61 protein-coding genes (1 of these 61 only partly in view) are annotated in these 57671 nt (G+C 36.9%); 11 read left to right on the forward strand and 50 right to left on the reverse strand.

What is annotated here, in order from left to right:
* Nucleotides 1-775: 775 nt before the first annotated feature.
* The gene (locus BMX10_RS11985; protein WP_090444414.1) at nt 776-1018 is read right to left on the reverse strand and encodes a hypothetical protein; all 243 of its coding nucleotides are present in this window, start codon (nt 1016-1018) and stop codon (nt 776-778) included.
* 135 nt (nt 1019-1153) lie between these two features.
* On the reverse strand, nt 1154-1408 hold the full coding sequence (locus BMX10_RS11990) for a LexA family protein (protein ID WP_090444417.1): 255 nt from the start codon (nt 1406-1408) through the stop codon (nt 1154-1156).
* Between the two features lie 151 nt (nt 1409-1559).
* Between BMX10_RS11990 and BMX10_RS11995 the strand changes: the two genes are divergently transcribed.
* The 6 genes from BMX10_RS11995 to BMX10_RS12020 all read left to right on the forward strand — a co-directional run bounded on the left by BMX10_RS11995 (nt 1560) and on the right by BMX10_RS12020 (nt 3598).
* Nucleotides 1560-1919: a YcbK family protein gene (locus BMX10_RS11995; RefSeq protein WP_090444420.1), complete on the forward strand. Its 360-nt coding sequence runs from the start codon at nt 1560-1562 to the stop codon at nt 1917-1919.
* A 30-nt stretch (nt 1920-1949) separates the two neighbouring features.
* Nucleotides 1950-2276 carry a hypothetical protein gene (locus BMX10_RS12000; RefSeq protein ID WP_090444425.1) on the forward strand — a complete coding sequence of 109 codons (327 nt, stop codon included), beginning with the start codon at nt 1950-1952 and terminating at the stop codon, nt 2274-2276.
* A 20-nt stretch (nt 2277-2296) separates the two neighbouring features.
* Nucleotides 2297-2521 (forward strand): DUF1659 domain-containing protein, encoded by a 225-nt coding sequence (locus tag BMX10_RS12005; RefSeq protein WP_090444428.1) that lies wholly within the window; start codon nt 2297-2299, stop codon nt 2519-2521.
* Nucleotides 2522-2562: 41 nt separating this feature from the next.
* Nucleotides 2563-2784: a DUF2922 domain-containing protein gene (locus tag BMX10_RS12010; RefSeq protein ID WP_090444431.1), complete on the forward strand. Its 222-nt coding sequence runs from the start codon at nt 2563-2565 to the stop codon at nt 2782-2784.
* 83 nt (nt 2785-2867) lie between these two features.
* Nucleotides 2868-3269, forward strand: a complete 402-nt coding sequence (locus BMX10_RS12015) for a hypothetical protein (protein ID WP_139176448.1) — start codon at nt 2868-2870, stop codon at nt 3267-3269.
* Complete coding sequence (locus BMX10_RS12020; RefSeq protein ID WP_090444438.1) at nt 3269-3598, forward strand: hypothetical protein; 330 nt, start codon at nt 3269-3271, stop codon at nt 3596-3598. The genes BMX10_RS12015 and BMX10_RS12020 overlap by 1 nt, the downstream gene beginning before the upstream one ends.
* A 694-nt stretch (nt 3599-4292) precedes the next feature.
* On the opposite strand, the gene BMX10_RS12025 is transcribed toward BMX10_RS12020, so the two are convergent.
* The 21 genes from BMX10_RS12025 to BMX10_RS12115 form a co-directional block, all read right to left on the reverse strand.
* Entirely contained in the window at nt 4293-5477 is a 1185-nt protein-coding gene (locus BMX10_RS12025; RefSeq protein ID WP_244272709.1) for a site-specific DNA-methyltransferase, read from the reverse strand.
* A 15-nt stretch (nt 5478-5492) separates the two neighbouring features.
* Entirely contained in the window at nt 5493-6878 is a 1386-nt protein-coding gene (locus tag BMX10_RS12030; RefSeq protein ID WP_090444441.1) for a DNA adenine methylase, read from the reverse strand.
* 261 nt (nt 6879-7139) lie between these two features.
* Nucleotides 7140-8354, reverse strand: coding sequence for a phospholipase D family protein (locus BMX10_RS12035; RefSeq protein WP_090444444.1), 1215 nt, complete (start codon nt 8352-8354; stop codon nt 7140-7142).
* 842 nt (nt 8355-9196) lie between these two features.
* Nucleotides 9197-10000: a restriction endonuclease gene (locus BMX10_RS12040; RefSeq protein WP_090444447.1), complete on the reverse strand. Its 804-nt coding sequence runs from the start codon at nt 9998-10000 to the stop codon at nt 9197-9199.
* Nucleotides 10001-10007: 7 nt separating this feature from the next.
* Entirely contained in the window at nt 10008-10448 is a 441-nt protein-coding gene (locus BMX10_RS12045) for a hypothetical protein (RefSeq protein WP_090444450.1), read from the reverse strand.
* A complete protein-coding gene (locus BMX10_RS12050) occupies nt 10445-10876 on the reverse strand; it encodes a hypothetical protein (RefSeq protein WP_090444453.1) in 432 nt (143 codons plus the stop codon). Before BMX10_RS12050 ends, BMX10_RS12045 begins: the two co-directional genes overlap by 4 nt.
* A 496-nt stretch (nt 10877-11372) precedes the next feature.
* The gene (locus BMX10_RS12055; RefSeq protein WP_090444456.1) at nt 11373-13175 is read right to left on the reverse strand and encodes a DUF4209 domain-containing protein; all 1803 of its coding nucleotides are present in this window, start codon (nt 13173-13175) and stop codon (nt 11373-11375) included.
* A gap of 164 nt (nt 13176-13339) precedes the next feature.
* Entirely contained in the window at nt 13340-13582 is a 243-nt protein-coding gene (locus tag BMX10_RS12060; RefSeq protein ID WP_090444459.1) for a helix-turn-helix domain-containing protein, read from the reverse strand.
* A 1-nt stretch (nt 13583) separates the two neighbouring features.
* On the reverse strand, nt 13584-13877 hold the full coding sequence (locus tag BMX10_RS12065; RefSeq protein ID WP_090444462.1) for a VRR-NUC domain-containing protein: 294 nt from the start codon (nt 13875-13877) through the stop codon (nt 13584-13586).
* Complete coding sequence (locus BMX10_RS12070; RefSeq protein WP_090444465.1) at nt 13877-14062, reverse strand: hypothetical protein; 186 nt, start codon at nt 14060-14062, stop codon at nt 13877-13879. The genes BMX10_RS12065 and BMX10_RS12070 overlap by 1 nt, the downstream gene beginning before the upstream one ends.
* A 30-nt stretch (nt 14063-14092) precedes the next feature.
* Complete coding sequence (locus tag BMX10_RS12075; protein WP_139176450.1) at nt 14093-14560, reverse strand: hypothetical protein; 468 nt, start codon at nt 14558-14560, stop codon at nt 14093-14095.
* A 287-nt stretch (nt 14561-14847) separates the two neighbouring features.
* Nucleotides 14848-17454 carry a DUF927 domain-containing protein gene (locus BMX10_RS12080; RefSeq protein WP_244272710.1) on the reverse strand — a complete coding sequence of 869 codons (2607 nt, stop codon included), beginning with the start codon at nt 17452-17454 and terminating at the stop codon, nt 14848-14850.
* Between the two features lie 38 nt (nt 17455-17492).
* Nucleotides 17493-18245, reverse strand: coding sequence for a hypothetical protein (locus BMX10_RS12085; RefSeq protein WP_090444473.1), 753 nt, complete (start codon nt 18243-18245; stop codon nt 17493-17495).
* Nucleotide 18246: 1 nt separating this feature from the next.
* Nucleotides 18247-18402 (reverse strand): hypothetical protein, encoded by a 156-nt coding sequence (locus BMX10_RS18040; RefSeq protein ID WP_170834805.1) that lies wholly within the window; start codon nt 18400-18402, stop codon nt 18247-18249.
* 13 nt (nt 18403-18415) lie between these two features.
* Complete coding sequence (locus tag BMX10_RS12090) at nt 18416-18823, reverse strand: gp33 family protein (RefSeq protein ID WP_090444476.1); 408 nt, start codon at nt 18821-18823, stop codon at nt 18416-18418.
* On the reverse strand, nt 18774-19010 hold the full coding sequence (locus BMX10_RS12095) for a hypothetical protein (RefSeq protein WP_090444479.1): 237 nt from the start codon (nt 19008-19010) through the stop codon (nt 18774-18776). Before BMX10_RS12095 ends, BMX10_RS12090 begins: the two co-directional genes overlap by 50 nt.
* Nucleotides 19003-20289, reverse strand: a complete 1287-nt coding sequence (locus BMX10_RS12100; protein WP_330387905.1) for a DEAD/DEAH box helicase — start codon at nt 20287-20289, stop codon at nt 19003-19005. The genes BMX10_RS12095 and BMX10_RS12100 overlap by 8 nt, the downstream gene beginning before the upstream one ends.
* 43 nt (nt 20290-20332) lie before the next feature.
* Entirely contained in the window at nt 20333-20674 is a 342-nt protein-coding gene (locus BMX10_RS12105; RefSeq protein WP_090444487.1) for a hypothetical protein, read from the reverse strand.
* Nucleotides 20671-20817 carry a hypothetical protein gene (locus BMX10_RS18045; protein ID WP_170834806.1) on the reverse strand — a complete coding sequence of 49 codons (147 nt, stop codon included), beginning with the start codon at nt 20815-20817 and terminating at the stop codon, nt 20671-20673. The genes BMX10_RS12105 and BMX10_RS18045 overlap by 4 nt, the downstream gene beginning before the upstream one ends.
* Nucleotides 20818-20841: 24 nt before the next feature.
* Nucleotides 20842-21054, reverse strand: a complete 213-nt coding sequence (locus BMX10_RS12110) for a helix-turn-helix domain-containing protein (protein ID WP_090444490.1) — start codon at nt 21052-21054, stop codon at nt 20842-20844.
* A gap of 62 nt (nt 21055-21116) precedes the next feature.
* A complete protein-coding gene (locus BMX10_RS12115; RefSeq protein ID WP_090444493.1) occupies nt 21117-21326 on the reverse strand; it encodes a helix-turn-helix transcriptional regulator in 210 nt (69 codons plus the stop codon).
* 204 nt (nt 21327-21530) lie between these two features.
* Here BMX10_RS12115 and BMX10_RS12120 point away from each other — a divergent pair, with 204 nt between their 5' ends.
* The 3 genes from BMX10_RS12120 to BMX10_RS12130 all read left to right on the forward strand — a co-directional run bounded on the left by BMX10_RS12120 (nt 21531) and on the right by BMX10_RS12130 (nt 23605).
* Entirely contained in the window at nt 21531-21914 is a 384-nt protein-coding gene (locus BMX10_RS12120; protein WP_090444496.1) for a helix-turn-helix domain-containing protein, read from the forward strand.
* 22 nt (nt 21915-21936) lie between these two features.
* Nucleotides 21937-22401: an ImmA/IrrE family metallo-endopeptidase gene (locus tag BMX10_RS12125; protein ID WP_090444499.1), complete on the forward strand. Its 465-nt coding sequence runs from the start codon at nt 21937-21939 to the stop codon at nt 22399-22401.
* A 73-nt stretch (nt 22402-22474) separates the two neighbouring features.
* Nucleotides 22475-23605 carry a tyrosine-type recombinase/integrase gene (locus BMX10_RS12130; RefSeq protein WP_090444502.1) on the forward strand — a complete coding sequence of 377 codons (1131 nt, stop codon included), beginning with the start codon at nt 22475-22477 and terminating at the stop codon, nt 23603-23605.
* An 80-nt stretch (nt 23606-23685) separates the two neighbouring features.
* Here BMX10_RS12130 and rlmD read toward each other — a convergent pair whose 3' ends face one another.
* Nucleotides 23686-25038: a 23S rRNA (uracil(1939)-C(5))-methyltransferase RlmD gene (rlmD, locus tag BMX10_RS12135; RefSeq protein WP_090444505.1), complete on the reverse strand. Its 1353-nt coding sequence runs from the start codon at nt 25036-25038 to the stop codon at nt 23686-23688.
* A 181-nt stretch (nt 25039-25219) separates the two neighbouring features.
* Between rlmD and BMX10_RS12140 the strand changes: the two genes are divergently transcribed.
* Nucleotides 25220-26536 carry a GerMN domain-containing protein gene (locus BMX10_RS12140; protein WP_090444508.1) on the forward strand — a complete coding sequence of 439 codons (1317 nt, stop codon included), beginning with the start codon at nt 25220-25222 and terminating at the stop codon, nt 26534-26536.
* 321 nt (nt 26537-26857) lie between these two features.
* On the opposite strand, the gene BMX10_RS12145 is transcribed toward BMX10_RS12140, so the two are convergent.
* The 23 genes from BMX10_RS12145 to whiA all read right to left on the reverse strand — a co-directional run bounded on the left by BMX10_RS12145 (nt 26858) and on the right by whiA (nt 54963).
* Nucleotides 26858-27253: an FxsA family protein gene (locus BMX10_RS12145; RefSeq protein WP_090444512.1), complete on the reverse strand. Its 396-nt coding sequence runs from the start codon at nt 27251-27253 to the stop codon at nt 26858-26860.
* Between the two features lie 70 nt (nt 27254-27323).
* Nucleotides 27324-27773 (reverse strand): acyl-CoA thioesterase, encoded by a 450-nt coding sequence (locus BMX10_RS12150; protein ID WP_244272711.1) that lies wholly within the window; start codon nt 27771-27773, stop codon nt 27324-27326.
* A gap of 186 nt (nt 27774-27959) precedes the next feature.
* Nucleotides 27960-30455 carry a CotH kinase family protein gene (locus tag BMX10_RS12155; RefSeq protein WP_090444520.1) on the reverse strand — a complete coding sequence of 832 codons (2496 nt, stop codon included), beginning with the start codon at nt 30453-30455 and terminating at the stop codon, nt 27960-27962.
* 310 nt (nt 30456-30765) lie between these two features.
* A complete protein-coding gene (locus tag BMX10_RS12160) occupies nt 30766-31473 on the reverse strand; it encodes an ABC transporter ATP-binding protein (RefSeq protein ID WP_090444523.1) in 708 nt (235 codons plus the stop codon).
* Entirely contained in the window at nt 31467-32243 is a 777-nt protein-coding gene (locus tag BMX10_RS12165) for an ABC transporter ATP-binding protein (RefSeq protein ID WP_170834808.1), read from the reverse strand. The genes BMX10_RS12160 and BMX10_RS12165 overlap by 7 nt, the downstream gene beginning before the upstream one ends.
* Nucleotides 32240-33136, reverse strand: coding sequence for a branched-chain amino acid ABC transporter permease (locus tag BMX10_RS12170; protein ID WP_090444525.1), 897 nt, complete (start codon nt 33134-33136; stop codon nt 32240-32242). The genes BMX10_RS12165 and BMX10_RS12170 overlap by 4 nt, the downstream gene beginning before the upstream one ends.
* Nucleotides 33137-33147: 11 nt before the next feature.
* Nucleotides 33148-34026: a branched-chain amino acid ABC transporter permease gene (locus BMX10_RS12175; RefSeq protein WP_090444528.1), complete on the reverse strand. Its 879-nt coding sequence runs from the start codon at nt 34024-34026 to the stop codon at nt 33148-33150.
* A gap of 101 nt (nt 34027-34127) precedes the next feature.
* A complete protein-coding gene (locus BMX10_RS12180) occupies nt 34128-35321 on the reverse strand; it encodes an ABC transporter substrate-binding protein (protein WP_090444531.1) in 1194 nt (397 codons plus the stop codon).
* 518 nt (nt 35322-35839) lie between these two features.
* Nucleotides 35840-37603 carry a pyruvate kinase gene (pyk, locus tag BMX10_RS12185; RefSeq protein ID WP_090444535.1) on the reverse strand — a complete coding sequence of 588 codons (1764 nt, stop codon included), beginning with the start codon at nt 37601-37603 and terminating at the stop codon, nt 35840-35842.
* 10 nt (nt 37604-37613) lie between these two features.
* Entirely contained in the window at nt 37614-38573 is a 960-nt protein-coding gene (pfkA, locus tag BMX10_RS12190) for a 6-phosphofructokinase (protein ID WP_090444538.1), read from the reverse strand.
* Between the two features lie 182 nt (nt 38574-38755).
* Nucleotides 38756-38947, reverse strand: coding sequence for a hypothetical protein (locus tag BMX10_RS12195; protein WP_090444540.1), 192 nt, complete (start codon nt 38945-38947; stop codon nt 38756-38758).
* Nucleotides 38948-39138: 191 nt separating this feature from the next.
* Nucleotides 39139-42612, reverse strand: a complete 3474-nt coding sequence (locus BMX10_RS12200; protein ID WP_090444543.1) for a DNA polymerase III subunit alpha — start codon at nt 42610-42612, stop codon at nt 39139-39141.
* Between the two features lie 134 nt (nt 42613-42746).
* Nucleotides 42747-43544 (reverse strand): XdhC family protein, encoded by a 798-nt coding sequence (locus BMX10_RS12205; RefSeq protein ID WP_090444546.1) that lies wholly within the window; start codon nt 43542-43544, stop codon nt 42747-42749.
* Nucleotides 43545-43554: 10 nt separating this feature from the next.
* Nucleotides 43555-44364: a selenium-dependent molybdenum cofactor biosynthesis protein YqeB gene (gene yqeB, locus BMX10_RS12210; protein WP_170834810.1), complete on the reverse strand. Its 810-nt coding sequence runs from the start codon at nt 44362-44364 to the stop codon at nt 43555-43557.
* A complete protein-coding gene (gene mocA / locus BMX10_RS12215) occupies nt 44339-44947 on the reverse strand; it encodes a molybdenum cofactor cytidylyltransferase (protein ID WP_090444551.1) in 609 nt (202 codons plus the stop codon). The genes yqeB and mocA overlap by 26 nt, the downstream gene beginning before the upstream one ends.
* A complete protein-coding gene (gene yqeC, locus BMX10_RS12220; protein WP_090444554.1) occupies nt 44944-45714 on the reverse strand; it encodes a selenium cofactor biosynthesis protein YqeC in 771 nt (256 codons plus the stop codon). Before yqeC ends, mocA begins: the two co-directional genes overlap by 4 nt.
* Before the next feature lie 189 nt (nt 45715-45903).
* On the reverse strand, nt 45904-46521 hold the full coding sequence (locus tag BMX10_RS12225; protein ID WP_090444557.1) for a cyclodeaminase/cyclohydrolase family protein: 618 nt from the start codon (nt 46519-46521) through the stop codon (nt 45904-45906).
* A 21-nt stretch (nt 46522-46542) separates the two neighbouring features.
* Nucleotides 46543-48219 (reverse strand): formate--tetrahydrofolate ligase, encoded by a 1677-nt coding sequence (locus BMX10_RS12230; protein ID WP_090444560.1) that lies wholly within the window; start codon nt 48217-48219, stop codon nt 46543-46545.
* Between the two features lie 16 nt (nt 48220-48235).
* Nucleotides 48236-49498 carry an imidazolonepropionase gene (gene hutI / locus BMX10_RS12235; protein ID WP_090444562.1) on the reverse strand — a complete coding sequence of 421 codons (1263 nt, stop codon included), beginning with the start codon at nt 49496-49498 and terminating at the stop codon, nt 48236-48238.
* A 5-nt stretch (nt 49499-49503) separates the two neighbouring features.
* Nucleotides 49504-50409, reverse strand: coding sequence for a glutamate formimidoyltransferase (ftcD, locus tag BMX10_RS12240; protein WP_090444564.1), 906 nt, complete (start codon nt 50407-50409; stop codon nt 49504-49506).
* Nucleotides 50410-50549: 140 nt separating this feature from the next.
* Nucleotides 50550-52577, reverse strand: a complete 2028-nt coding sequence (locus tag BMX10_RS12245; protein ID WP_090444567.1) for a urocanate hydratase — start codon at nt 52575-52577, stop codon at nt 50550-50552.
* Between the two features lie 219 nt (nt 52578-52796).
* The gene (locus BMX10_RS12250) at nt 52797-53864 is read right to left on the reverse strand and encodes an HD-GYP domain-containing protein (RefSeq protein WP_170834811.1); all 1068 of its coding nucleotides are present in this window, start codon (nt 53862-53864) and stop codon (nt 52797-52799) included.
* A 133-nt stretch (nt 53865-53997) separates the two neighbouring features.
* Entirely contained in the window at nt 53998-54963 is a 966-nt protein-coding gene (gene whiA, locus BMX10_RS12255) for a DNA-binding protein WhiA (RefSeq protein ID WP_090444573.1), read from the reverse strand.
* Nucleotides 54964-55076: 113 nt separating this feature from the next.
* Between whiA and BMX10_RS12260 the strand changes: the two genes are divergently transcribed.
* Nucleotides 55077-55241 (forward strand): DUF1540 domain-containing protein, encoded by a 165-nt coding sequence (locus BMX10_RS12260; protein ID WP_090444575.1) that lies wholly within the window; start codon nt 55077-55079, stop codon nt 55239-55241.
* A gap of 29 nt (nt 55242-55270) precedes the next feature.
* Here BMX10_RS12260 and BMX10_RS12265 read toward each other — a convergent pair whose 3' ends face one another.
* The 3 genes from BMX10_RS12265 to BMX10_RS12275 form a co-directional block, all read right to left on the reverse strand.
* Nucleotides 55271-55696, reverse strand: a complete 426-nt coding sequence (locus BMX10_RS12265; RefSeq protein ID WP_090444577.1) for an NUDIX hydrolase — start codon at nt 55694-55696, stop codon at nt 55271-55273.
* 198 nt (nt 55697-55894) lie between these two features.
* Nucleotides 55895-57277: a tryptophanase gene (locus BMX10_RS12270; RefSeq protein WP_090444580.1), complete on the reverse strand. Its 1383-nt coding sequence runs from the start codon at nt 57275-57277 to the stop codon at nt 55895-55897.
* Between the two features lie 160 nt (nt 57278-57437).
* On the reverse strand, nt 57438-57671 hold the 3' end of the coding sequence (locus tag BMX10_RS12275) for a gluconeogenesis factor YvcK family protein (RefSeq protein WP_090444583.1). The gene runs 1056 nt beyond the window's last position; 234 of the gene's 1290 nt are visible here — the last part of the coding sequence; its start codon lies off the right edge, out of view; the stop codon is at nt 57438-57440.

A 57671-nucleotide genomic window follows, 5' to 3' on the forward strand; every position in this document is an offset into this window, starting at 1 on the left:
ACCCCAAAGTTCTACTACCAACCTCCCCAACTATTCACTAAATGTACGTTTAGGGAAAGCGGAGCGTCAGTTTGCAAAACTGTTTACTAAACAAGACATTTAGGGAAAGTGGAATAGTGGTAGGAGTTTCTATAAAAACATACTCTAGATAGCTCCTACCTCTATGGAGCGTTAGTTGGGGGATGAAGACCCTAAAGGTGGCCCTATTATCGCAGCAGTCTGTCTGTCTTCTTGAACTTCTCCATAGAAAGACAGTCTGTGGAGACTGACTTGCAAAGACTCTCTCTAACAAAAGCCTTCATATTCCTACCCAGCCACCAGAACAGTCTGTAGCCCTCCCCTATTTTCTCACCCTAGCTGCTACAGTCTGTGGCGGTGGCGGTAGCAGAAGGCCCCAAAGATAGACCCAGCGACTGGAACAGTCTGCAGCTCCCCTGGTTGCCGATACACCTTGATAGAAAGTATGGCTTTTATGGACGTATGGTAATAACAAGCCATATGATCTCAGTCTCTCCTCTACACCATCTCAGCAGCACAGCTGCAGTCTGTGGAGGGAGCGGAGGTCAAGCCCCCAAAGCTACAATCTTTTGTTGTAAGGAATGAAGGAAGGAGAGCATATTTTGTGAAACAAAAACTGTCTCCTGGATGAATGACTGGAGACAAAAGGTTGTGGACCCCAGAAGTTTTGAGGGTGGGCGGCGGGAATACAATAAAAGATACAGGTGGTTGCCGGTTAAGGCAGCTGCCTGTATCTACTAAATTGTCTGTTGATTTCCTAATCTTCAGTCTCAGGGGTAGCATTGACTACAATTCTACCTCGTCTAGTGATGGTAAAACTATCAATAGTTTCATCTTCTTGTCTTATTAAACGCATGTTCATTAGATTTATCATATACCGCATCATAGAGGTATCCTTTAAATCACCAATCCTTCTTATTTCCTCCATCGTCATACACTGAACATTTCCCTTTATATGTACATCCATTGCCTTCAGAATTTTACCTTCTATACCCTCCATAATCAACCCTCCAATATCTTTTGTGTATCACCTGCTAATAACGCATTTAAATCCCACATTTATTACACTACTTGCAATATAGCTTATGATATTTACCTATATTAGCTATTTCTTCTTATGACCCTTCCGAATCTTTTACATGCCTATCCCATCATGAGCCTTCATCATCCTCCTTCCCTTCTCTGTAATCTTCAAAACTCTAGGAGAAGCTCGCTGTCTTTCAATCATTCCCCATACTTCCATCTCTATCAAATATCCTTGCACTGTAGAGGTAGATTTATAGCCCACTAGTTTTCCAATTTCTCTTACAGTGGGACTATAGCCTCTTTTCTCAATATAATCCCTTATTGAAAGCAGGATCTCCATCTTCTTATCCTTTGGTTTTTCCATCTCTAGATCCTCCTGTTTTTATCATCTAGAACATATGTTCTGTCTATATTATAGGAAATTTTTGGGGCTTTGTAAAGCCTTATTTACCTCTTTACTGAATTTTTGAAATTCCTCCTATATAATGTAGAAAAATCAAAGAAGGAGGCTTGTAATGAACAAAATACAGATTGCTAAAAACTTTCAGCTGTGGGAGTTTCAATGTGGAGGAGGTACGCAGCTGGTGAAGCTGGATCATCGTCTTTTAGAAAAGCTCCAGCAGCTTCGGGATCGTGTGGGGGGACCTGTGAATCTTACCTCCGGCTATCGTACATTAGAACATAATCGACAGGTAGGGGGAAGCCCTAATAGTCAGCATATGCTAGGTCGTGCAGCAGATATCAAAGTCCCTGGCTATTCCCCAGAGGCCATTGCCCAGATAGCAGAGGAATTAGGCTTTACTGGGATTGGCATCTACCCCACCTTTACCCATGTAGACGTTAAAACTACAGCACCATCCTACTGGCGTGGATAGTAATAAATCGATAGGAAAGGAGGCGAAGCAGTGCCCACTACCAAGCTGATCGCGAAAATTAAAAAGATTGATATTAGCAACAAGGTATCCTCTGACAACTGGAGCCAATCCATCAGCATCATTCTAAGTGATATCGAGCTGAATGATGAAAATTTAGTAGCTATTCGAAAGTTCAGACCCAATGAGGAAATTTCTGTGGCTTTTGAAACCCTTCAATTATCTATGATGGACCCACCAGAAGAGGAAATTACAGAAGTATTGGAGGAGGAAGAAGTACCTCAAGAAGACTTGTTTGTTATTGATTATGACCAAGAGCTACTTGAAGGTGACAAAGTAGTGAAAAAGTTTGAATTATAATTTTGAAGGGAGGTGAACCTATGCCAGTAGCAAAATTGAATGAAACTAAACATGTTTCTGTTCGATTTATTACAGAAACAGACCCTGAAGGAAATCACAGATATTCTACCAGAAGAGTTGCAAACATGAAACCTTCAGCTGCGCTTATCTCTATGTATAATATTGCTGCTTCTGTGATTACATTGTGTAAATTTCAAGCAGAAACCGTTATCGCAATTGAGCAGTATCAAATCGTAGAATCGTAGAATCATGGTAAAACAAAATTTTATAGAAGGGAGGAACAAGCTTGAATAGACGATTAAGATTACTTTTTAAAACTACAGGGGATAGGATCGTTGCATTAAATATTGCTGATCCTAAGGATACCCTAGAGGCTAGTGAAGTACAATCAGTTATGCAAACCATCATAGATGAAAATGCAGTTATCACTAGCTCTGGGGAGTTGTATGAGATTCATTCGGCTTACATCATTGAAACAACTACCGACACCCTGATTGAGGCTGTATAGTGTAGTTTTACAGAAAAGACATGGTTCCTCTAGGGGGAATTGTGTCTTTTCCTCTAATAAAAGAAAGGAAGGTGAAAAAAACAATGAAAACCAAAACTCCTATCACAAAAGGAATCGCAGTGATTTTATGTATGATTACTGTAGCCCTCTCATGGAATATTTATATATCCTACAAATCCTCTTATTTTGCTGAGGATACTTTTGAAAAATCTCTTGCTTACATCGCCATGGCTGAAGGTCAATCAATGGAATTAACTTTAGCTCCTGTAGAGAAGGAAATTATCTATCAAGAGACAGAAGTAGCTGAAAAGAATGAAGCCCTTCAGCAGAAAAAAATATTAATCAAGTTCTTTCTCCTGCTATTATCCTTTGTCAGCCTGGCTGCCCTGCAAAACTTTGTTTATAGTATAGAGTCAATCAAAGGATATGAAGCTGAAAAGCACAAGACCATTTCTCCCCTAATCTCTAAAGAGGGTGAAAAGTAATGGCAAATCTATTGGAGGATGTCACCCTCTTTGCTTATATTTATCTCTTTTGCTTTCTAGGGGCATATTCTAAGGATGTGGTGGATACCTTTTTAGAAAAGACCACTGAGGTGTTAATCCTGAAGGTTCTAACCTCTTCCCTAGCTGTAGCTGTTTTGCTATATGGTGCCTCAGAGTATCTATTGAACAAGCTGTCCTATCGGCCCTTTACAGCTGTTTGTTATACCCTTGGATTGGTTAGCTTTGAGGTGGTTGTGAGGTATAGTAATCTTCAGGAAGTATTAGATCTAATACAGGAATTTCTATTATGGAGAAAAAATAAAAAATAAGGATAAAGTAAAGCTATTCAGTAGAAGCTATTCTTTATCCTCATTTTATCTGTCACCTTAAATTTTTCATATTTAATTTGGAATTGGAATTTGAAAAAGCTTAAATTTGCAAATTACCAGCAAGTTAGCAGCAAGTTAAATTAAGCCCAGAAAGGAACATATTTTAAATATCTTGGTGCTGTATTTGGATCCAAAGCTTTAATCATATCTTCAATATTTCCACCGATTATCTCATAAGAAGAACCAACTTATATTTCATAGCCATTGAAGACTTCGCCTTCACTAGAAAAGGTATATATCGAGGCCCTTCCTGAGGAATCGATACTGGAAATCAAATGCTTTAAGGAACATATGCAACAAAAATATAGGAATATATTAACCCGACTCTCAGCTTAAATACCTACCCCTCTAACTCACATGAATTTTATGGTGGGACGAGGGACCTGTCCCCATGGACCATTATTTGAAAAACATCTTACTGCTTCTTTAATTAAATAAATTCCAATTGTATCAACTTCCATATTTTCTAAAAATAATGGATAGTTTATTTATTCCAACTTAGTATGTAAACAATAAATAAAAGTACCTTTTTAGCATGTCATTTAGTATTTATTTCTTACTTAGAAAATATAAAAGAGAAGAAATCCAATTTGCTAGTTTTTTTCTCTATAATTTTATTTGCGATTAATTATTATTAACTGACTTGGTAAATGGTATTACCTTCTTTAAGTTTAATTTCTTGCACTCCCTTAAACTGATAGAGGTTATAACCTCCCCCACAATTCCAATAAGTATCTTTTGTTATTCCTCCATATTCTTCACCATCAATTATTCTCTGCATCCTTGGTACAACTATATCATATATATGCTCCCCTTTTTCAATTCCTATATATTTCCTGTTCATCTTATGGGCTACAGCTGATGTTGTACCAGAACCTAAATACGCATCTAACACTATATCACCTTCATTAGTTGAGATATCTAAAATTCTTTTTATTAACTCCTCTGGTTTAGGAGTATCAAAGACCTTTTTATCTGGAAATAGTGATAATAAATGTTTCTTTGCAGTATTTGTAGTGCCTACTTCTGAACCTAACCATAAAGTTTCTGGTGTAACTCCTACCTCTTTATCAACTAAGAACTTCTTTATTCTAGGAACACCATTTCCATCTTTTCCAAACCAAATATTATTCTCACTAATTTCTTTATCCATACGTTCCTTATTATAAGCCCAACACCTTCCATTAGGAAGAGAGTGCACTTTTCCATTAGGAGCTATAATGTCATAAAATTGACTCTTAACAGCATGACCTGCTTGTACATGTGCTGAAACTGACTGCCAGGGACCTCTAGGATCATTATCTGGATTCTTATATCTTTTTAGTATTTCGGGTGTTGCTGGAAGAAGGTTTCTAGATGCCTTAAATTTGTCAGGGTTTTTAGCATAAACTAAGATATACTCATGATTATTAGAAAACACTTTTCTGTTTTCTCTCGAAGTTCTATGTTCCCATATTATAGTAGTTAAAAAGTTCTTTCTTTTAAAAACTTTATCAGCTAAAACTTTAAGATAATGAACTTCATTGTCGTCTATAGATATCCATATGCTTCCATCTTGACTTAATAAAGGCTCTAATCTTTTAAGTGTGTTGGTAATATAATCTACCCATCTATCATGTCCCATATCATCCTTATAATGGGTATATTTTTCACTATTATTATATGGTGGATCAATATATATACACTTGACCAAACCTAAATGGCTTTTAGATAATTGATCTAAAACTTTTTTATTATCTCCATGTATTATCATGTTGTCGGTATCTTTTACACCATATGAAAATTCCTCTAAAAATTTAAATTTTTTAATAATAATCACCTTCTTTCAATAAATTTATTTTTTACAAACAATTAAGATTTCCGCACTATAATTAGTTTCAAAATTCTTATCTGTTTTATTCAGTTTGCTATGTGCAAACTGACCTACGGAAACACTTTTTACGTTATTGAAATATTGCCTACCAAGAGACTCTAATTCCTCTATTCTTTGCATTCTAGGTGTGCTTTTTCTATCCTCAGCAAATGGAGAGTATGAAAGAACAAGAGAGGAATTATTTTGACTCACCTTTTTAAATAAAGTATCAAAAGCCTCTTTTGCCTGAGTCTTTATGGAGAATGGTGATTGGTGTCTATCGTTTCTATAAATACCTCTACTAAACTTTTCTTTCCCCTTTACTATAGTCTTTGATATTTTTGGATTATCTCTTAGACAGATTGTTTCTAAAACATGATAATAACGACTATAATGGTATCTAGTGTATGGAGGATCTGCATATACAACTTTTACATCCTTGCTTAAATTGTCTAATGCATCTGAAAAATCCATTCGGTAGGTACGATGGTCAAAATTAGTCTTTCTTAATCCAAGAAAACTTTCCAGTTTTAAGGAGAAAATTTCAAATGCATTATTCTTTCTGTCTGTTACAATCTTATTAACAATACTTTTTTTCGGTTTACCATCTGAGTCAAATGGTTTTAAGGGTTGTGCAAACTGTTTACCTACTGTGTTTACTATGTCACTAGCAGCACTTAATATTGCAGCTGTAAAGGTGTCTCTGTCATTAATATCTAAAGATAAAGAATACTCTAGTAGAGCATCCAACTGAACTGATTGTTTGAAAGAAAAATATGTACCGCCAAAATATCGTGAAGTCAAAGCTTCAGGCCCAATTATAAAATTTGACTCCTTTAAACGATCTGCAGATTTACTTAAAGCTTCTTTTAACATCACCGTTTCTGCTTCACAACACCCTTCTTCAAACTTAATTATAGAACCATTTTCAACTAAATCGCAAATGAAGAATGGGCTCCCTTGTAATGCCTCTTCTATAAACTTTTCTTCACATTCAATCATTGGTTCTAGACACCACATCAATTTCTTATAGTGCTCAGAATTAATACATTCAGATACTACTTTTTCAACAGAATAGTAGCTACTTAATGGTTTAAGCACTGATGATGTTAATACTCTGGAATATTCTTGTATATCAATTGCCGTAACAGGACGGTTCTTTGATAAAAATTGAGAAACAGTCCCTGACCCTGAGAAGAGGTCACAAACTCTACTATTCGTAGGATCTATATCATCAATAACTTTTCCTATAAACTCAAGAATCCTCAATTTACTTCCCAAATAATGTATAGGTCTAAATGACTCAGAATTAGAGTCTACTACTGCTTTTAAAAGGGTTAGTTGCTCACCTTTTTTTATATTTCCCATATATAAATCTCCTAACTTTTTTCAAAAGAGTAACCAAACATTTACAACCTATCTACAGTATTATACTAATTACACCGTAAAAGCTAACGTTGATAGAGAGTAAACAGCCTTTTGTATTTAACCATTATATTTTTTGTTAAATGTTCTTCTATAATCTATTATACAAGAACTTATGTTCTTAGTACATATTTTTCTTTAATTAATACAAAGAAAATAGCCACCTCAGTATCAACGAGATGGTTATTCAGTACTTCCAATATGTTAAATTAACCAAAAGTTCAAATTTGGACAGTTTTCTCTAAGGTCTTCAACATCCGTTAAATACCGTCTCATTCTAATTCCCACCCTTGGTTGATAATTATTTAAGTAGACTATAACTTCATTATAAATGTCATGATCAGGCATAATAAGTGAATAAATAAAAGAACGAGTAGCTACTTTTATGAAAATTCCTATAGGTCTATTATCACCTTCCGGATACTCTATACCGCTTGCTGCAGCCAACTCAACTCTATAGTTTTGACTTCTTACTGATACCGTAGGCCTAACCTCTAATTCTTCTAGTATTCCTGTTATACTTACATTTCTTAGTAAGATCCGTCTTTCTTCATTAACTCCCGCTATTCCCCCAAAGAATCCTTCAAACACAGCACGATTGAAATTAGCTTGTTTCCATCTATTTCCACTATTAGGGATCTCAGCTATAAGTACTTCTAGGTTATCTTCTATTGTCCAGGCCCCATAGTCTTCAGCATCTAAAATTTCTGGGACAAATGGAGTATCTGTATCCACCACTTCAATTGGAATCACTTCATCATTGACTGGTTCTGTTATTAATGGCTCATTTCGTACTTCACAAGGAGTATCTTCTTCCTCTTCCATTTCTAATTCCAGCTCCAACCTACGGCCTCTAGCAAATCTAGTTGCATTTCGAGCTGCTCTTCTTATAACCTCTTCATCGTCTAAGTCACGTAGTTTATCATTGTTTTGGCTAACCCATAAATTCCAATATTCTTCAAAATCATTTAACTCATCATTTGTAAGATTATTTATTGTAAATGCTTCTTTATTACGTCTTAAACCTTTCTCTGTTAAATTGCCAGAACCAACTATCAGCCTCAGCTCTCCATCAACCTTAAACCATATAAATTTAGGGTGGAATAATGAACCTGAATCATTATCACAGAAAACTTTTACTTCTAAATTAGGCTGATATAAATCTCTTAACTCTCGTAACTTATTAAGTGTATTTGTATTTGTAATATCGTCTATACCTACAATTAAAGTAAAAGGATTATTCGATAAAAAATCTCTAATAACTTGGTCTTCAAATATTAAAGAAGTACCACCAGAGGTGGCAAAAGCGAATACTCCAGCACCATAATCAAGCATGTTTTGTGTACTAGTTGCTGCTGTTAAGATTGCTTCATGTGTCGTTAAAGATCCACTAAATCGACCATCTTGAATATAGAACATTTAAAAACCCCCATTTCTATTTATATAGAGAGAATTATAATCTTATCTTATCTTAAATAGAAAATCATGTCAACAAAACCAGACCATTTGACTTTTAGTTAATAATTTTTAAAACTTAAGTTGCTTCTATGAAATGATATATTTTGACTAAATATTGTACTAAAATACAGCAACTTACATGTGTAATTTTACTTTCATATACTTCCACTTTGTAAACCAGTTGATATTATTTTCAGTTTTGGGTATTCGCTTAGTACTTTATTAATTATCTTGGTTGAATCTTTTAACCATCCTAATCGCTAATGCTCTTCTTCCAACTCTTTACTGGGACAGATTGCCTCTCTAGCAGCATCGGCAGACTGTCCCAGACAAGGTAAGTTTTTCGGGTCTCGTCCCCCAACTACTGTTCCATAGAGATAGGATCCATAAAAGGTCTATCTCTTAGGTCAATCCTATCCTTATTCCACTTTCCCTAAATGTACATAATTTCAGTAATAGTTGAGGGGTGTCGAAGTGGAGCTTTGGGGGTTTTTATTACAGCAATATTTTTGGGATTTTCGAAGTAGTTCTCTGAAGTCCGGTATTCATTATTACACCTTATCCCTCATACTTCCCTAACTAAGGTCCACTTCTACAGAGGGTAGACTGCCTTCAAAGTTATTACTGATTCATAGTTTTCATAAGCAAGAAAACACCCATCCTCTAGTGTACTGTAATGCTATTTCCTAACTTCCATAGATTGCTGGCTTTAGAGTGTTTTTAAAGAGTGTTACATATAGTCATTAGAATTAATTTCTATGCCACTTGTCTCACAAGCAACCTCACAATTGCTAATAATTATTTTAATCTTGTATCCATCTCAGTGCTCTACGAAAACCTAGATCTTCAGCTTCTTTCACTGTATCTACATAGTACTCTCCTTCATTAATGATCATAGCTTTATCATATTGCTGGTCAAATGGTAGATGATATATTTTTTCTCCAGTTTCGTGATTAATATTACATTTGATTAAAGGATATTCCTCAAGTTTTATGTTTTCATCTACGACCACACCTAATGTGTTAGCAAAAACTTTAGCTTTTTCGCTCAAAGTTGTAGAGGTAATGAATCTAGGAACGATATCACCTGATTTTAAAGCATCATTAAAAGTATATAATCCTTCATTATGATTTTTATCTATATAATATTTAACAGTTGTTCCATACAATTGATTAATATGTTTCTCATGTATAGTTTTTCTTTCAGCCCAATACTTACATTGAATTAGCTCTGTTTTCCCTTTTTTAGAACAAATCAAATCAATTCCCAGGTCTTCTAACCCTTTTGCAATCCCATGGAACGTTACTTTATAACCTTCTTTTTCATATAAATAACCTATATATCTCTCATAATCTCTTCCTATGGCCCAGTTGCTCTTATGCCTGGCTTTATATCTATCTAATGCTAGCTGGTACCTTTCAATTGATGAAAGCCTACTGTACTCTTCCTGTGAAAGCCACTTACTTGTATTATCTCCATCATCCTCTTCTAAATGAAATCCTGTTTTTCTAATTGTGTTAAGTTCTTCTTGTATCCCTTCATCCTTAAATTTTTCTAGATCAGGAAATAAGCTTTCGTAGTACTCCACAATATATTGTAGTATCATATTTTCGTTAGCTAACGTTTTTTTTTTCAGCTTTTATTTCTCTTACTAGTTCAGCTGCTTTTATAGCAGGTCTTCTTTTAGTCTTTAGTATTTCTTCTTTGGTTGTATCAATTATTTCGATATACTCACTATACGCTTTTGCTAACCATGGAAATCCAATAGTCTTTTCTTTATATAAAATATCAAAAGCTTGTTGTTTTTCCATTAATAACTTTTTTTCATTTTTTATCTTTTCATCCGTTTTTTTCTTATCATTTTCAAAACTATTAATAGCCTCTTGTAAATTCTTTTTCTCATCTTCTACAATTTTGCTTACCATTTCTTTTGTATTATTGTTATTTTGTTGGATTTCTTCATGTAGAATATATATTTCTTTTTTCAAAGCTTCTAGTTCTTGAATCTGTCCATCCAGCCTATTTTTTTCAGTATAGTAGTTAAATTCATTCATATTTTCTCCTCCTTTGTTGTTACCCTCATAGATAAAATACTCTCTACCCTCTTTTTAAATGTTATGGAGTAACCACACTTACTACACTTTAGTATATAGGAATTGTCGCGAGCTTTATCTACCTTAGTAGTAAAGCTACATTTAGGACATATATTTATATGCTCATGTTTTGAGTTTTTTATTACCGCTAACATAGAGTCTTTTGAACTTTTTATACTATCCAATTTACTTTTAATATCCTTTAAATCTTCTTCTAGCTCATTATTAATACCAACAATTTTTTTATTTAATTCAACTAGTTGTTCTTTTTTAAGCCTAGCAGCGGCTTTTCTCTCGAAATATGTTCCTATTGAAGTTGTAATCTTACGATAGATTAAATAAAAGGTATATATTATTGCTATTATTAACAATAGAATTATCCATTCCATGAAATCACTCCCAAAAACATTATGAACCATATACTTCCACGATAAATAATTAAATCCTTCTTATTTTAAAATGCTATCATACTTTAATTTAACTAAATAAAGTATAAAAAAGTTCTAAGTCCTTGCAACCTTGGACTTAAAACTTTTCTTCATTGCCTAATATATTTTAAATCTTTAACGTAAACCTAGCGGCCAGCTACTGCATACTTCCCTCCACTAGTGTCCACCTCTACAGAGGGAAGACTGCTTTCAAAGCTATCACTTTCCATAACCAATAAAATAACCCCTCTTCTCTTGGGCCTATAGAGTCTAGCAAAACTAATCTTTAACATCCCTAGATTGCTGGTTTTAGGCCCTGATAAATTAGATCTTTATTTATTTGTTTGTTTTCATTTAACAGTCTGAACCTCTGCCATTCTGACACTCTCTAAAAATAATTCCTAGTTCAGCTTGAATTTCAATTACCTATTGATTGGCAATAAATAAAATGCATTTCTTAATCTTCTTGTTGCTCATGTTTTCTATAAAACTCATCTGAATTCTCGAAAATATATTGATTCACATCCTTTGAATACATACAGCATAATCTTAGGCTCGTCCACCATACGTATAATGCCAGAGAAGAACTTGCTTCATCATATGATAATAAACCATGTGCAAATTTGTTTCTCATATTTGAACCATATTTCTCTGTCAATAGTGATTTTAAGTCGAATAGCAAGTCTTCATCATATGCTTCTACAAAATTAGGCAACTCAAAGATACTATTTAAGGATTTATATTGCTCTTTACCATCAGCTTCAAAGGTTATAACAACATCTCCACACATACGTGCAAATTCCCTGAATGAATGCTCAATTTGTGGCATTAATAAATGGATTGCAGTCATAAAATTACCTTTAAAACCTTCGTATAATCCCTTCAAGAAAAATTCTTCTCTTCCTTCCATAATAAACATATTGTCTCTTACAAGGAACCTAAAATCATCTTGATCAAATTCATGTTCTTCCCTAATTATTTTTAATGCATTATTAAGCATAATACTGGAAAAAATCGAATGATTATTTGCAGCCTCTCTTAACATATGTGCTTCCAAAGCTTTCAATCTATCTTCTTCTGCTTCTACAAATAGGTTAGGCATACTTGTAATTCTTCTTCCATCCTTGTCTATTATATCGCGACTTGCTAAGTACGATAATGGTGCTTTGCTTTGTAGTTCAATAACTCTATTTTTGAGGCTTTCTTTAGATGTAATTGACTGAATAAATGCAAGTTTGATTATGCATAATTTTTTTTCCTTATTTCTAAAATTTTTTTCAATTTTATTTACTATGTTAGTGATATCCATTGTATGAGAGAACTCCTTTAAATTTTCACTAACCTTTTTTTTATATATTTCTAGCTTTAATAATAACTTATCTATAGTCTTTTTCATACCTGATATTCTTCGACAAGTATTGATTGCGTCTTCCAATAGTCTAACTATCACCATATAGTTATCGTATCCAGCTTCAATAAGGTATTCTACCTCTTCCTCATAGGAGGTAGCGATATCCTTAATAGTGGATTGAAATTCATCATCAAGTCCTATATTTCTATACCACTTAGCCTTTACATCCATATAATACCTTGCTTTTCTGTAATCATTAACTTTCATATTATCACTAATCTTTGTCTCAAGAATACTGATAAAATCATTACCTTGAGTATCTTTTTGCTCAATCAGCAATTCGATTAACTTACCTGTAAGGAAAAGAGAATCTTTCTCATAAATTTCTTTAATTGTTCTTTTGATGAATTCATTAACTTGAATGACTTTATCACTGTCTCTACCAAATAATAATGCTAGTTTTAATGCCCTTCTAGCTCTTTTATAAAACTTAGTCCAATTTTTACAATCTTTTAATCTATTTGCTGATAATAAATACATATCAATAGCCTCTTGCCCATATTTATACACCTTATTCCTTGTCCATATCACATCAGCAACCCTTGCTTTGAATTCACAGTCTTCAATATTTTGTAATATATTAATTAAAACATCTATATCTTCATCTGAAATGTCTTCTAGTGCTGCACTCCGTTTATTATCTAGAACTGCATAAGGTTCAAAAGGCTGTTTAGGATTATCTTCATTCATGTGAAAAGAAAGGACATCTATTACAATCCTTACACATTTTTTCTGTACTCCATCAAGATCATCGATTAGCTTGATCAATTCTTGTTTATAACTGAAGCATTCATAAGACTTAGATTTATTGATTGCTTCTTCAATTATGCTACTTACAATACTATTCATAAACTCACCCCAATACAAATTAAATCTGGCTTAAATTTATTACATATGTTCTTAAATATATTTGTTGTAAATCATTAATTTTTCTTTCTTAGCATAACTACTTCTCCAAAACATGTATATTGCCCTCCTTAGAATAATTAGAAAAAAAAATAATATCTCTGATACTACCCAAACCGCTTCATCCTCCGATAAACTCCACTATCACTCATTCCAAACCTCTTAGCAATCTGTCTATAGGTCCATTTTTGCTGATAGAGTCTTTTCATCTCCATGGCCTCCAGTTCTCTTAATTCCTTGGGGGTTAGCTGCAGCAATCCGTACTTATTTAAAATCAGGTCTGGCAGCAGTTCCTGTGGTGATAGAATAGCTTCCAGTAGAGCCATATAGTTATAGTTTAGATCATCCATTCTACCACCCCTCAGTTTGGAGTTGCTGGATCACCCTTTTCACATCTTCTACGCCATAGACTACAGCTGCGGTACCTCCTGCTTTAGCAATATCCCTTAATACCTTCTCCTGTAGCTTTGTGGTCTTTCCACCAGACTTCTTTATTTCTAAGGCGATAAAGCTTCCTTTGTAGCACAGGATAATGTCAGGGATCCCTGCTGCTTGGTACATACCTCCATGGGTTTTAAAATACCATGCCTCTGGAAGTTGTTTTAGATACTGAATAATCTTCTCTTGGATTACCTTTTCCTTCATCAATGTCCCCCTTCCATTGCCTTATGACTTGTCTCCTTGTTGTATGCTGTTATTCCCTCCAGCTTTTCATCCTTAGCCTTTCCATGTGTTCGTTTAATCCCCATGGCCTGTAGGGCCTTATCTGGACTATATCTCTTTGTTATTGATAAATACAGTGCCAAATAATTCTCCATCAATGGCTGCATCTGGTATCCTCCTTTATTTTCTTCTCATCTTTATCTCCAAGGGGTCTGTTCCTTGGTTTCCTCGAATCCTAGCTGCTTGTATTTCCCTGCCTCTTTACTCCTGCAATTTTGATAGATAGTATCTAGGAGGACATCATTTAAGGTCTTGGCCTTGATTAACTCCTCCTTATCCTTTGTTTGAAGGTAATCATAGATGGCTGCTATCATTCCATCAATAAACTCCTCGATAATGTCATTATTGCTATTAATGAATTTCTCATAAAGATACTGTATAGCTGTTTTATTTAAAGCCAACAGGTCTAGAATCATAGACTCTTCTTCTGTTAGTTGCTGCACTTGTTGTACTTTCATGTCTTCCTCCAACTCCTGCTTTAAGGCCTGTAATTCCTTTTCCAGCTTAATAATCTCGTCCTTCCACTTTAGCTTTCCTTGAGCTGGAAGAGCATCAGCCCTTTCTTTACGCTTTAATAGCTGCTGAAGTTTTTCTTTTTTATCCATTTTCTCCTCCAGTTTTACTTGGGTACCCCTACAGTAAGGTAACTTTTTATACTTGTACCCCTTGCAATTACTAGTCTCTTTTTGCAATTACCCGTTACCCCTTGTTTTAGAAAATATATATCTATTATTTTTGTAATGTTGGTAGGGATGGGACTTTGCACCCTATATATATACTATATACTAGGGTAACTATGGTAACAGTGGTAATGGTACAGATTAGCCCTTGAAAATACTACATTCTTACGTTACCACTAAGGTTACTCCTTTGACTTTTCAGGGTTACTGCCTCAAAAGGGCGGTGTTTCCTCTAAATCCTCCATTCCAGATAAGTCAAAGCTCACCATTCTGCAGGCCTTCCCCTCAATTTTCTTTACCACAGATTGACGTTTCTTGCCACATTTTTCATAGGTGACATCAACATACCCTCGATCTCCAAAGCCCTGCAGGATTTTTTTATAGGAATAGCCCTGCTTCTCTAGGGCTTCCTGTAGGATTTGTGGGAAGATGTAAAAGTGATTTTCCTCCAGCACTCCATAGCTTTCCCTCTTGGGATTACCTCGAAATTGCTCTATATTGGATATCAGCCATCCCTGGATAAATTCATAGGCCTTCTCCACCATATCGGTATTGATGATATCTTCTAGGTTAGATAAAATCTCATTCCCCATTGCGATAGAGATATCATCTTCATGAAATAACCATTTACTAATCAATTCCTCCGCCAAAATCACCACAGCGACAGAAGATACATGACTGCCTATCTTTTTATGGTTTTCATTGATACCCATCAGAGTCTCCTGTATGGCTTTATGTCTTTCCTGCAGCTGATGGGTCTTAAAGGCCTCCATAAGTTTTTCTATAAAGAAGGGACCTGCCACTCCATAGTTGATGGTGACGATACTGTGCATATTTCTAGCCCCCTCTTCCTCCTCAAAGGGACTGCCATGGATCTCTAGGGCTCTGGTATGGACACCGGTTTGGGATCCCATGGTGGTTAAGGGTTCTTCTCCTGTTGTTAGGACAATACTTCTCCAGGATCTTTGATTCTGCAATCCTCCTGTTTTGGTACCCCTCACCTTGCTATAGCCCATGGAAAGCATATAGACCAAAGTCTCTATGTACTCCTGCTTTCCTCCCGCCACCTGTCTTTCATCTATCCCTAATGGCAGATCATTAAAAAAGCTTGCCAGTCTCTCTAAGCCTACATTGGTGGCATTAAAGCTGGTCATCAGCTCATCAGGATTTCCCCATACACTTAAGGCAGCCTTCAGTGCTGCAGTTTTCCCTCCCCTTGAATCTCCCCAGTTATGGACGAAGAAGATCCTATGATTTAGGAGCTTTAATAAGGGGGCTGCAAAGCTGTTGGCTAGGATAAAGCGAAAGATGGTGTTTTTTCTAAAGGGCTTCATGGTTTTGATCCAATCCTCTAGCTTTCCTTTTTTACTGTAGGCCTCTACCCATTTTCTTTCACTTCGCTCCACATCCAGTACCAGATCTCCTTCCTTACCGGGTAGAAAATTCTTACCATGCCAGCCCAGCTGGCTTACAGACTGGAGGGTTTCGATGATATCAAAATTCTCTGCCTCTAGGTTTTCAAGAAATCTTACGAGAAACTTGGCATTCTCTGAGGTGACAGTAACACCTACATCTGCTAGCTTAATGATGGTTCTTGCTTGAAATATGGTACTTCTCTGCTCCCTCACAAAGTGCCACTTTCTATCACGATAGAAGGCAATCTCCACCTTTTCCTCCTCCATCCCTAAGGCCTTGATTCTTCTAGCGATCAAGATGGGGGTTCTGCAAACTAAATAGGGCATCCCTGTTTTAGTGTGGAGCATTTCAATTCCCCCTTCTGCTATTCTCCATCCGGTGGGCTGTCTCAGCTTAACTGGGGCATTGGGAATAAGGCTTTCTTCTTGTAAGCTGGTGAGGGAAATTTCCTCTGCCCCTGACATAATCCTCTGCCAGTTTACCTGAAAGCTGGCAGGGTCTTTGATATGGAGATCTGAAGGGTCCTTTACTCCTAGGGAAATACATTGGATTTTATAAACCTTCCCTGGAAAGTTCTTCTCCTCTAGAGTTTTACAAATCTTATTGAAAAAGGTATCCCCACCGATATCTCCCTCATGGTGGATATAAACATCCAGTCCTTCTAACATCTCCACCCAATCCCCATGAAAGGTGGCAGCTCCCGGCACCCCTAGGACCTCCTCTATGTTATGGTGCCATAGGGTATGACAGTCGCTTTCCCCCTCCATAAGAAGAACCCTGCCAACACTTCTGGCCTTGTCTAGCTGCCATAGGCCATAGAGGCTTACCTTGCTGCCCCTAGCCCAAGAGAATCGTGTAGGGCTGTCCCTGTGGTATCGCTGCCGGTTGGAGAGGACCTTTCCTTCCTCGTTCTTATAGGGGATGGTGATGCCTCTTTTGCCGTCTCTTATCCCTAGGGATCTTATAAATTCCTCTGGCAGATGCTTTTCTCTGCAGTAGTCCTTGACTGTATATTTAGGTGCTTCTTTCTTGGGTGAGGCTTTTGTAGCTCGGCCCTCTTTATTGCCTTCTTTTTTATGAGATTTTTTAGGCAACTTATCCTTTATGCCGCTAACATCTTCTCTCCCATAATGCTTTTCCTCATAGAGGCCTTCCTCCTTAAACAACAGCCTATAGGCCTCTTTGTTATCTACACCATGGAGTTTCGCAATAAAGGTAATAGCATTTCCCTTCTCTCCGCAGGCTAGACAATTGTAAACTCCTGTTTTGATATTGGCACCGAAGCTGGGCTTTGTATCATCATGGAAGGGGCATAGCCCCACCAGATTCTCACCGCTGATTTTTCCTTTTTTGATATAGCCTTCATAGAATTTCTTATAATCTATCTTCTCCTCCAAATTCATCTCCTTACCTTGCCTCCCCATTGCTTTCTATTGGGGCTTTACCCCATCCTTTCAAAGGGAAGCTCCTCATCATCTACTGTTTCTAGGATGTAGTCATCCATCACCTTCACCTGTCTCGTGATGCCTTTGATTCCCTCTGAAAAAGCTGCCATCTGCTGAGCTGTCTCCTTCTCCAGCACCTCTGCTACTGTAAATTCTGCTTGACTGTAGGTGATGCCGCTGCTGCTTTGGGCCTTCTTTAAGGTAATCCTTGTCACTACGCTATAGGATCTATGGCCCTTGGTGATGATACGCTTTGCCATATAGTTACTGAGGTTCTTCAGACTGGTAGGGGGCAAAGTCAGCAAAATCGGCAGGATTTCACCACTTCTTAGGAGATAAATCCTATGCATGTTTTTACAGGCCTTACCCCTGCCGTCTTCGTCACTGCCGAATTGGTTGAGGGGACAGGTTTTACAGTCCCCGCCTGGAGTACCTTCTCCCCTTTTGCCATCCATACTGGAGCAATCCGGTGGATTGTTCCCTCCGCTGTATTTCTCCTGCCAGTAGCCATTGACTGGATGGTGATCCACCATCACCCCCACCAGCTGCTGTACCAGCTGTGGCTGGTCGATATCCTCACCGGGAATCTCAAAGGCTAAGCCTCCGCCAGAGGGAATCTTTCCTCGATCGAAGAAGATCTCCAGCCCCTCCATATCCTCTGCCATTGCTTCTTTTATTGTCTCCTCTACTACTGGAGCCTGGAATTCTATCTTTTCTACAGCTTTTTTTGCTGCTGATTTCTTTGCCATGTTATTTCTCCTCCTCTTCTTTAAAATACATATAAAGCCTGTCCTCTTCTTCTCTGTATTTGATTTCACTTAAGTAATACTCTGGATTATCAGAATCATAAAGTCTGTGTTCTTTTCCATGCTCCTCTAATATCTCCATCAGCTTTCCTATCTCCATCCCAATGCCTCCTCTATTTTCCCTTCCGCATCCCTACAGAAGTTTTTTCATAGGTACTGACCAAGCCCTCCAGCCATGTTGGCAGGAGATCCTCATTCTCCTCCACCTGCTCCCTTACGAAGGCTGCTAGACTGTTGGCGTTCACTGTCTCGTAAACCAAGTCTCCATAACCCTCCTTCCTTAGGGCTGAGAATAGTGTCTCCTTCCTTTGAGGTATGGCACTGACATAGAGCTTGGTGTTTAAGTAATACATCATCCCACCACGATTAAAGCTTTCCAGCTCCTCCTGAATCATGCTTTGAGACAGACCTTCCTCTATTGCCTCAATCCTGCTGCTAATCTCCTTCTTTTCCTCCTCCAGCTGTTTTTTCCTATCCTTTAGCTCCCTTAGGCTGTCTGCCAATTGAAATAAGTCCTTCATTTTCATCTCCTCCTTCCCTTGCTATCCTGCTTTTTGTTTTCCCTTCTGCCTCCAATAGCTTAGCTAAATCCTTCATACATTGATTCACTTGTACTATGGCTGTATCCCGGTAGGCTTCCTCAGCATAGTTGAAATTTTGCCAGGCTTGCTCTAGTGCCTCTTGGGCTTCCTTAATCCTTTTATTCAAAGTACTCCCTCCAATTGTCCACCACTTCCTTGGCGATATTTTTCTTTTTCTCCAGAGCTGCCATAATCCTTTCATCCACCGTCTTGGGTGCCATCAGATGAATATAGGTGCAGCTGTTTCTCTGACCGATTCGATGGATCCTTGCCTTGGCCTGGGCGTAGTTAGCGTAATTAAAATCTAGACTGTAAAAGACAGCTGTATCGGCAGCATGGAGGGTGATTCCTAAGCCTGCTGTTTGGATCTGGGCGATGAAGACTCTGCAGGTCTCCTCCTCTTGAAACCGCCTTACCTCCTCCCCTCTGTCCTTTACTGCTCCAGTGATGCAGCTATATTCAAGCTCCATCTTCTCCAGCATTTTTCCTATGGCTTTGATCTCCGGCAGAAATCGTGCAAAGATCACCAGCTTTTTCCCTTCAGCCATCAGGTCCTCCACAATTTCCTTTAGGACCTCCAGCTTGGCAATGGATATCTCCTTGACTTTGCCATCGTCGGTGTGGATATAGCCTCCCGTCAGCTGGCTCAGCCTTAGCAGTCTGGTTAGGACATTTTGGGCGGTAATTTCCCCCTTTTCCAGCTGAATGTAGCTGTCCTTTACTAGCTTTTTATAGAGGCTTTCTGCCTTTGGCTCCAGCTGATAGTACCTGATTTCATCGGTGGTCTCCGGCAGGTCCAAGGCCTCCTCCTTTGTTACCCGGAGGGCAATGCTATGGGCCTTTCTAATGAGATCCTCCATATGTCGATAGCCTATCACCTGATGCTTTCCATAGCCTCCCATGATGGCATGCCGGGCCTTAAAGGCATAATAGCTTGTTCCAAAGATGCTTTTATCTATAAATCGATACTGACTCCAAAGGTCCAGCGGGGCATTTTGTACCGGGGTTCCTGATAAAATCAGCTTGTATTTTCCTGCATCCCCCAGGCGATGGAGGGCTTTGGACTGCTTGGCTGCTGGTGATTTAATCCTTTGGCTTTCATCAGCAATGATGATATCCGGACCCCACTGCAGCAGCTCCTCTAGAATCCGCCAGCTGCCTTCATAATTGATGATTGCTATTTGCAGCACATCCTTTTCTTTAAAGCTCTTTAAGGTCTTTACTCTATTTTTACTGCTTCCCTCTAGGGCCTTTACTTCATAGGGAAAGGCTCCATACTCCTTTAGCTCCTTAGGCCATACCGGCACTACTGAGGCTGGAGCAATAACTAATGCTTTTTTCCCCTTCCCCTCTAGGTAAATTCGCCCCATAATTGAAATGGCTGTTAGGGTTTTGCTCAGCCACAGCCCATTTCAAAGAGGAGGCCGAAGCCTTCTTTATGAGCTGTCATCATCTCATCACCCCCATCATCCGCAAAGCCATATTGTAGCCCTTGATTTGATGCTGAAAGGCCTTTACCTTAATGGGCATTGGTGCTATAGCCTCCACATGGAGGGCTGTTTTTTCCATCTCTGTTTTCCTCCTCAGTTGCTGTTGTTTGTGATAGATTTTCTCTATGTCAGATCCTAGCTTTATTACGTTTTTCAGCATCTCTATGCTGTCTATTGTTGCTGGAACTCGCCAAATCTTAGCGGTGCTGTCCCATTTTCTGCCGGGAATTTCCTTAATCAGCTCCTTATAGGGATAGCTGTCTAGAAGAATAATCTCATTTCCCTTTAATACTGCCTTCATCTTATTTTCACTCCACAGGTTAAGTCTTTGCCATCATCTATTTCTATAAAGAACCTGTCATCTTCTACAAAGGCTAAAGCCTCTCCAATGGTTACGCTTTTCCCACTATTGGGCCATAGCACTACTGCAATACTACCCTTCATTTGATTTCCCCCTTTTGTTTCTTCTTAGCTTAATTCCTTGATCTCCTTGAGATCTGTTAAATCCTTTCCTGAGTATTCCCTCAGAAATCTTAAGAGCTCAAATCTGGTAATTTTTAATCGCCCAAGCTTTAGGGCCTTCAGTACCTTGGCATTGATTAAGTCATAGACTGCATTTTTGTTGACCTTCAATATTTGAGCCACTTCCTCCACTGTGTATAAAAAATCCTCATGCTTCATTGACGCTGCCTCCTTTTTCTTTAGCTGCTTGCCTTTTTATCCAGAATCTTTTAACTCCAGCTTTATTTTTCTATTGGATACTGATTTTGGGGAAAAACCTCTTCTAAAGGCTCTCCGATACCCTTTGCAATTTTCCTGGCATTCACCAGACTTGGAATGGTCTTTCCCTTCATGACATCGTAAAAGTAAGATTTTGAAAGACCTGTTTCAGATAGGACATAGGATATCTTTATTCCCTTTTCCTGAATAAAGGCTTTAATTTTATTCTCCATTCCCTCACCTCCTATGAATAATTTACCAGTTTACCGAACCATCATAAAGGATTGTTTTCCTGGTTTATCGAACTTTATTTCCTTTTATACCGAACTTTTCTCTGTTTTTCTATTAATTCCTTAATTTTTTAAAATAAATGTTTACTCTACCGAACTATTTGATATAATGGAAGTAGGTTATAGCGTACTTAAGGAGGTGGAAAATTGACAATAGGAGAGCGTATTCGAAAAATGAGAAAGGAAAAAGGATATTCCATCATGGATATCAAGGAGCAGACAGGATTATCAAAATCCACCATCAGTGAAGTGGAGAATGATAAAAGTAATCCCACTGCTGATACCCTTCAAAAGATTGCTAAAGCGTTAGATGTCACAGTGGATACATTCTTTAAAGAGGATGAAGAGCTGCAGCAGCCTGTAGTAGAATTCACCACACCACAGGAGGCTATGGAATTCATCTTAAAGCAGCCTGCCATCATGGGGTTTGGAGGATTTGATGTGAATAAGATGCGGGATGAAGAAGTTTTGGATTTTGCAAATGAGCTATTAAGACAGTTACAGCTACTTTCCTATAAATATAAAAAATAAGGTAGCTGGCAGGGGTGATTGCATGAAATGGATTGATGAAATTGTTACAGGGTTAGAAGACCTTTATTCTACCAAGGATGTCTATGAGCTTTATACAGCTCTGGGAATATCTATTGTGTACCTAGAGAAGCATAGTATTTTATTGCAGGGGCATGATGCCATTTATAACAGAAATTACTTGGAGGAGGAAGTGGTTTTTCTTCGAAGGGAGCTTGCTGCTGAATATGAGAGGTTTATCCTTGCTCATGAGCTGGGCCATGCCCTTCTCCATACAAATTTACATAGCAGTGCCTTTCATCCATTAGCCAACTTGGATAAGCTGGAAAGACAGGCCAACTACTTTGCCGTAAGGATTTTGGATATAAAATTAGATAGTATTGCCCTTGAGGGGTTTACTATAGAGCAGGTTGCCAGTACCCTGAAACTGCCAATGGCATGCCTGCAGATTATGAAGGAGATGGAGGAGGAGTATATTGTCCATCCATAAAGGAGGTGCTGAAGGGATTTTAATGGGTTGAAAAGTAAAGGATGGCAAGGAAAAAATAAGGTAGGTGATCAAAATGCAAGGCGGTGTAAGAAAAAGAGGTGACAGCTGGTATTACTACTTTGAAGCTGGAAGAGTAGGTGGCAAAAGGAAGAAAATCGAGAGAAAGGCTGGTAATACAAAGAAGGAGGCTCAGGAGGCTCTGAGAAAAGCCCTCAACGAATATGAAAAGGCTGGCTCTGTTATTGATGAAAGTGATATTTCTGTAGCAGATTATTTTGACTACTGGTACAAGGAATATGTCATGATCAACTGCAAGCACAACACCCAGCTTGGCTATAAAAACATCATTGAGAAACATATTAAGCCAGCATTGGGGATCTATAGGGTCAGATCTTTATCTCCAGCAACATTGCAAGAGTTTTTGAATAAGAAGTTTAGAGATGGATTTACAAAGAATACCCTTGCTGGTTTTTATGGAGTGCTCTCAGGGGCATTAAAGATGGCGGTCTATCCCTATGGATTTAGGAAGGAAAATCCCATGCAATATGTCTCCATGCCTAAGTACAGTGGTGTCAAGAAGGATAAGAATGATTTGAAGGTAATTCCATTAGATGACTTTAAAAGGATTGCGGATCGTTTTCCAGAGGGCAGCAGCTTTTATATTCCCCTTCAGATTGCCTTCCATACTGGGTTGCGGGCTGCTGAGGTCTGTGGTCTCACCTGGGATTGTGTAAATCTTGAGAAAAGGTCCATTAAGGTGGAGAAGATCGTCATAAAAAAAGACAGGGAATGGGTATTTGGTACCCCGAAGACCCTATCCTCTAATCGTGAAATTTTCATTGGCAATACCCTCATCAACCTTCTAAAAAAGCATCGTAAAAATCAAATGGAAAATAAGCTGGAGTATGGTAAGCATTATATTGATAGTCACTTTGTATGTACTAAGGAAAATGGAGAGCTGGTTTCTCCCGATAGTTTAAAATACTTAAGTCGTGTAGTGAATTACGAGCTGATGATTCCATTTAACTTCCACTCCCTAAGACACACCCATGCTACGATGCTGCTGGAGGCTGGAGCAAATATCAAAGAGATCCAGGAGCGACTGGGCCATAGTAAGCTTGCCACCACCATGGATACCTACTCCCATATTACCAGCAAGCTAAAGCAGGATAGCGTGGATCGTTTTGAAAGTATGATCAAATGATTTGCCACCCACTTAGAAAAAGCGGTGGCAAATGGGTGGCAGGGTGGCAAATTTTAAGTTGTTTGACCTGCGAAACCCTTCTAAACTCTGGATAGTAGAGCGACAGTTTCTACATGAGCCGTATGAGGAAACATATCCACTGGCTGTACTTCAACTGTTTTATAGCCTCTTACTTCTAAATATACTAGATCCCTCGCTAAAGTAGCAGGGTTACAGGAAACATAGACTACTCTTTTGGGGTTCATTTTGACAATAGTTGCTAATACTGCCTCCTCACAGCCTTTTCTAGGTGGATCTACTACCACTACATCAGCTTTTATGCCTTCCTCATAAAGCTGTGGTATTACCACTTCAGCTTTTCCTGTATAAAACTCTGTATTTGTAATAGCATTTATTTCGGCATTTTCCTTAGCATCCTTTATAGCCGCCTCCACCACTTCTACTCCTATCACTTTTTTTGCTGTCTTTGCTAAGAATAGAGAGATAGTTCCTATACCGCAGTAGATATCAAATACATTTTCTTCTCCCGATAGCTTTGCGTATTCTAAGGCTTTTTCATATAGTATTTTTGTTTGTACTGGGTTTACTTGAAAGAAGGATTGGGCTGAGATATAAAACTTCAAGTCTCCTATATAGTCTACTATTTTTTCTTCTCCATAGAGTTTGATGGTTTCCTTTCCAAAGATAACATTGGTGTTTTTATCATTAATATTTTGTATTATACTTTTAAGTCCCTCAACCTTCTTTGTGAGAATTTCTATTAATTGTTTTTTATGAGGTAATTCTCTACCATTGGTAACCAACACAACCATTACTTCTCCTGTTGTAAAGCCTACCTTTGTTACCAAGTGTCTGATTAGTCCTTGTTTTGTTTTTTCATCATATACACTGATATGATAATCCTTGATATATTCCTTTATGGCCTCTACAACCTCTTTATTTATAGGTGCTTGAATATAACAGTAGCTTGTGTCCACGATCTCATGGCTTCCTTTTTTGTAGAAACCTAAAATAGCTTTCCCCTTTATTGTTCCCACTGGAAACTGTGCTTTATTTCTATACTCAAAAGGATTTTCCATTCCTAGAGTGGACTTGACAGTTGTCTGTATTTTACCTATTCTTTCTAGCGTTTCTTTCACTCTCTTTCCCTTTACTTCTAGCTGCGCCTCGTAGTCCATATGCATGATTTGACACCCTCCACATACATTAGCCAAAGAGCATAAGGGGTTCATTCTATTTTCAGATCCTTGAATAATTTCTATGATTTTCCCTGCGCCATAGTTTTTCTTCAGCGTGGTAAGCTTTATTTTTAAATAATCTCCAGGGATGCCTCCTTCTACAAAAACCGTGAATCCGTCAATTCTGCCAACACCTTCACCACTATGACCTAAATCATCTATCTCAATATTATATACATCATTCTTTTTTAGCATAAGATAAGGATTCTCCTTTATTCTTCTATTATCGAATTATAATGCCTCAATACTATTCTACACTATTTTCCCATTTTTTTGTCACCTTTTGTTACATGGTTTTACTTTACCATAGGAACGCCTTGTATTATAATATATATTAGTTACAAAGACTGGACAAGCTTTGAAGGGAGCTGAAAAAATGGCACGACCCATTAAGTCTATTTTACTATTAATAATGATTTTTGTGGCAGCTTCAGGTATACCTTTATACGCCGACACCCTAAGCATTAACTTTGATTTAGATTTTACCAAGCCCTTCAGTTCGTCACAAGAAAACTCCATTACAGTTGATACTAGTATAACCATGTTGTCCCCTTCTCACCCTCAGCTTCAAATTGCTTTAGGTGTTGATGAAAACCAAATACCGCTGCAGTTTAAGAGTGAAAATCCTATTGAGCTTTCTTTGTATTTTCAAGAAGCATTGGTGGGCAATATGAACATAGAAGAGATAAATATTAACGATGGTTTGTCTACAAGCTTTTATGTAGATATACCTCAAAGTGAATTTGATGTTCCTAATGGTTCTTATGAGCTTGAAGTGAAGCTTAACCTTGACGCTATTGAAGATCCCATTATCTCTAACCGAATTTCAATTTATTATCATACCGAAGCTACATATATGGAAGCCTTGGAATCTATTAATAGAGATCAATCTGCTCTAACCTTGTATTTCCCAGACAATAGTTCAAATCATCTGATCCCTGTTACGAGAGTGATACCCTTTACTCGAACCCCTTTAAGGTATACAATCGAACATTTGATACAGGGACCCAAGGATGCTTTAGGCTTACCTCTTGGTTCTCCAATACCCGACATACAAGGACTGAGCTTAAATAGAAGTATCGCTAATGTATATCTACCAGGAGATATAGGCGCCTATGAGCAGTATGCTACTTCTGCTAGAGTTGCAGTAGATAGCATAGTATATTCTTTGTCTACTATAAACGAGGTTCAAGGTGTGCAATTTTATTTTGACAATGAAATAAGAGACTTTGCTTTTCATGAAATGATTGTTGATGAACCAATATATCCTTCTGAATCACCTAAATACTATGTAGGATATATCTCTAGTACAAATCGTATTCTATTAACACCTGTGACAATGAACACAGCAAATCCGGCTATAGCTTCTATATTTGATGGATTAAAATATAGTGGTCAGCAGATATCTTATAACTACAACCTGCAGCCTACCGTTCCGGAGGAGGTAATTTTACTGGATTATACTATAGTGGATAACAATCTTACACTAAAGCTAAATGAGGCTTTTGTAACAGCATATACTGATTATCCAGACAGTAGAAAGATGATGATTGATTCTCTTGTATATACCTTTACATCCTTAGATAATATAGAATCTGTGGAATTCCAGGTGGAGGGTTTGTCTTCTATTATAGCTGAAGATACGATTTTAAATCATCCTCTAGTACCTTCATCCTTTGTTAATCCTGAATAATCAACCACAGTATTGGCTATTCAAGGATGATAAAAGATATTTATTTATCTACGCCATCAGGACTAGGGGACAGATATTACCATCTCTAAAATCAGAGAGACAGTATACCTGTCCCCCGTCCCCTCATATATGGAAGGTTTTTATTACTTTCCTTTTTAGACGGTTTTTTACCGTCTTTTTTTTATCAAAAAAAAATGAGCACATTCAGTGCTCCAAAATTAGAATCAGTTTACCTCTTGTTTTTGAAAATAGACCTGTTAAGCATTATGTACCATTATTTTATAAATTATACCCACCTTTATTGAATAGAAACTTTTATTATCATTTTTTAAAATAAAAGGTCACAGTTCCTTCATCAATCATTTTTCTAATTCTACTTTTTATAGTTGTTTTAATCATAGCTCTTGTCACTGGTATGACGAGGGAAAAACCTATAGCATCTGTAAAGATACCTGGTGTCAATAGCAAGGCTCCCCCTACAATAATACATAGTCCATTAATCAATTCATCTCCAGGCATTCGCCCTTGACTCATTTCCATCTTTATTCTTCTAATGACACCTCTACCTTCGCTTTTGGCTAAATATGCTCCTGCGATGCCCGTAAAGAATACTATCAGCAGGGTGTACCCTACCCCTATGTAACTACTAAGTTTCAATAATATTGCTAGTTCCACTATTGGTACAATAGTAAATAGTAAAATAAGCTTTAATAACATACAAACACCTCTCTAGGGATTTTTGCTGAACTTTTCATAATCACCCATAATCCTTATTATAATTAGGACACTACCTAAATGCCTTCACTTCTTCTTTATGTATATTCTGCAGTTGTTGGTATATGACTTCATGTTTTTTCTTTAAGTTCGTTGGTCTTCCACTTTCTTTATCTACAAATACATGTTCAGTAAATCCTTCAGCAATAAATACATTATCTTCTTCTCTTATTATTTCATAATGAAACATAATCCTTGTAGCTGTTAGTTTATTTATTATGGTTTTAATTATTAAGTTATCAGCATATTTCGCTGAGGTCCTATATTTGCAATTTACTTCTATCACTGGAAGTATTATGCCCATTTTTTCCATTTCTTTATAACTAATGCTAGAGTTTTTTAAATAATCGGTTCTTCCTACCTCAAACCACACAAAATAATTTGAATGATAAATCACTCCCATTTGATCTGTTTCACTATATCTTGGTACGATTCTAGTCTCATTACTATACAAATGAAGCACCTTCCTTTCCATTAATAATTATAACATAAATTATATATGGCTAAAAATTCTCCTATATACTTTGAATAAAAAAATATACTCCCTTCACCATGACAGTTTTCTTGTTTTATCTGTCTACCATAAAGGGAGTCTATCAGTATATGAGTTTTTTTCATTTCCATTATTTTATTAAGGATATTATCTAGTCTATTCCCTTACAAATACAGCTGTAATATCTAGGTTTTTTGTTAAAGAGATTATTAAGGACTCCTTTTCAATACCTTGAATCCCTTTCCATCCTTCGAAGCGGTACCCCGGTTCAGGTATAGCTGTAATGGTAATTGGGATATCACTAAAGTAAGTACCTGTCCAAGCTTGAGGATTATTGACTCCAGGGGTGCCTTCCTTAAGATCAATGCTGTTGATACGGATATACCCCTTTTCTGGCTCAGTGCGGATAGTCAAATCTACAGTGCCATTAAGGTTAAAATACTCTTGAATGTGCTGTTTCATATAATAAGGTCTCTTTTCTGCAAAGGTATTCAATACCTGGTAACCTGTTCCTCCTACACCCCAGCGTTGAAGATGCTCCGCCAGCTCCGGTTGGATTATTGCTTTTATTTCAGCTATTACCGATTTTACTCTCTCCGGTTTAAAGCTTGTATTCATATGATCTGCAAAGGTATTAATAAACTGATTTTTAAACGCTTCATTTTCTAGTAAATTTCTTAAAATAACTGTAGAAAAGTCTCGTTCACCATTAACACCGCCTACTCTAGTAGCATGGTGAATAGCATTGTCTTTATAAGCATCATCGCTATAACGTCCGAATCCATTGTCTGTGTCATACATCATCCATCGCCATCGTCCATCATGCCCATGAGGCGCCTCAGGTTCATATGCCGCTGTCCTCTTTCTCCAAAATCGGATATTTCCATGAGGCCAGTCATAGTTTCGAAAGAATATATTGCTCATGTGATATTCAATAAAATTATCAGTATCCATCAGGGTTTGAATGTAACGGTACTTCTCCATGTCACTCATGTCATTTTTCTCAATATATTCTCTCATTGCTAGAAAATGATCTCGATCTTCCTCCTTACCTTCATCAATCACTGCGTCTTCATTTAATAATACAACGTCTTCTAGATCTACTCCATGATGACTTTCAATATAGGAGGCATCAAATCTTTCTCGAATATTTATCATTCCCCAGTATTCTCCATTGATAAAGTGAATTGCTGGTCGATATGCCTGTGTGTCAAAGCTCAGGTGCTGTACCAAATGTTGCATCATCATATCCCTTATCCATGTGCTTTCAAAATCATTACCTGAGTTTCTTAGTATTAGTGTTCTAAAGCTGTCAATCCTTTGATTTTCATCACTTCCAGCCGTTAGCCCAGGGAATATTATGTGATCTATTGTATTCTTCATGTCATAGTCTCTTCTGGCTATTAGTCTCCAGGACTTTAGAGCAAAGGACCTTGTCCCACCGCCATGAATTCTGATACCTATATCTTGGGCAAAATCAGTATTGCCTTTTTTATCAAAAATAGTAATGTTGGCAGGATGCTCCCATTCTCTTCCTCGCCTGTGATAGTTCCCCGGCACATGTCCGTGTAATAATTCGTGAGGATTATCTCCTCTCCAGTCATCAAAGTCTCTTCCTGCCACATAAACACCTGTTTCATAATCAAAAAGATACTGTGGATTTGTTACTACTGATATGACTGGTAATGTATATCTTTGGTGAATCTCTGGATCTACAAGATAAGTGTGAGTGCTGACATTACTTTTTTCCGCCTCAGAAGAATACACAATGGCTCTCACTACAGTGGCTTTAAAGGTTTCGCTATTAGGCTGTTGAGGAGTCTCTGTCCATCTGGTGTTGATGGTTGATAGGTCATTAGCCTTACCCGCTAGGTTTCTGATTTCGATAGGTCCCTCATAACGATAAGTCTGTATACTTCTTGAAATCAATTCTCCTTCTGGGTAAGATTGTTTGATATTGTAGACTTTACCATCCAAATTATTGGGATCTGGTTCTGACCCATCTAGTGTATAGTAAATGATTGCATCTGCCTCTTCTGTAGAAAGAACAAGCTGAAATTCCTCCGTATAGAAGCCCCCTTCATGTGAGAACACTGGAGGAGCCTTCTTTATATGTTCAATACCTGTTGTATTGCTTTTTCCTGGACTAGCTTCACTATAAAACACCCACTTTTCACTACCTTCTTTTGCTCTGCCGTAGGAAACATCTCTAGGAATAGGAATAGCTTCAACCTTATTAATAATTGTTTTCCCATCAGGGGCGGTTAAAATAATAGGTTCTCCTTCTGCACTAATCCTAAAGTTTGTATGAATTTCTCCAGTACTGCCAACTTTATCCTTACCAGATGCCCATACTACCAAGTATTGGTCCGGCTCCATCTGTACCGGTGGGAATTGCCATTTTGTAAGACTCTTCTCATTATCTGATAGATAGTATCCCTCTAAATCAATGATCCTTTTACCACCATTATACAACTCAATCCAATCTTCATAGTCGCCATCTTCATCTGCTATAGTACTTCCATTGGATGACATAATTTCATTGATATATAGCTCCTTATTGAAACTGGTCCATGCAGAGATAAAGACCAATATTAATAACGCCATTGTTACTCCCAATATAACAATAATTCCTACTACATTCTTTTTCATGCTTATAACATCCCCCTGTCATTGCTCCCATATTGCTGAAAGTCCTCTATATGCTATCAGTATCTTTATTTTTATCTTCTGTATTGTAATACCTTTTATCCTGAATATAATAAGGTAAAAATTATCAACATAATTTATGTTAAAGAGAAAGTCTTTCTTGTTTTTTCAATACCTTTACTATCATAACATATTTTCATCTAATCTTCTATATTGTCCTTTACAAATAACAGATATGCCTAAATGATGTATGTTTTTTGCGCAAAAAAAGAGAGCCTGTGCTCCCTTTTACAAATTTTTAAATTTTTTCTGATTAATGGGCCTTTCCTAAATAAGCCTCTAGGATTGATTTGTCCTGTAGGATTTCTTTTGCAGCCCCTTCTTTCTTTATTGTACCTTGTTCTAAAACATAGGCTTTATCGGCGATAGAAAGAGCTTTGTAGGCGTTTTGTTCCACTAATAATATGGTTTTATTCATTTTTTTTATGTCTTCTATGATTTCAAATATCGTTTTTACTAATAAGGGTGCTAACCCTAAGGACGGTTCATCCAATAGGATTAGGTCCGGATCACCCATCAAACCTCTTCCCATAGCCAGCATTTGTTGTTCTCCGCCGCTTAAGGTTCCTGCCATTTGATTTTTTCTTTCCTCTAATCTAGGAAAAAGTTGATAGATTTTTTCTAAATCCTCTTCTATTCTTTTTTTATCATTTCTTAAATAGGCTCCCATGATTAGATTATCCTTCACTGTCAAGTTAGCAAAGACTAGACGTCCTTCTGGCACTTGGCATATGCCCAGCTCAACAATTCTATGGGGAGCTCTAGGTATTTCCTTTCCTTTATAGCTGATTACCCCTTTTTGAGGCTTGACTATGCCGGATATAGAGTTAAGCAACGTAGATTTTCCTGCTCCATTTGAACCAATAATAGAAACAATTTGTCCTTCCTCTACTTCTATGTTGATACCTCTTAAGGCATGGATTCCACCATAATATACATTTAGATTCTCAACCTTTAGCAAATGACATCCTCCTCCCCAAGATATGCTTCTATCACCTTTGGATTTGTTTGAATTTCTTGGGTTGTACCCTCTGCTAATTTTTTTCCAAAGTTTAAGACAACTACTTTATCGCATATACCCATAATAAGATCCATATGATGCTCTATGACCAATAACGTCAGATTAAATTCGTCTCTAATCTGTTGAATCAATCGCATCAGCTTTATTGTCTCATCCGGATTCATGCCTGCTGCTGGTTCATCCAATAGTAAAAGCTTAGGCTGAAGAGCCAAGGCTCTAGCTATTTCCAATCTTCTCTGAAGTCCATACGGTAGGTTTGCAGCTACAACATCCTTTCGATCAGTTAATTCCATAATCTCCAGCAGTGCTTGTACTTGCTGGACTAATTTCTTTTCTCCTGATTTAAATTTCTTGTTTCTGATAACAGCATCCAAAACACTATAATCAGTATTATAGTGACAGGCTGTTAATATGTTTTCATAGGTGGTAAGTTTTTTAAAGAGTCTTATGTTTTGAAAGGTTCTCGTTATGCCCATATCCGCTATTTTGTAGGGCTCCATATTTTGTATTTTGTTATTTTCAAAAATGATATCTCCTTCTGTAACATTGTAGATTCCAGTGATCAAATTGAAAATCGTTGTTTTCCCCGCACCATTAGGTCCGATCAATCCTGAAATACTGTCCTTTTTTACTTGAAAATTCATATCTCCAACAGCTGTTAATCCGCCAAACTGTTTGGTAACATTTTTTAACTCCAATATGGTTGTCATTTATTATCTCCCCCTACTGTTGTTTTTTCCCTACCTAAGGAAGAAATATGAGAGATAAGCTTTTTTATGTTGGTAATGCTGATTTCATAGCCACCCATTAGCCCTTGTGGTCTTGTGATCATGATGAAGATTACAGATGCTCCATAGACCACCAGTCTCCACTGATGGAAGGTTCTTAGTATTTCTGGTAATGAGGTTAGTACAATAGCACCAATGATACTTCCTGAGATGCTGCCTAAACCACCAAAAATAACAATGATTGTCAATTCAGTAGATTTAATTAGCTGGAACATCCTAGGTTGCAGAAATCCTGTATAATGTGCCAGCATACCACCAGCAACCCCTGCATAAGCTGCACTGATAGCTAGAGAAATCATCTTGTATTTAAAAACATTGATACCAATAATCTGGGAGGCCATTTCTTCTTCTCTTATGGCCTGCATATTCCTACCATGTCGTGATTTGATTAGATTAACTAAGATAATGACTGCAATAACATTCCATACTACTACATTCATCAGCCCTGTTTCCCTTGGTATTCCAGGCCATCCTCTTGCACCGCCAAAGTATTGAACATTATCAAGAATTAAGCGGATGGCTTCCCCAAATCCTAGAGTGGCAATACAAAAATAATCCCCTTTTAGGTTTAGGGTTAGCTTTCCGATGATTAAACTAACGGTTGCTGCTGCTAAACCTCCTACTAATAAAGCTAAGGTGAAGGGCATATTCAGTTTCACTGTCATCATGGCTGTCGTATAGGCCCCTACTGCCATAAAACCAGCGTGTCCAAAGGAAAACAGCCCTGTGAATCCTGTTAATAAGGATAATCCTAAAACAGCTAATAAATTTATTCCAGATAAAATTAAAATTCCTTGAATATAATACCAATCCATGTTGTCACCCCCTACGCCTTATCTTCAGTGATTTTGCCCATAAGACCGCTTGGTCTCCAAATTAACACTGCTATTAATAGGACAAAGGCAATTAAATCTCTATATTGTGATGAAAAATAACCTGCAGTTAAGGTTTCTATTACCCCTAATAAGATCGAGCCGATTACTGCTCCTGGAAGGCTTCCTAACCCTCCAAAAACAGCTGCTATGAAGGATTTCATGGTAATAAATCCAATCTGTGGATAAACAGTGTATTTCATACCAAACAATACACCTGCCACCCCTGCTAATACTCCCCCTAATCCAAAAACTATAAAAATAATTCTATCTGTGTTGACTCCCATTAAGGTACTGGCCCTGATACTATAGGCAGTTGCCTTGATTGCCATTCCTGTTTTGGTTTTTTCTATAATATAAATAAGCAATAGCAAGCTGAGACCTGATATGATAAACATAACAGCATCCAATCTTCCTAGAGAGATAGCTCCCAACTGAAATGGTGTTGTAGAAAAGACTCTAGGATAGGTTCTAAATGTAGGACCTATTGTAGCAATAACAATATTCTCTAAAAATATGGAGGCACCCATAGCAGAAATAATAAAATATAAGAAAGGTGCATTTCGTTTCCTTAGGGGTCTATAGGCAATGCGTTCTAGTGTAACCGCTAAAAGTCCTGCACCTATGGCAGCAAGCCCAAAGGCTGCTATAAAAGGCAGTTCAAAAGCAGTCATTAAAAAGAAGCCTATATAAGCACCTATCATAATCACCCCACCATGGGCAAAGTTGCTGAAATTCATAATGCTATATACAAGAGAATAACCAACTGCCATTAATGCGTATACACTTCCTATGGACAATCCATTAATGATTTGCTGTAAAAAAGCAGACATGTTTTACCTCCTTTTGAGATTCTTCATGAGCTAATCAATCTTTCGTTCTATTTACATAATATAGAGAGGGTAGAACCCTCTCTATATACTAAAGGATAAAATTAATCTGCTGAGTATTTTTGTTGGAATACGTAGTCTCCATCTATGATTTTGATAATAGCTGCATCTTTTCCTTCAGGATTATGAGTATCTGGGTTGATATTAATTTGTCCTGTTATCCCTTTAACATTGGCAGTTTTTAAAGCATCTCTTATCTCTACAGGATCAAAGCTGCCCGCTTGAATTATAGCACTTTCTAATAGCTTAACTGCATCATATGCAAGATATCCATTCAACTCTACAGGTAAATTATATTTTGCTGTATAAGCATCTTTAAAATCCTGTACCTCTGGATCAGCAAAGTCTAAGTGATTCACAAAATAACTACCTTCAACAGCTTCCTCTGCCATTTCTAGTAATACCTCTGAAGGCCATCCGTCTCCACCCATTAATACTGCATCGATACCTAATTCTCTTGCCTGGTTAGCACTTAAAGCAACTTCTTTAAAGAAGTATGGCATAAATAATACTTCTGGATCTGCCTCTTTGATTTTGCTCAATTGAGGTCTGAAATCCACATCACCAAATTTAAAGCCTTCTTTTGCAACAATTTCTCCACCTTTTCCTACAAAGGTTTTTTCAAAGAATTCAGTTAACCCTTGAGAATAGTCATCTGCAACGTCGTATAATATAGCAGCCTTGGAAAAACCTAATACATCTACAGCATAACCGGCAGCAACAGCGCCTTGGTATGGGTCGATAAAGCATACCCTGAAGTTAAATGGCTTTACATCACCATTGTCATCCACAGTTACCTTTGGATTTGTTGCAACCGTAGCAATTCCTGGCACCTCCATATCTTCAAGCACAGATGAAATAGCGATGGCTTGCCCACTTGCATTTGGGCCGATAACAGCAGCTACTTTGTCTTGAGATGTTAATCTTCTAACTGCATTTACTGCTTCCATAGCATCCCCACGGGTATCATAGGGTATCACTCTAATTTGCTTTCCTAAAATTCCACCATTTTCATTGATTTCTTCAAACATCATTTCCACGGTGTTTTTTTCACAATTTCCCCATACTGCTTGATCACCTGTCAATGAACCTATCCACCCAATGTTGATAACCTCAGCAGCTGCTTCTCCTTCTTCTGGAGCATCAGCAGGTTCAGATTGTTGTGGGCTACAACCTGTTACAAGTAGCGCCAAAATAAGTAATGTTGAAACCAATAAGAATAACACTCTTTTTTTCATTTTTTCTCCCCCTAATTTGTAAATATATGCTTGTTTATCTTTTTTGCACTTCTCTTTTCCCCTTAATCTACAGAAGCATCACCACCTAATCCTATATTTAAAATGAGATTGTTAGTTTATAAACTTCTAATTTTCCAACTATTTCTAATTTTTTTTTATTATTTATTATAAACCTTTTTTCATAAATATGCTAGTTTTTCTTTTTTTTTACTATATATGAATTTTTTATCATAATCATGCTTTTTTTCTGCTGCTAGGGATTTGTTTTGCAAATCAATAGATGGATGGTTTTGTGTGGCGGATAGCTAGAATTATTAAAAAGTTTCAATTTTATCTTTTTGAATTGATGATTATACAAAAAAAGAAGAGCCTACTAAGATTTGTAAGCTCTTTGAGAGTTTTCCTTTACACATATTATATGAATAAAGGGGGAGAATGTTTATTACATAGTTACATTATATGAAACAATACAGTATATTGTGTTAAGACTGTGTAAAAAATATATTTTTTTTCTGCTATTATAGTACTCTTGTCTTTCCACTATAAATTAATCCAGTATTGGCGTCCACTGTCACTAGATCTCCATCCTTTAGCTTCGTTGTAGCAAGCTCAGCTCCTACTATAGTAGGCTTTCCAAGATTTAGTCCCACAATAGCTGCGTGACTGGTAAATCCGCCTTCTTCAGTGACAATAGCACCTGCTAATTCTATATAGGGCATTAAATCCTTATCGGTAAATTGTGTAACCAAAATATCCCCTTCTTGGACCTCTTTATTATTAGGCTGGGTAGCATCTATGACCACAACTTTTCCAGTTGCAGGCTTTTTACCTATACCAGTGCCGGAAAGCAATATATTACCAACGATATGTGCTTTAATCAAGTTCGTGGTTCCAGCTACACCAACAGGTACTCCAGCAGTAATTACAATAAGTTCGCCTCTTTGAATCATTTTTTCTTCCAGTGCTTTTTGAACAGATATTTCTATGATATCATCTGTTGATTGCAACTCTTCTGTCAGTACTGAATATACACCCCAGATTAAACTTAATCTTCTTCTGACTCTTTCCTGAGTAGTGGTAGCTATGATTGAGGCCTTTGGTCTAAACTTAGATACCATTCTAGCAGTATGACCTGAAGAAGTAGCAGTAATAATAGCAGACGCCTGTAAATCCATAGCTGTAACACAGGTAGCGTTACTAATCGCATCCGTAATGGTGGTTTCTTTTGCTATAGCTCTATTTCTCAGAAGCTCTCTATAATTAATTGACTCTTCAGTACGCTTGGCAATATTTGTCATGGTCTTTACTGCTTCCACAGGGTATTTACCTGCGGCTGTTTCCCCTGACAACATAATAGCATCCGTTCCATCTAGAATTGCGTTAGCTACATCTGTAACCTCTGCTCTTGTAGGCCTTGGATTTCTTATCATAGAGTCTAGCATTTGTGTTGCTGTAATAACTGGCTTTCCAGCCTTGTTACATTTTTCTATCATAAGCTTTTGTACTAGAGGGATTTCCTCTGTAGGTATTTCTACTCCTAAGTCTCCTCTAGCCACCATGATACCATCGGAGACTTCAATGATTTCATCTAGATTGTCTACACCCTCTTGATTTTCAATTTTAGAAATAATTTGTATATGCTGTGCATTATTTTCTTCTAATATTTTACGGATTGCCAATACATCCTCTGCTTTTCTTACAAAGGAGGCAGCAATAAAGTCAATATCCATATTAATCCCAAATAGTATATCTCCTTCATCCTTCTCAGTAATGGCTGGAAGATTGATTTTTACCCCAGGAACATTTACGCCTTTATGATTTTTAACAATTCCTGTGTTTTGTACAATACACTCAATATCAGTACCATTTGAAATTTTCTGAACCTTTAATTCTATTAAACCATCATCAATTAGAATACTATCTCCTTCTTTAACATCTAAAGCCAATCCTGTATAACTTACACTACAGATAGTACTGTCTCCCAAGACTTCCCTTGTGGTTATGGTAAATATTTGTCCTTCCTGCAATACTACTTCTGGATCCTTAAATTTACCTGTCCTGATTTCTGGGCCCTTTGTATCTAAAAGAACAGCTATTGGGACATTAAGCTCTTCCCTTACCTCTTTTATAGTTTCTATTCTTTTCCCTTGCTCTTCATGATTGCCATGAGAAAAGTTTAATCTTGCAACATTTAAACCGTTTTTTACTAACTGCTTTAATACATCCTTCTGATCACTTGCAGGTCCTAATGTACAAACTATCTTCGTCTTTTTCACAAGCATTTTCCTCCCTTTACATTGATAGTATATCTGCTAAATCATAAGTATCATAATCAAGTTTTTTCTCTTGACTTAATGCTTCTCCTATATCCATTGCAAAAACTTGATTTCCTTTTATTCCAACAACTAAGTTGCCTTGACCCTCCATTAGTAAATCTACGGCTTTAGCTCCCATCTTACTGGCTAGTATTCTATCAAAGGCTGTAGGGCTTCCTCCTCTTTGGATATGTCCTAAAATAGTAGCTCTTGTTTCAATACTAGTTTTTTCTTCGATTATATTGCCAAGCTCTATAGCGCCGCCTACTCCTTCTGCCAATAAGATAATACTATGTAGTTTGCCTCTATTTTTGCCTTTTATGAGTTTTCTACAAACCTGATCTATGTCTAGCCCTACTTCAGGTATAACAATACTTTCTGCCCCACCAGCCAATCCAGCATAAAGAGCTATATCACCACAATGTCTTCCCATAACCTCTATGATATTTGCTCGCCCATGTGAAGCAGAGGTATCTCTAATCTTACTAATAGCGTCTACAACAGTGTTCATAGCGGTATCAAAGCCTATTGTATAGTCTGTATAGGCTAAATCATTATCAATTGTGCCTGGTACGCCAATGGTGGGTATACCCAGCTGACTAAGCTTTTCAGCGCCTCTAAAGGAACCATCGCCGCCAATTACCACCATGCCTTCTATGTCAAATACTTTTATTACATTTAAAGCTTTTTTTCTGCCTTCTTCTGTTCTAAACTCTTCACTACGGGCTGTTTTAAGAATGGTTCCGCCTCTATGTATAATATCTGCTACTGAAGATATATTCAGTTCCTCCAATTGTCCATTAACCAAGCCTTCATAACCTCTTTGAACCCCCATCACCTTACAGCCTTTAGAAATTGCATTCCTTACAACAGCTCTTATAGCAGAATTCATGCCAGGGGAATCTCCTCCACTGGTTAATACTCCTATCGTTTTCACCTTGTTACCTCCTTTTTATCCTACAGGGTCTTTTGATGTCCCTACAAGTAAATTCTACCCCATTTGTCTTTATAATTGAACAAAGTCTTAACCGGAAATTTTTTAATGACTGACTTTGTTAAAACCAATAATAGTATTTGTTATTTGCTATTGGTTATAAAATCAACAAGGTTTATAGTTGCCTATAAACCATGCTGTAATAATAGTATATGGGCCTCTTCTACCTCTGACCTAGGAACTAGTACCTCACATGTTCCTTTATCATTGTTCTTGCTAATAGGTTTTATTTTTACTAAGAAGCCTTCTTTCATCAACATTTTTTCAATGTAGTCTGCATCTTCTCTAGTATTTGTCATGTATACTACTGTCCACATCCTCAGGCCTCCTCATCGTCCTTCATGCTGTCTAGATATTCTTGACATATATTTGCTTAGTAACAATTATATATAATTTAGCCTATATTTTCAAATACAATTCTTCTATCAATCAATATTTTTTCTTTATTGTTTAAGGATGTATACCTTAATTAACTTCTCGGGATATTCATCTATATTAAGAAATGCTGTTATGAAATAGATTTGATTTTAATGGCCTTCTCTCCAAATACCTCCGACAATTCCTTCATCAACTGATCATTGAGTTTCACCCATAGATCTCTGTCTGCCCTCAAGGTTTTATTTTCTTTTTGGATATATACATAAACTGGAACATTGCCATGATATTTTTTAAAAATATTTTTGGCTTTTTCTATCAGAACGATATCTTCTTTTCTATTTATTTTAATATATAATTTATTATCCTCCATTTTTACAAGAGGTTGAATTTTATTAGCTAAAATTTTAGGTTTTTCTTCATCCTTTAGATTTAGAGTGCCTTCTATAATAACAATAGTATCTTCTTTAATTAACTCAGTATATTCATTTAATGTTTTGGGAAAAATGATACATTCTATCGTGCCAAATAAATCCTCAAGAGTAATAAAAGCCATCAGCTGATTATTTTTAGTAGTTTTTGTTACCTTCTCTACGATGACTCCGCCAACTCGTACAACCTTTCCATCTTTATTATTAACTCCCTGTGGATTTTCCATCATTTCAAGTAGATGACTGCTGTTGACTGTAGCAAGATATCTTAACTCTTGTTGGAATTCTGATAAAGGATGTCCGCTTATATATAATCCTATGACCTCTTTTTCCATGTTTAGCTTTATTTTATCATTAAATTCCTTTATATTTGGCAATATATCTTCTTTTAATCCAATGCTTGTTTCTCCCGTCATTTGAAAGAGTCCAATTTGTCCTTCAATATTTCTTTTTTTATCTTGGCTAACACTTTCTAATACTCTTTCATATACCGCCATCAGCTGGGCCCGATATACCTTAAGACTGTCAAACGCCCCACATTTTATCAGACTTTCAACAGCTCTTTTATTTAAATCCTTCCCATCAACCTTCTGGCAAAAATCATTAAAGCTACTAAAGTTACCTTTCTTCTCCCGAATGATAACCATGGCTTCGATCATATTTACACCTACATTTTTAACGGCAGCTAAACCATAACGTATTTTGTTCTTTTCCACTGTAAATCTACCAAAGCTTCTATTTATATCCGGTGGAAGTATTTCAATGCCAAGTCTTTTACAATCCTGAATATATTGAGCTACTTTTGAGGTGTTTCCCATGACACTGGTAATCAAAGCCGCCATGAATTCAACAGGATAGTGGACCTTTAAGTAGGCTGTTTGGTACCCTAATACTGCATATGCAGCTGCATGAGATTTATTAAAGGCATAATTGGCAAAATCAATCATGTCATCATAGATTTTATTGGCGATATCCTCTGGTACACCATTTCTAATACATCCAGCAATCTCTATGTTGCCATCTTCATCTGTTTTACCATGAATGAAATACTGTCTTTCCTCCTCCATTACGTCTCTTTTCTTTTTACTCATGGCCCTTCTTACCAGGTCACTTCTCCCATAGCTATATCCAGCTAAGTCTCTTACCACCTGCATTACTTGCTCCTGATATACTAAGCAGCCATAGGTTACTTCTAGTATCGACTTTAGTTTCTGATGCAAATACTGCACCTTGGAAGGATCATTTTTATTAGCTATATATTTGGGAATGGAGTCCATTGGTCCGGGTCTAAATAAGGAAATCCCTGCAATTACATCTTCAATACAGTTAGGCTTTAGTTCCTTCATAAATTGAATCATGCCTGCGCTTTCTAATTGAAAAACTCCTAGTGTTTCTCCTTTAATAATCAAGTCATATACTTTTTCATCATCATAAGTACAAATGGAAAAATCAATTTTCTTACCTTTATTTTTCTCTATAAGTTCTATTGTGTCCCTTATTACTGTCAATGTCCTTAATCCAAGAAAATCCATTTTCAATAGACCTAGATCCTCTAATGTCCCCATAGTAAACTGGGTTGTAACACTTTGATCATGCATATATAGGGGTACATGCTCTTCTAAGGCCTTTTTCGAAATAACTACTCCAGCAGCATGGGTAGAGGCATGTCTTGGCATGCCTTCCAATTTTTTAGCCATTTCTATCAAATAGCCAGCTTCTTGATCTTCTTTATATAGCTTTTTAAGCTGAGGATTCATTTCCAGTGCCTTTTCTAAGGTCATTCCAACAGCAAAGGGCACTTCCTTAGCTATTTTATCTACTACATGATAAGGCATATTAATTACTCTGCCAACATCTCTGATGGCAGCCCTTGCCGCCATGGTCCCAAAGGTAATGATTTGTGCTACCTTGTCTGCTCCATATTTCTTTTTCACATACTCAATAACGGCTTCTCTTCTCTCATAGCAAAAGTCAATATCAATATCTGGCATAGAGACTCTTTCAGGATTTAGAAAACGTTCAAAAATAAGGCTGTATCGGATGGGGTCAATATCAGTGATCCCCAAGGTATAAGCAACTATACTTCCAGCAGCACTGCCTCGCCCTGGACCCACAGGAATACTGTTGTCCTTTGCAAATTTAATGAAATCCCAAACAATTAAGAAGTACTCTTCATAGCCCATTTCTTCAATTACTCTTAATTCATATTCTAGTCTATCCTTTAGCTCCTTTGACGGCTGAGTATACCGTTCTTCTAAGCCTTGGTAGCATAAGCTTTTAAGATAATCCTCCACACTAAATCCTTCCGGTGTTATATATTCTGGGAGATGTATGGTGTTAAAGTCAAACTCTACATTGCATGCTTCTGCAATTTTCACCGTGTTTTCCAATGCACTTTCTATGTTGGGAAATAAAGCTGACATTTCTTCTGGAGCTTTCATATAGAATTCATGGTTTGGAAATTTCATTCTTTCTTTTTCTTCTTGTATCTTTCCCGTTTGAATGCATAATAGTATATCATGAGGTTCTGCATCCTCTTTGTTAATATAGTGTACATCATTGGTTGCCACCAGTGGTATCCCTGTATCCTTACTGAGTTTTAAAAGCTGGTAATTTACTTCTTTTTGTTCCTTTAGACCATGGTCCTGCAACTCTAGATAAAAGTTCCCTTCACCATAAATCCTTTGCAGCTGGAGGGCTGTCTCTTTTGCTTTTTCATAGCTATCTTTTAGTAAGTATTGTTGGATATCTCCTGCAAGACAACCACTTAAAGCAATTAAGCCTTTATTGTACTTAGCCAATTCTGCATAATCTACCCTGGGTTTATAGTAAAACCCATATAAGTAGGAATGCGATACAAGCTTTAGTAGATTTTGATATCCCTCCATATTCTTAGCCAGAAGCACCAAATGCCCTTGATATTTGTCTTTGTTTGGATCTTTGTCCCTCATTCCTCGAGATGCAGTATAAACCTCACAGCCTATAATAGGCTTGATACCTTTTTTTATTGCTGCTTTATAAAAGTCTACTATCCCAAACATGGTACCATGGTCAGTGATAGCGATAGATTTCATGCCTAGATCTTTTACTTTATCCATCACCTTATTGATGGTTGTAAATCCGTCCAAGAGACTATATTCTGTATGTACATGGAGATGTACAAAATCCTTCCTCATTTGTTTTCACATCCCTTCAATAGGGCAGCAAAATTCCCTACTTCTTTTGATATATTAAATTTATCATATTTTTATTGGGATTGAAAGAGATGGGTTGCTCTTTAAATGCTTCTAGGAATTTTCTTTCAATTCATTTATTTATCCTTCATATGTATAAACCTGCCATTATTTTTTACAAGGAGTATTTCTGCAAGGATGCTTAGGGCAATTTCTTCCGGTGTTTCTCCTCCCAGTCCAAGACCTATTGGTGCATAGAGCTTATCAATGGTATCCTGTGGTATGCCTTCTTTTCTTAAATTATCTAAAATATAAGCAGTTTTGTTTTTACTCCCTATCATACCTATATATGCTGCATTACTGTGTATTACAGACTTTAAAGCTGATTCATCAGCCTGATGTCCTCTGGTAACAATAACTATGTAGCATGTCTCATCAATTGGATAATTCTGTAGTTTTTCTTCAATATTTCCCAACTGTATCTCGTCTACATCAGGGAACCTGGCTTTATTAGCATATTCTTCTCTATCTTCAAATACTACTGTAAAAAATCCAAGCTTTTTGCCAAGCTCATATAGGCTTAAAGCAATATGTCCGCCCCCTACCAGCATCAGCTTATGATTAGGGACAAAGACTTTAATGAAAACATCTGCTTCTCCACCACATTGCATCTGTAGGCTTCCCACTTCATCATTTAGCTGGAAATGAAAGCTACCACTTTTCCCCTCTTCTAAAGATTTAACTGCCGCATGGATAGCTGCTATTTCAAATTTTCCTCCACCTATTGTTCCATACGTCCTACCATTCTGAAAAACCACCATCATTGAGCCTGTTTTTCTAGGAGTTGACCCCATTGCTTTTGTGACAGTAACCAGTGCTGCTTTTCTGTTTTCTTTTACTTCCTCCCTTAAAACATCCAATAATTTATATTCCATACTTTTCTCCTTATAATGCAAGATTTTTCTTCTTTTTTAAGTAAAAAATAGCCTCTAATACCCCTCCTGCTATAGCCCGAGCCTTATCTGATATAGTATAGCAATACTCTGTACAGCCTCTGGGATCAATGTCCGCTATTTTTCTGCTCTTTGTCACCACTGTTTTTTCAAATATCATTCCCCTTATAACGCCGTCTATGGTAGCCTTAATTGGCTCCTCTTCAATATAAGCAATCACCTGTTCTTTTTTCACTGTCTCCCCTATATCGCATAAGACCTTGATTATTCCAGTACAAGGTGCCTTTATGACTCTAGCGGAGCTATGCCCCATAATCTCCCCCGGAACACCAGTATCTGCTTCTGCAAAGCCTGTAAAAATCAGTTTTCCTAGATGGTGTCCTCGATTTGTTTCTATTACTGCATCTACATCTATTCCCGCTTCAAACCCTGGTCCAATAGCGATTGTGATAGGAGCCATGTCTTTGGAGGTTCCCGTATTTCTTTTTGCCATGATGGCATCAATCATAATATCTATAGGTATCTCCTTGAGAATACAACAATCTTCATCTATTATCATTGGGATAATATTATCCTCCCATGCTTTTATAATCTCATATAATCCCTCAACCTTTGCTGCCTTTACACCTTCTATTTCTGTTTTTCCATGAAATATAGCCTCTGCAAAGGCTACTCTCCTCCTTATAGTCAGTGGATGCTTAGCTTCCAATATTAACACATGAAATCCACTTCGGTGAAGCTTATGGGCTATAGCTGTTCCAAGATCTCCTCCGCCTCTAATCACTGCAATATTTTTTCTCATCAACTTTATCTCCCCCAAAGAACTTTTCATACTGCTGCCATGTATCGATATCTATACCGCCGTTCCCATCATCTATAGTAATGCTGTTAATCTTGTTTTCTTCTTTTTTAATAATTTCTCTTCCCCCTTGATCTCCTATGGTACTAAGTAGTTCATCCCTAAAGCTTACAGAAAAAATAACGGGATTCCCTCTTTTCCCATTGTAGAGAGGAAGTGTGATACTCTGTGGTTCCTTATCAAAGGCTTCTATCAATTGGTTAATAGTAGTGGCTACTAAAAAAGGTTGGTCTCCAACACAAAACATATAGCCCTTTGCTTTAGAATCAGCGGATCTTATACCTAGTTTCATGGCTTCACTTTGTCCTTTTTCAGCATTAGGATTATAAATAGCTTTCACACCATTTTCTTCTGCAATTTTTCTAACCTCTCTATTTCTATATATTACAAGTACTTCCTTAGCATTAGAGCTTTTTACTGCTTTGATCACCCTCTCAACAATAGGTATATCATCGATTTTCAAGGTAAGCTTCTCTCTATTCATTCTTTTGGAAAATCCTGATGCCATGATAATACATGTAATCAAACTGCATCACTCCATTTTATATAATTCTCTTCTTGAATCATGGCTGCAACAATCATTCCCCCAAAAGGAAACTGATTTTTCTTTAAAGCCTGAAATATTTTCATGGCTAGATTTTTTCTAAAGGAATCATCTCCTTTATTTAACAGTAAATATTTCTGACAGCCTTGAGGAAGATTTTTATAGAGTCCATTATCATCTAAAATCAGCTTAAGAATCTTGTTTATATCAATTTTACCTCCTATTTTTCCCTCCGTCAATTGACAAAATAACTGTGGTCTATGGACCCATTCTTCTCCTATTTCTCTATTATAAGCATCTAACCCTATAACACCGATAAGCTTTGTTGTATTGGAAGGTATGACTGGTTCATAAACTGCAGGAGCCTTTATAGGTTTTCTTCTAGAACCGTCTGCTTCTATTAATATGTAATCATAGATATTCCCCTTGCTGAGTTCTAAGATTTTCCAATCATCTATGCCCAGAATTTTATTTTCCTTGGAAATAGTTTTACCTAAAACACAGATGGAAGGATATTCTTTAGGTGTAGAAAACCTTGTATCATTATCTTTATCAGTTAGCACCAATAGGTCATATTTGTCTTCGGTTGGAGTATAAATGGCTGTTGTGGTAGTGATTAGCACCCTTTTTTCAGCTTCCTTTAATTCTTTAGCTAGTTTAAATAAAGCAGTAGTTTTTCCGCCAGCTCCTACAAAGGAGATTATTTCTTTTTTCTCTAAATCTATGTTTAATGCTTCATAAAACTTCATGATTCACCCTCTTTTCTAATGAACAGCTGACTTTAGCTTGATAGTATTCTACGTAGATTTCTTTTGAATGTCCAATTTTAGAAGCTTTCACAACCTAGGTTTAGTTAATGTTACTCTTTATACAAAAAGACATAGTGATTGAATTACCACTATGTCTTCTATGAAAGTATGTTTAGTTTTAAATAAAATCTATAGTACAACCTTAGAAAGAATCTGTTTTTCTATGCTGTCTATTTTTGATTCCAATTCAGCCACTTCCTCCGACAGCTTTTCTACAAAAGCCACATCCTTGATAGAACCCAAATTGATTTTGACATTATACAAGGCTGACAATACTGCTGTCCTTGCCATCATAGCAGCCACCGCTCCATCAGTAACTGCATTTTGGTTTCCTTTGAGCACGACTTTTTCAATGTTTTCCATCAAGCTAAAGGCTTTTTTTGCCACCTCTAAAGGAACAGTAGCTGCGATCTTTGTTACTGCTTGGATTTTTTCTTTTCTTACTTGTATCTCTTCTTCTGTTTCCTTGGGTAGCTTAAATGCCTCTATTACTTGATTATAAGCGTCAGCATCTCTATCAATATCCTTAAGCAGCTCTTCTCTTATAGAATCAAAGAATTTTGCCACTTCCTGCATTTCTCCTTCAACCTCTATATACTTCTTCTTTCCTATAGTAAGATTGGCAACCATTTCGCTAAGTGCTGCTGCAGTAGCTGCACTTAAGGCCGCGATACTGCCTCCACCCGGTACTGGATTACTGGAGGCTGTTTTTTTTAAAAACTCCTTGACCGTCATATCCGATAGCATTTCTATTTCTCCCTTTCATGGTTAAAATAAGCCGCTTATGATCCCTTTCTCGTCTACATCGATTCTTTCTGCGGCAGGCACTTTAGGTAATCCCGGCATTGTCATTACGTCTCCTGTAAGAGCAACAATAAATCCTGCTCCTGCTGATACCTTTACCTGTCTTACAGTAATATTGAATCCTTCTGGCCGACCCAATAACTTTGGATCATCGCTTAATGAATACTGAGTTTTTGCCATGCATATAGGCAGATTACCAAAGCCCAATTTTTCTAGTTTATCTATCTCTTTTAATGTTGCTGGGGTAAAATCTACACCATTGGCCCCATAAATCTTTGTTGCAATAGCTTTTATCTTCTCACTTATTGGTATATCTAGCGAGTATACATATTCTAAATCACTTTCTTCTTCCGTTAGTCTTAAAACCTCTTTTGCTAATGCTTCTCCGCCTTCTCCACCTTTTGCCCACACTTCTGATATAGCTACATTTACTCCAAGCTCCTGGCATTTTTTGCTTACCAGTTGAAGCTCTGCTTCTGTATCAAATGGGAATCTATTAATAGCTACTACTGCTGGTAGTTTAAATACCTTGGTAATATTTTCTACATGCTTCAATAGGTTTGGCAACCCCTTTTCTAATGCCTCTAAGTTCTCTTGGTTTAGTTGATCCTTAGCTACCCCACCATTATGCTTTAATGCCCTTACTGTTGCAACGATAATAACTGCATCTGGCTTTAAATCTGCCATCCTGCATTTGATATCTAGGAATTTCTCTGCACCTAAATCAGCTCCAAAGCCTGCCTCTGTTACTACATAATCAGCAAAATTCATTGCCATTTTTGTTGCTATTACTGAGTTGCAACCATGGGCTATGTTGGCAAATGGCCCACCATGTACAAAAGCCGGTGTTCCTTCTAAGGTTTGCACTAGATTGGGCTTCAATGCATCCTTTAACAATGCCGCCATTGCTCCATGAGCATTTAATTCTTTTGCAGTAATAGGACTTTCGTCTCTGGTATAAGCTACAATGATATTACCTAATCTCTCTTTTAAGTCCATAATATCACTTGCTAGACAAAAAGCTGCCATTACTTCTGAAGCAACAGTTATGTCAAAGCCATCCTCTCTAGGCACTCCATTTCCTTTGCCTCCCAAGCCATTTACCACATTCCTTAACTGTCGATCATTCATATCTACAACACGACGCCATGTGATTTTTCTATTATCGATTCCTAATTGGTTTCCTTTGCTAATGTGATTGTCCAGCATAGCAGCCAATAAATTATTTGCTGCTCCTATTGCATGAAAATCTCCTGTAAAATGCAGGTTAATATCCTCCATTGGTACTACCTGAGCATAGCCTCCACCAGCAGCGCCACCCTTCACACCAAACACTGGCCCTAAAGAAGGTTCTCTTAAGGCTACAATCGTGTTGTTACCTAGTCTAGACAGAGCATCTGACACCCCTATGGTTGTGGTAGTTTTCCCTTCACCTGCAGGAGTAGGATTAATGGCTGATACTAAGATAAGCTTTGGTTTTTTTCCATCCTTAGACTTTTTCAGTAAATTATAATCTACCTTTGCCTTATACTTCCCATAAAGATCAATATCCTCTTCTGTCAAACCTAGTTTTGCTGCAATTTCTCTGATATCCTGTAGCTTTGCCTCCTGGGCAATTTCTATGTCGCTTTTAAAACTCAATACTAAGCCCTCCTCGCTATTTTTTTACTTTATTGTACACTAATATACCATTTTTCACAACTTTTTCCACTGTATTTACACCGATATGATAAGGAATATATTTATAGGAAGGAAATTCTAAAATAATAACATCTCCTTTTTTACCTATATCTATACTACCTATAGAATCAGCCTGGTCAATGGCTGCAGCTCCATTGATGGTCAGTGCTGTAACAGCTTCCTCTGTAGTAATTCCCATATATAGGGTAGCTAATGCAAAAATCAATGGAATAGACTCTGTAAAACAGCTTCCAGGATTGAAGTCTGTTGCCAAAGCAACAGCACAGTTGTTGTCAATCATATATCTAGCTCTAGCATAGTCTTCTTTTAAGCTGAAGGCTGTTCCCGGCAATAACGTAGCTATCACACCAGCCTCTGCCATGGCTTTTATACCAGTATCCGATGCCTGTAATAAATGGTCGGCAGAAACTGCTTTAAGCTCAGCAGCCAGTTCTGCACCACCTAATGGAACAATTTCATCGGCGTGAAGCTTGATTTTGAAGCCCATTTCCTTAGCTTTACTTAGTAATCTCCTGGATTCTTCTATAGAAAAAACGTTTCTTTCACAGAAAACATCACAAAATACAGCAAGTTTTCTCTCTATTACCTCTGGCATTACTTCTTTAAGAAAGAAATCAATAAGTATATCTTCCCTCCCCTTATACTCCTTTGGAACGGCATGAGCCCCCATAAAGGTGCTGACAACATCTAAGGGATGTAGTTTATTTGCCTCCTGCATGACTTCCAGCTGTTTTATCTCTGTGTCATGATCAAGACCATAACCACTTTTTCCTTCCACTGTCGTTACCCCAAAGGATAACATAGAATCTAGACGTTTCATGGCACTGCTAAGCAGCTCTTTTTTTGTGGCTTCCTTTGTAGCTCTAACACTACTAAGAATGCCTCCCCCCCTTTCCATAATGGACATGTAGTTATCTCCTCGAAGCCGCCAGGAGAATTCCTCTGCTCTGTAGCCGCCAAAAACTAGATGGGTATGGGAGTCAACAAAGCCTGGCAGCACAGCTTTATCTGTAGCATCTATTACTTCATACTGATCTTCCTTGTACTGTTTTAACACCTCTTCTGTTGGACCGACAGCTTTAATGATCCCTTCTTCAATAACAACTGCCCCATTGGGAACAATATGTAACTCAGCCATTTCTTTACCCTGTTTTGCATGAAACCCACTACAGGTCACTACTTCAGCAGCATTTTTTATTAATATGCTTCCCTTTTTCATCATCATCACTCCATTAATCTAGCTTCTAATACCTGTTCCATTGTAAAATCCTCTAAACCAAGATAGTAGGCAGCAGTGTCAACAAGGGCCTCCATTGGAACAGAACCAACAATTTCACTACCTACGATGTTGACACCATATCTTTTGGCCTCAATCTTTATTAATTCAAACACTCTATATAGGGCTGTTTTTGTATAATCCGTCATGTTCATAGAAACCTGTACAATACCTCTCTCCTTTAGTTCTACTCCCATACCTTTACAATACCTTAATCCTCCACTTATATGCCTTACATTTTTGGCTATTTTATCTGCGATTTCTAATTTATCTGTATCAAGATTTACATTATAGGCTACCAATGGCATTCTAGCACCTACAGCTGTAACACCAGCAGTTGGATGCATTTCCCTTGGACCAAAATCCGGTTGCCATTCTGGTTGCTTTAGTTTTTCAGACATGCCTTCAAACTGTCCTTTTCTTACCTTCGCCAGGTTCTCTCTTTCAGGACTTGTGGCTGCTTTTTCATATAGGAAAATAGGTAAATTAAATTCTGCTGAAACCTCCTTAGCCACTGCTTGCGCTAATTTTACAGTCTCCTCCATGGTTACATTTCGAATCGGTATGAAGGGTACTACATCTACTGCTCCCATTCTTGGGTGCTGACCTTCATGCTCTGTCATATCTATCACTTTAATTGCTCTTCCTATTGCTTCTATAACTGCTGCTTTAAGTGCTTCTGGTTCCCCTACTACTGTCACCACTGCTCGATTATGATCTTCATCTCTACTATAGTCCAGGAGTTTTACTGCCTCTTTGCCTCGAAAAGCATTCACAATTTCTTCGATTTTTTGTAAGTCTCTACCTTCACTGAAATTTGGTACGCACTGGACAATTTTTTTCTTATCCCCCATAGTTCATGATTCCACCTTTCTATTTTAGCTATCTTTTATTGTATAAGATTGAATCAGATGCTGCTCTTCATAGTATAAGCTTGATAATGAAAAGAACAGAGTATCTGACAAATGAAACGTCCCCGTGGCTTGCGTGGCTGCTAGCTTTTAAAGGCTTTTTGAATTAATTCTTTAATCAGTTCTTCTTTAGGTATGAAGGGTAGGGTGATATGATCTGTGCTGGCATTTTCTTGGTTATACTCTATCCCCGTTGTAATAGAGTTTTCATTTCTAGCCCAAGCTCTTCTAGCTACGCCTCCCATAACATCCCAAGGCATAGCTGACTTTAATATACTATCTACCCTATCGCTGCCATCTAACACCATTCCAAATCCACCATTGATAGATTTCCCTATTCCTACACCGCCACCATTGTGTAATGCAACTAAGCTCATTCCTCTAGCGGCATTTCCAGCAAAGCATTGGGTAGCCATATCTGCCATCACATTACTGCCATCCTTTATGTTGGAGGTTTCTCTAAAGGGTGAGTCAGTACCACTAACATCATGATGATCTCTTCCCAGCATGATGGGGCCAACTTCACCTTTTCTCACCATTTCATTGAATTTCAGAGCAATTTTTGTTCTTCCCATAGCATCTTGGTATAGAATTCTTGCTTGAGTCCCTACCACCATCTTATTCTTTTCAGCATCTCTAATCCAAACATAATTGTCTCTGTCCTGGCCTCTTCTATTAGGATCGATTTGCTCCATAGCTGCTTTATCCGTTTTGATTAAATCTTCATGCTTACCACTTAAGCATACCCATCTAAAGGGTCCATAACCATAATCAAAGAGCTCTGGTCCCATGATATCCTCTACATAGGATGGGAAGATAAAACCGTCCTTCTCATCAATCCCATTTTTAGATATTTCCTTTACCCCTGCATCATATACGGCCTTCATAAAGGCATTGCCATAGTCAAAGAAATAGGTACCTCTTTCAACTAATGTTTTAATAAGCTTAAAGTGTGTTTTCAAGGTTTCATCTACTAATTGTATAAATTCCTCTCTGTTCCTCTTAAGTATATCTGTTCTTTCTTCAAAGCTGAGGCCTTGAGGACAGTAGCCTCCTTCATAAACAGCATGGCAGGAAGTTTGATCAGAGAGCAAAGGAATTTTTATGTTGTTATCTACTGCATATTGTAGTAGGTCCACAATATTGCCATGGTATGCTATAGAAATAGGCTCTCTTTTCCCGATGTATTCTTCAGCAATAGTAAATACTTCCTTTAAATCATTGGAAATAATACTTACCCATCCTTGATCATGTCTTGTTTTAATTCTAGAATAGTCTACTTCTGCTATGATTCCTACACCATTGGCGATTTCAACAGCCTTTGGTTGAGCACCGCTCATACCGCCAAGACCAGAGGTTACAAATAGTATACCTCTTAAATCTTCATCCTCAGCTAAACCTAATTTTTTTCTACCTGCATTTAAAAGGGTATTAAAGGTTCCATGAACGATTCCCTGTGGTCCAATATACATCCATCCACCAGCCGTCATTTGTCCATAATTGGCTACCCCCATTTGTTCGGCGATATCCAGATCCTTTGGATTGTCAAACATTCCAACCATCAATGCATTTGTGATGATAACTCTTGGGGCATCTGGTTTGGATTTAAAAAGTCCTAAGGGATGACCAGATTCTATCACTAATGTTTGTTCATTTGTCATTACCTCAAGATATTTTTTGATTAATCTGTATTGCATCCAATTTTGGCATACCTTTCCCGTCTCTCCGTAGGTTACCAGCTCATATGGATAAAGGGCAATATCAAAATCAAGGTTATTATCCATCATGACTTGAAAGGCTTTGCCTTCAATACAGTTGCCCTTGTAGGAATCAATGGACTTACCTTTAATGTTTCCTTCTGGCCTAAAGCGATAACCATAAATCCTACCTCTTGTCAGTAGTTCTTCTAAGAATTCTGGTACTACAGTTTCATGCAACTCTTCTGGAATATAACGTAATGCATTTTTTAAAGCAATCTCTGTTTGGTCTACTGTTAATTTGAATCCTCTATCCGGTGCTCTCCTAATCCCTTTGACAAACTCAGGATATGCTGGCAAAGTGTTATCTAATTTAATTGTCATTGCATTAGAAATGCTCATATTATTAATCATGCAAACACCCTCCTATTTATTTCTTAATTTATTATTCTCTTTAATTTATATTATATCTATCTACCGTCACTATAACGTCTAATTTGCCAAAAAATATTTTATGTGCATATGATATTTCTATTTTTGTACATTAAAAAAAGCCTGACATTCAACAGGCTATACAGCTTAGTTAGTAGATGCCCGATGCTGGGCACTGTTATTTGTAATTGAAAGATCCTTTTATATTACCTCTGATCTGCAAGCAATTCCATTGCTTATATTTTTTGTTAAATCAATTTTTTTTGAAATACCCATTGGTTTTCCAGTATCATCGGCTATTATCTCTATTATGGGTCTAGTGGGCCAGTTTTCATCCGTATGAATCACCACACCACTTTCACCTGTTTGTAGTTTTACCAGTGTACCTACAGGATATATACATATATTTTTCAAAAAAACCTTCACTAGATTATAATCAAACTGATGATTTCCCATAGCAATTAGATATTCGATAGCCTGATGTATGGGAATACCATTTCTATAGACTCTGTTGGAGGTTAGGGCATCATATACATCACAAATAGCAACTATTCTTGGGAAAATATGTATATTGTTCCCCCATAGTCTATTGGGATATCCAGTACCATCGTACCTTTCATGATGATCCCGTATAATCCAACGAATTTCTTCTTTGAGTCCTTTTATTGTTTCCGTCATTTCATATCCCAACAGAGCATGCCTTTTTATTTCTTCATACTCTGCTTCTGTCAACAGCTGGGGTTTATTTAGTATAGCATCGCTAATGTAGATCTTTCCAATATCATGTAGTAATGCTCCTACTCCTATGGCTTTCAAATCATCTTTACTGTATTTAAGTGCAATCCCCATCATTAAAGATAAAATACACACATTTACACTATGTTCAAAGGTATACTCATCTATGGTCCTCATATCAGATAAATTGATTAAGATCCCTTCTTCTGACATCAAATCTGTAATAATTTCTGTGATTACAGCTTCCAGAGCTACGATATCAATTTCCTTTGAAATATGAATATTATTTATTGTCTCTTTTATGATGTTTAAAGCCTGTTGCCTTGTTTCTTTGGTAATCACTTCATTTACTTCAGGCATAACATTTTTGTCCCAAGAAATATAGATATATTTTATCTGATGCTTCTTCAATTTATCTATATATAATTGTTTTAATTCCATACCTTTATCTATTAATAACTTCCCCTGTTTATCAAATATAGGTTTAGCTAGTATCATTCCAGGTATTACTACGGAAATATTGATTTTAATCATCAATCTCTCTCCCTCTATGCCATGGATATCATTTCCTGTTTTTTTGCCACAAATATTACTATTCGCCAAAAAAATCCAAAATCCTACTAAAATAATATATTTTTGTAGGATTTTTAAACATAGTGCAAATTTACTAGTGATCTCTTTCATTTTTCTTATGCTGTAATTTTTTTGCTATTTCCTCTATTTTTCTCAAACGATGATTTACACCTGATTTTCCTATATTTGGATTTAATAGTTGTCCCAGCTCCTTTAAGCTTGCATCTTGATAATGCAATCTTACTTCTGCAATCTCTCTTAAGGTTGGCGGGAGTTGGCTTAAACCTATAGTATCTCTAATATATTCTATGGCTTCCATTTGTCTCATAGAGGCGTTTACAGTTTTACTTAGATTTGCGGTTTCACAATTTACTATTCTATTAATATCATTTCTCATTTGTTTGTATATTCTAATGTTTTCTAAATCTAACAGAGCTTTATGGGCACCTATGATATTTAGTAAATCTACCACCTGGTCTCCTTCTTTTATGTATACTACATGACTGCCTTTACGTTCAACAGTCTTTGCAGTTAAGTTGAACTCATTGATTAATTCTCTTAAATCTTCACTATGCTCTTGACTATTGGTCACAAATTCTAAGTGATAGGTTTTTTCAGGAGCACTGATGGAAGCACCACCTAAAAAAGCTCCTCTTAGATAGGCTCTTTTACAGCATTGAGTCATCACCAGATTCTTTGGAATTTTATAAGTAATATCAAAGGAGCTACCAACCTTTTTAAAGATACCAACTTTTTTTAAAATAATTGCGCTTCCCATTGCATGGGTAATCATCATCATATAGTGGTTGTTCTTTTTTAAACGTAGGTTTCTTCTCACCATTACTTCAGTGTGTATTTGAAATAAATCCTTAATATATCGAAATATTTTTCTTGCAGTAGACGGATTTTCTGTATTAATCCTCAGATTAAACCTTCGTAAACCAGTTAGCTGTAAGGTTCCGCTCATTCTTATTAAGGCTGCTAATTCTGTAAGCTTACAGCAATCGGATTCTGGGATAATTCTCGACAATTCTGATTTAGTGTCTGCTGAAAATGACATAATACCACAACCTTTTTGTTTTATTGTTTCCAAAATATAACTTCATCATAAATTATCAAAAAATGTGCAAAATATTAGTGAGGCACTTTATATTAATCATGGAGGTGTATTGTATGAGAAATCATCCTAAAATGGAAGTAATGTGTCATGTTCACAACTGTAAATTTAATGAAACAGATTATTGCTTTGCACCCAAGTTGGAGGTTAATGCTAAAGGTCATAGTGACCAAGCCAAAAGTTCAGATGAAGCACTTTGTACCACTTTTCAACCTCAATAGTCTCTAGTAAATTCATTTATTATAAGACCTCACTTATCTTGTGAGGTCTTATTAATCTGTTGAATAGCTTTTTCAATAATCTCTTTTTCATCATGGTATTTTGCTAAATCTACTGCTCTATCAATATGAATAAAATTAGCATCTATAAACCCCTCGTCTTTTAAGGGTATACAATGAATCGTCCTTGATTGCATTAAAAACCAATGAACAGTTTTATTGATCACATGATTATCTTCCCAGCTGTTTTTGAAGGTGTAATGTATTTCTCCAAGGTATTTTAAAACATCCACCTTTACTCCCGCCTCTTCATGTACTTCTCTGATAGCGGTTTCTCTAATAGTTTCATGTAATTCTACCTTTCCTTTTGGAAGCACCCAATCTCCATTATATTTTTTTAGTAGTAGAATAGCATTCCCAAAAACTACTACACCGCCAGCACTAATCTCTTCTCTCACACCTTCCACTCCTTTAAACATTCTGTCTTTTCACTTTCTGCTATACTTTATTATGTCTAGTATTAATAGATTTATATGATTTATTATAATAATAAGTTACCATATTCAACTATTTATTTCAATCACTCACAAAAAGGAAATCCTCTTCAGCAGGAAGAGGATTAAGATTGTTGATACTATAATGAAATTAATTAGCACCTATTCAATTGGCTTTAGTTTAGCTGTAAAATGTCTAAGGACCTCAGGCTCGTAAGTAAATTCAAAACCTTTTAATGTCTCTCTTTTTTTCCAAATTTCGATTAGCGCGTCGGCTACTACATCCATATGATTATAGGTATACACTCTTCTTGGTATGGTAAGTCTTAGCAATTCCATAGGGGATTCTAGTTGTTCTCCAGTTTCAGGATCTCTACCTAATAGGAAGGATCCAATTTCTACTGCCCTTACTCCTGCTTCTTTATATAATTCTACACAAACTGCCTGAGCAGGGAATTGATTATAAGGAATTTGTGGACAGAATTTTTTACAATCTACAAATACAGCATGTCCTCCCACTGGTCTTTGTATAGGAATACCTGCGTCTATCAGCCTTTGGCCTAGGTATTCAATCTGACCAATTCTACTTTCTAGATAGTCTTCTTCTACTACCTCTCTTAGGCCTCTGGCTAATGCCTCCATATCTCTCCCTGTTAAACCACCATAGGTAGGGAATCCTTCTATAGGAACTACCATAGAACGGCTTATTGTATAAAGTTCTTCATCCTCTTTGATTGCAATCATACCACCCATATTGACAATTCCATCTTTTTTTGCACTCATGGTTAAGCCATCACCATAGCTGAACATTTCTCTTATGATATCTACGATTTGTTTATTTTCATAGCCTACTTCTCTTTTCTTAATAAAATAAGCATTTTCAGCAAATCTTGCAGCATCAAAAATAACCTTTAATCCATACTGATCAGCTATCTTTTTTACTCCCTTAATATTTTCCATAGATACTGGCTGACCACCTACACTATTGCAGGTTATGGTTACAATAATAAAAGCACAGTTTTCTACACCTTTTTCTTTAATAAACCCTTCAAGCTTTCCTAAATCAAAGTTTCCTTTAAAAGGATGCTCCGTCTCTGTATCAAAAGCTTCCTCAATTACTAAGTTAACTGCCCTGCCTCCCTTTAATTCAACATGAGCCTTAGTAGTATCAAAATGCATATTACTTAAAACATATTGCCCCTTTTCCTTAATCATAATTGGAAATAGTACATTTTCTGCGCCTCTTCCCTGATGGGTAGGAACAAAATACTTGTATCCAATGATATCTTGAACACTTTTTTCTAAATTATAATAATTTCTACTGCCGGCATAGGATTCATCTCCCATCATAATACCAGCCCATTGGTAATCACTCATTGCCCCAGTACCACTGTCAGTTAATAGGTCGATATATATGTCCTCAGCTTTTAGAGCAAATTGGTTATAGCCTACCTCTTTAATCTTCTTGTCTCTTTCTTTTCTAGGGATTAGCTTGATAGGTTCCACCATCTTAATTTTGTACGGTTCTGCTTTTCTAATGGCCATAATAAACAAGGTCCTCCTTCTACTATGATTTTATTGTTAAAAAATTTGATTAGTTAAAATTTTTTTCTGCTCAGTCAGTATTCTATATTAGTATCTTATATTCCTGCTATATTTATAAGATTTTTCACAAAATTTTACAATAAAACGTATTTTTACAATCCTATTTTTTATAATATTTTAGAAACCCCTGTTTTTTGCCCTCACATGCCATCTCAACAATAATCTTAGATAGTTTTACGGCATCATGTCGCACATAATCCTTTTTTATTTCTACTAAATTTTCTTCTACTAGCTTTACTCTATTGTTTTTTAGGCTCTCCCTATCTTCTGCCGTTATTTTTACTAAACTGGCACCCTCTTGTTTATATTTGTAAGAAGCGTCCTCTGCTACCTC

It is taken from the genome of Natronincola peptidivorans (genome assembly GCF_900111615.1).
Lineage (GTDB): Bacteria > Bacillota > Clostridia > Peptostreptococcales > Natronincolaceae > Natronincola_A > Natronincola_A peptidivorans.

Excerpts from the sequence above, each read along its gene's own strand:
- BMX10_RS11985 (WP_090444414.1), bottom strand. The coding sequence starts at position 1,018 with ATGGAGGGTATAGAAGGTAAAATTCTGAAGGCAATGGATGTACATATA.
- BMX10_RS11990 (WP_090444417.1), bottom strand. The coding sequence starts at position 1,408 with ATGGAAAAACCAAAGGATAAGAAGATGGAGATCCTGCTTTCAATAAGG.
- BMX10_RS11995 (WP_090444420.1), top strand. The coding sequence starts at position 1,560 with ATGAACAAAATACAGATTGCTAAAAACTTTCAGCTGTGGGAGTTTCAA.
- BMX10_RS12005 (WP_090444428.1), top strand. The coding sequence starts at position 2,297 with ATGCCAGTAGCAAAATTGAATGAAACTAAACATGTTTCTGTTCGATTT.
- BMX10_RS12015 (WP_139176448.1), top strand. The coding sequence starts at position 2,868 with ATGAAAACCAAAACTCCTATCACAAAAGGAATCGCAGTGATTTTATGT.
- BMX10_RS12020 (WP_090444438.1), top strand. The coding sequence starts at position 3,269 with ATGGCAAATCTATTGGAGGATGTCACCCTCTTTGCTTATATTTATCTC.
- BMX10_RS12030 (WP_090444441.1), bottom strand. The coding sequence starts at position 6,878 with ATGGGAAATATAAAAAAAGGTGAGCAACTAACCCTTTTAAAAGCAGTA.
- BMX10_RS12035 (WP_090444444.1), bottom strand. The coding sequence starts at position 8,354 with ATGTTCTATATTCAAGATGGTCGATTTAGTGGATCTTTAACGACACAT.
- BMX10_RS12040 (WP_090444447.1), bottom strand. The coding sequence starts at position 10,000 with ATGATACTACAATATATTGTGGAGTACTACGAAAGCTTATTTCCTGAT.
- BMX10_RS12045 (WP_090444450.1), bottom strand. The coding sequence starts at position 10,448 with ATGAATGAATTTAACTACTATACTGAAAAAAATAGGCTGGATGGACAG.
- BMX10_RS12050 (WP_090444453.1), bottom strand. The coding sequence starts at position 10,876 with ATGGAATGGATAATTCTATTGTTAATAATAGCAATAATATATACCTTT.
- BMX10_RS12055 (WP_090444456.1), bottom strand. The coding sequence starts at position 13,175 with ATGAATAGTATTGTAAGTAGCATAATTGAAGAAGCAATCAATAAATCT.
- BMX10_RS12060 (WP_090444459.1), bottom strand. The coding sequence starts at position 13,582 with ATGGATGATCTAAACTATAACTATATGGCTCTACTGGAAGCTATTCTA.
- BMX10_RS12065 (WP_090444462.1), bottom strand. The coding sequence starts at position 13,877 with ATGAAGGAAAAGGTAATCCAAGAGAAGATTATTCAGTATCTAAAACAA.
- BMX10_RS12070 (WP_090444465.1), bottom strand. The coding sequence starts at position 14,062 with ATGCAGCCATTGATGGAGAATTATTTGGCACTGTATTTATCAATAACA.
- BMX10_RS12075 (WP_139176450.1), bottom strand. The coding sequence starts at position 14,560 with ATGGATAAAAAAGAAAAACTTCAGCAGCTATTAAAGCGTAAAGAAAGG.
- BMX10_RS12080 (WP_244272710.1), bottom strand. The coding sequence starts at position 17,454 with ATGAATTTGGAGGAGAAGATAGATTATAAGAAATTCTATGAAGGCTAT.
- BMX10_RS12085 (WP_090444473.1), bottom strand. The coding sequence starts at position 18,245 with ATGGCAAAGAAATCAGCAGCAAAAAAAGCTGTAGAAAAGATAGAATTC.
- BMX10_RS18040 (WP_170834805.1), bottom strand. The coding sequence starts at position 18,402 with ATGGAGATAGGAAAGCTGATGGAGATATTAGAGGAGCATGGAAAAGAA.
- BMX10_RS12090 (WP_090444476.1), bottom strand. The coding sequence starts at position 18,823 with ATGAAGGACTTATTTCAATTGGCAGACAGCCTAAGGGAGCTAAAGGAT.
- BMX10_RS12105 (WP_090444487.1), bottom strand. The coding sequence starts at position 20,674 with ATGAAGGCAGTATTAAAGGGAAATGAGATTATTCTTCTAGACAGCTAT.
- BMX10_RS18045 (WP_170834806.1), bottom strand. The coding sequence starts at position 20,817 with ATGAAGGGTAGTATTGCAGTAGTGCTATGGCCCAATAGTGGGAAAAGC.
- BMX10_RS12110 (WP_090444490.1), bottom strand. The coding sequence starts at position 21,054 with ATGAAGCATGAGGATTTTTTATACACAGTGGAGGAAGTGGCTCAAATA.
- BMX10_RS12115 (WP_090444493.1), bottom strand. The coding sequence starts at position 21,326 with ATGGAGAATAAAATTAAAGCCTTTATTCAGGAAAAGGGAATAAAGATA.
- BMX10_RS12125 (WP_090444499.1), top strand. The coding sequence starts at position 21,937 with ATGAAATGGATTGATGAAATTGTTACAGGGTTAGAAGACCTTTATTCT.
- BMX10_RS12130 (WP_090444502.1), top strand. The coding sequence starts at position 22,475 with ATGCAAGGCGGTGTAAGAAAAAGAGGTGACAGCTGGTATTACTACTTT.
- rlmD (WP_090444505.1), bottom strand. The coding sequence starts at position 25,038 with ATGCTAAAAAAGAATGATGTATATAATATTGAGATAGATGATTTAGGT.
- BMX10_RS12140 (WP_090444508.1), top strand. The coding sequence starts at position 25,220 with ATGGCACGACCCATTAAGTCTATTTTACTATTAATAATGATTTTTGTG.
- BMX10_RS12145 (WP_090444512.1), bottom strand. The coding sequence starts at position 27,253 with ATGTTATTAAAGCTTATTTTACTATTTACTATTGTACCAATAGTGGAA.
- BMX10_RS12155 (WP_090444520.1), bottom strand. The coding sequence starts at position 30,455 with ATGAAAAAGAATGTAGTAGGAATTATTGTTATATTGGGAGTAACAATG.
- BMX10_RS12165 (WP_170834808.1), bottom strand. The coding sequence starts at position 32,243 with ATGACAACCATATTGGAGTTAAAAAATGTTACCAAACAGTTTGGCGGA.
- BMX10_RS12170 (WP_090444525.1), bottom strand. The coding sequence starts at position 33,136 with ATGGATTGGTATTATATTCAAGGAATTTTAATTTTATCTGGAATAAAT.
- BMX10_RS12175 (WP_090444528.1), bottom strand. The coding sequence starts at position 34,026 with ATGTCTGCTTTTTTACAGCAAATCATTAATGGATTGTCCATAGGAAGT.
- BMX10_RS12180 (WP_090444531.1), bottom strand. The coding sequence starts at position 35,321 with ATGAAAAAAAGAGTGTTATTCTTATTGGTTTCAACATTACTTATTTTG.
- pyk (WP_090444535.1), bottom strand. The coding sequence starts at position 37,603 with ATGCTTGTGAAAAAGACGAAGATAGTTTGTACATTAGGACCTGCAAGT.
- BMX10_RS12195 (WP_090444540.1), bottom strand. The coding sequence starts at position 38,947 with ATGTGGACAGTAGTATACATGACAAATACTAGAGAAGATGCAGACTAC.
- BMX10_RS12200 (WP_090444543.1), bottom strand. The coding sequence starts at position 42,612 with ATGAGGAAGGATTTTGTACATCTCCATGTACATACAGAATATAGTCTC.
- BMX10_RS12205 (WP_090444546.1), bottom strand. The coding sequence starts at position 43,544 with ATGGAATATAAATTATTGGATGTTTTAAGGGAGGAAGTAAAAGAAAAC.
- yqeB (WP_170834810.1), bottom strand. The coding sequence starts at position 44,364 with ATGAGAAAAAATATTGCAGTGATTAGAGGCGGAGGAGATCTTGGAACA.
- yqeC (WP_090444554.1), bottom strand. The coding sequence starts at position 45,714 with ATGAAGTTTTATGAAGCATTAAACATAGATTTAGAGAAAAAAGAAATA.
- BMX10_RS12225 (WP_090444557.1), bottom strand. The coding sequence starts at position 46,521 with ATGCTATCGGATATGACGGTCAAGGAGTTTTTAAAAAAAACAGCCTCC.
- hutI (WP_090444562.1), bottom strand. The coding sequence starts at position 49,498 with ATGAAAAAGGGAAGCATATTAATAAAAAATGCTGCTGAAGTAGTGACC.
- ftcD (WP_090444564.1), bottom strand. The coding sequence starts at position 50,409 with ATGGGGGATAAGAAAAAAATTGTCCAGTGCGTACCAAATTTCAGTGAA.
- BMX10_RS12245 (WP_090444567.1), bottom strand. The coding sequence starts at position 52,577 with ATGATTAATAATATGAGCATTTCTAATGCAATGACAATTAAATTAGAT.
- BMX10_RS12250 (WP_170834811.1), bottom strand. The coding sequence starts at position 53,864 with ATGATTAAAATCAATATTTCCGTAGTAATACCTGGAATGATACTAGCT.
- whiA (WP_090444573.1), bottom strand. The coding sequence starts at position 54,963 with ATGTCATTTTCAGCAGACACTAAATCAGAATTGTCGAGAATTATCCCA.
- BMX10_RS12260 (WP_090444575.1), top strand. The coding sequence starts at position 55,077 with ATGAGAAATCATCCTAAAATGGAAGTAATGTGTCATGTTCACAACTGT.
- BMX10_RS12270 (WP_090444580.1), bottom strand. The coding sequence starts at position 57,277 with ATGGCCATTAGAAAAGCAGAACCGTACAAAATTAAGATGGTGGAACCT.